Origin of the sequence: Paenisporosarcina macmurdoensis (genome assembly GCF_042658845.1) — a bacterium.
Classification (GTDB): domain Bacteria; phylum Bacillota; class Bacilli; order Bacillales_A; family Planococcaceae; genus Paenisporosarcina; species Paenisporosarcina macmurdoensis.
Map to the genome: position 1 here is coordinate 57,672 of NZ_JBHSRI010000005.1, position 41,454 is coordinate 99,125.

Sequence of the window (41,454 nt, forward strand, 5' to 3'; positions counted from 1 at the left end):
GGGCATATTTTAGATTTTGCACGCCAATATGGAGGAATCGACGAACAAATCACGTTTTCGGTCATCGATTACCTGCGTACACAATATAAAAATAAGGGTAAAATATAATTCTTTCTATGTCTTGCATTAGATCCCAATAGGATTGGTACACCATCTGGAATGAGGAGTATTCAGCAAACTTATTCTTCATTCAATTGTTGTTCCTCTGAATTTTTAGTTGGATAATACAAATCTTTTCTTAAACATACGTCTCTGTGCGTCAGTCTTTCCCCTTTAAAGCGAAGCCAAATCTCATCATCGGCCATGACACCATGCGTATGATGGACAATGCCCCAGCGGTTATACGCTTGCATGCCTATTGCTTCAAGCAACTCCTTTGCATTTACACGTGTCGAGGGGAATGTACGCCACTTCAACCATTTTTCCAACTCATCTAATGTAATATGCCCCTCCATCTGAGGTGAAAATTGTTTATTAAAGTCTTCTATATAGTTAATGACATACGGGGTTCCACCATTTGCGGGACGTAAATCAACTGATGCAATCACATCATCCATCCACATCACATCAAACTTTGTGTAATCAACCACTTTTTTCACTTCCTTCACTAAATAAATGCTGAAATCTAGGGTCGCGAATCTGTGAATAAAGGACTTCTTTCGCACGGCCTAGCTCCATGGAAGACGCTTCCAACTTTCGGATAAGCTCATCTTTCCTAATAAAAGGCTCCCCCGTATATAGAGCAAGCTGTCTAGAAAATGAGGAATTTAATGGCTTTGCTTTTACCTTACGCATTAGTATTGTTAACGGTTTCCCGATTGGATAGTCTTTTACATCCGATAAAAGGCTAAGTCCATGATCAAAAATGGGTGCAAGCTCCCACGATTTATGGATGGGGTCATATAAAAAGAGAATGTTATTTGTGTGGCGATCCTCATTGAGTATCAATGCATCAAACGCGAATAAACGGGCCATTTCAGTTGAAACATTAAGTCCTGTGTACTCTTGGACATTTTGCATTAATGCCCGGAACTTTGCTTCAGTAGAGAGAGTTGCATTGTTTAAAATCTGGTCTGTCGAGGAGAAGTTTCCTTCAAATAAGCGTTCTAGCGTGACTTCCTGTTTTGTCCCCCGCAATTCTAGCGAATAGCAGCCTTGCGTAAGAACTCCGTTAGGCAATTCAATTTGGCAGGGATAATACGAAACATATGCTGATGAAGGCAGTGTCGAGCATTCTAAGACAAGGAATGCGAGAACTTCTGCCATATCCTCATAGCCTCTGGCATTTTGTTTTACCCACTTATTACAGATACTCCATTTCGATTGATCACCTTTACTTGAGGTGCTAACAATCGCAATAGCTTCTTGTGGAATTGTGATGGTAATCATCGGATCACCTCCATTAGGTAAGATTATTTTTATTAAATCGAATCGTCTTTTTTTACAGCTCCATTAGTTGTCCAGCTGACGTTATTCGATGCCTCTTTAAACTTCTCCAACAATTCCTGCCCTACTTAATCCTTTGGTCACTAAGCTTTCTAATAGTTGTTCAGCAAAATCACACGGCAATTTATGAACGGGTTTGATTACTACTCCACCGTCCACTAGTTGGACGGTGACTTCTTCCCGCAATTACAGTTCATCACCGTAAGCTTTTGGAATTGTTATTAATAATTTACTTTCATTATAATATACGTCTCCTCTATATGCATGGAAAGGTTTTTCCATAGATAAAAAGCCTGATTGGATTTCAGGCATTTACTGATCCATATATTGAATTAACTTCTTGATCCCATCTTTACTAATCCATGCCTCACCAATTTTTACGGCCCCTGTTGAAATCTTACCTGTAATCGCACACAACATAGGTTTGACGATGTGGTTCAATATTTTATGAGTATAATTACGGAAATCCGCTGACTCCCCCGAGCTTTTGCAAACCTGTAGAAGCCTCAAATCGATAAAGGAAAAATGGTTATGGAAATCCGGTACCTATACAATACAGAAGAGTAAGTGAATCAATTTTTTACGGAAGGGTTTGTTAGTTTTTTAGCACATTATATACTTTATAAAGTATAATAAGGAAAAATTAGGTTGATGCCAACAAGAACTCTGGAGATTTTTTTTTGGAATGATTGTTTGGGGTATACCGATAATTTTAATTTTTAGTCATTTTTATTTAGAAGGAAAAAGGTTAGTTAACTCGTTTAAGTAACCTGGCTTTATAGAGTGGCTTTTCTTTTGTAAAATCGCAATGATTTTTGAAGGTCGAATGCGTGAGAATTTATTAATAAAAGATGAATGGCATGATTCTCTTTTATACAGTATTTTAAATAGAGAATGGGATAACAAATAATCTATGATATTAACTTCCTGTCTTTGTTATATTAATGTAGTAAATGGTAAATTCAAATAAACCAGGGGGAGTTATCTTGAATAATGAAAAAAAGGCTTTAATTATAATCGATGTACAAAAAGCTTTTGATGATGAAAAATGGGGGAAACGAAACAATATACATGCAGAAATAAAAATTAGTGAAATATTAACACTTTGGAGAAAGAAGGGTTGGCAAGTAATACATATTCAACATATGTCCGATAACCCTAGTTCTTTATTTCATCCAGAGAATGACGGATTTGCTATTAAAGAATTGGTTAAACCCACAGTTGGAGAAGTAATAATAACAAAAAAAGTGAATAGTAGTTTTATCGGTACAAATTTAGAAGAGTTTCTAAAATTAAATTTTTTAACTACAGTATTCATTACAGGTTTGACTACGCCCCATTGTGTATCTACCACTACAAGAATGAGTGGGAATTTAGGTTTTAATACATATCTTATTTCGGATGCGACAGCTGCGTTTGGTATGAGAGACCAAAATGGAAAATATTATAATCCTGAGATTATACATAGTACAACTTTAGCTACCTTAAATACTGAGTTCGCTACTATACTAACAACGGAACAACTAATAAATAGAATAATTTAATATAAGCTTGATAAACTAACGGCTGCTTAGTTGAAGAACCGCTGCCTTTTAATTAATCTAGTTGGATACTTCCCAATCAGGTTGTTATGTCAACCTAGGGTGTATGCGCGATACATAAGCCCACCCTTCAGCCGGTCATGAATTTCGTGTGCTGAAGTTCTTCTTCATTTATGAAGAATCAGAAGAACAAATTAAAGACAAAAAGGCACTAATATCACTGGATCAAGTTGTGGTTTCCCCCAGGTCCAGAGCTTTTACCAATTTTATGACCCTTTTTTCTGTCCTCCATTTGTATTAAGGAGGACTTTTTTTATTTGATAGCAATATCAAGATCAATTGAGAGAGGAAATCAGCTCTATCCATAGGAACATCACTTTCCTTGAACTTCCCACTATCCTAAATATGATTTTCATCGTAAATCATTTACTTCATGTGCTACACGTATTCCAGACTCAATTGCAGCTTGTATCCAACCATGGGGCAGTGAAGTGTGTTCACCCGCAAAATGTACCCTTCCTTCGGGAGTTGAGAGAGAAGAAGCAATTTCTGTTTCTTGTTCAGATTTGAATAAAGCGAAAGCCCCACCTGAATATGGATTCTGAGCCCAACTGTAAGAATCTCCTGCAATAAATTCATCGTAAACTTGTTGCCCATGTATAGTCGCTAAGTTTTTTAAGGCTTGTTGAATTCTCTTTTCTTTACTCAAGCTGTCCCATGGAATGGCATCATCCTCCCAAGTATAGCTAGCTACTATGACCCCAGAATCGTTCTTTCCAGTTCCGTGGCTAGGATAATAACTAAATCGGATGGGTAGATCAGAAGTCGTTTGCCCACCCTTTATCCCTTCTTCTTCCCAAAATCTACGTTTGAACTGAAGTCCTATTTTTGTAGATGTCACATAATGAAGTTCTCGAATCGCTTTCCATTTGTTATGAGAAAAAGAATCGCGGGGTTCTACTTCAACGAATTGCAGAATTGAGAAAGGAATGGTCAAGATACAAATGTCACATGTTGTTTCCGTTGGTACTAGCGATTCTGTATTCTCGGAATGGATGGTGACTTTGTTGTTATGCTGCACAATTTTGGTCATCTGTTGTCCATACAAAATGTTTCCTTCTAATTGTGGGAGAAATGCTTTTGGGAGTTGATCATTTCCTCCAGTAATCTCATAGAAATTGATATCGGGGTTGAAAAGAATCATAAATTCACGTAATAAATCAAGAAAAGAGAGTTCAGACAAGCCCTCAATAGAAAGAAACACCTTAATCATTTCAATGGCACCAGGAGATAATGTCACCCCGTTAGGGTTATATCTTAAAAATCCGTCCATTGTGTATTTATCATACTCCTTTATGACCCAACTCCAATTTTCCAACGGATTTAGATTAATGAAGTCTATAACTGGTTGGATAACTGGTTGAATCAACTCCACCGCCGTTTTGCCCTTTTCGTCAGGGGCAACTGGGTAGCCAAGGATGTCAGGGTTCTGTTTATACAGATATTGGCGCGTTTTAACTCCATTTACATAGATCAGGTCGTTAGGCGTAGTGTTAATAAACGTATTTACTGGTAAGCGGAATTTTTTTATGAATTCCAAAGTCAAATAGTGATAATTTGGAATACGCATCGCTCCTGCTTCCATATACTGCCCATTGATAAAAGGGAATCGTATCGTATAGATACGTCCTCCGACTCTTTTAGCGGCTTCAAGGATGGTTACGTTGTGTCCAGCCTCCTTTAACAAAGAGGCAGCAACCAGTCCCGACATACCTGCCCCGACAATGAGTATCTTTTTAGGAGAGTGAGCTTTATTTAATCCATGTTGAATCGCTGAAATCATTTGATCCGGTAATAGAGTAGGAAATATGTGGGTCATATTCATTCTCCTTTGTATGCCCTCATCACACTCGAGATGTAAATCATCTCCAAATTTAGGGTTACAAACAATCTATTCTTTTAGACATACTTCTATGTATAAGAAAATTATATTCCCATAACAAATAGTCTTCTACGCAATCATTACGCAATTTTAAAATGTTTTGGAAAAACTAGAAAAAATAAACTAAATCATATTAAAAAGCCACTTAATTAAGTGGCTTTTTAATATGACCAGAGACTCTATTAATAATGGCCTGGATTGGGGGACTCATAGTAATGGTATTAATTCATTTTAGAGATAAGTGATATTAATTTGTTCACTCAATTACGACCAACACTCCTTCATTCTTTTCCAAATCCCTTATGTCGTTTCCAATGTTTTGTTCTCTTATCCATTGATGCACTTGAAACAGGCGGAAACCGAAGGCGATTTGGAGTATCCCGGTCATTCGATAGTGGAAGAAATCATTTTTTCTGAGTTTTACAAGAGCTTCTTCATAAGAAGTAAAACCGAGCTTTGAAAATAGAAACCAGTCTAATGCTTGTTTGACGTGCTCGGGATTCTTCCAATAGTTCATTGGCACGTTAGCAAGTTCCCATGGTTGGAATTGACCGGGATACACAGCATTAATGACTTGGTAAGGAGAATCGCCAAAAGAATTAAAAACACCACCAATTCCGTGCACTTTAAAAAAACGATAGTTGATTCTTAAAGGGATTTCATGATGAGCCATTTTGCATTTTTCTTCAATCATATATCGAACTACTTCAATTGCTCTTTTTTTCCCATTTTCCCCTATCCAATAATTGCAGGGAACTTGTTTGAATTCCCAAGGCTTAAACTTTCCTGGATAAGCATTTTCAATCAATGCGATAAAATCATTCCAACCCTGAACATAAGCAGCAGGTCTTAAACGATTACTCCATAAGGATTCGGCTTTGATTTTCTGAGGAATTTCTTCTACAGAAATTTCTAAGTACTCCTCAATAAGGTAACAAGTTATGAGAGCTAAATATTTCTTTCCCTGATCTCCTACAAAGAAGTAATTAGGAAATCGCAGTCTTTTTCCATTTAATACATCGCGATAAATTTGAATTACTTTTTCTTTTTCTGTTATAGGATATACCTCCTCTTTGAAAATTTATTAATTATTATCTACTTTAACCATATAGATTCGTTCTTAACCTTGCTCTATCATTAGAAATCACAGGAATAATGTGAACACTTCCTGATCCATTGTTATGTTAACTGGGTGTGTAACACACCTCTTATGACATCTCTTAGTTCAAAAATATCAAATGGTTTTATCATATAATGCGAAGCACCTAATTCCATTGTTTCTTGAATTAAATCAATCTCTCCAGACGCACTCATAATGACAACAGGAACATTTGGTGAGGTTATTTTAATCCTTTTTAGAACTTCTTTGCCATCCATGGAGGGGAGTTTCAAATCTAATAGGATTGCATCTAATTTTACATTTCGACTAATTTCAAGTGCTTCTATCCCACTAGCTGCAAGATATGTAGCTAGACCTTCTCTTTTAAATATCTCTTCCAACAATAATCGTATTCCTTGTTGGTCATCCACAATAAGAATTTTTTCCATATAAATGAACCCTCCATACTTTTTATCAAAATGATTCTATAGTGCGGTTTTTTTGAAAAATTAAATTTTTCAATCTATTCAATCTTATCTTACGTTTAGAAAATACTATTTAATTTTATTAAGAAAGTCCTTCCCTAAACGGGTGTTTATATCTACTATGCTGCATAGGGGCTGTTCAATAGCTAATGAAAAGTATTTGCAAAAGAAAAAGGCTGGAGTACTCCAACCTTAACGGATTCTGCTATTAGATAGTGTTCTATATAGTGCTACCCATTCCACGGTTCTTTGTTCTGATAATTTATAGTCCTTTTCTATTTCATACATGAGAGATCTTAATTTAATTACCAGTACACGTTCGCTAATATCAGAATGAATAATCTTTTCGTAAACCGCATTAATCTGTTTCAATGTCCTCATTATTTAGCCACCTTCTTCTTTGACCTTATTAGAGCACTTTTGCTAATACCTGTTGTTTCTCCAATGAGTTTCTAATAATTCTAAGGCGTGTGCTACTTGCCCCTAGAGAATAAGTCTAGTAAAGGGCATCTTCCACAGCTTTTTTATTGAGTAATGAAGTTGATTAAATTTCTCATCCCGGGTTGGTTTCTGGGACTTTGATAAAAAAGAAAAGAAAATCAAGGATAACTATTTTCTTTCAAAACAGAGGCAAACTGATTTCCAAATCGAAAGATTCTGAAGTCAGTTTTTATTTAGGTTTCGTATGGCAAAAAAATTTTGGACGTTGTGAGAGGGTGCTGTATGTGGCGTGGTGATAGCGTCTTGTCGTAGTATAGCCTTCTCAAGCTCAATTAGACGTGAACCTTGTTCATATAGGTCTTTCAATGGGATACCTCTCCTTTTCGCTGTACGTTCAAGTAGTTTTACCTCTTGGTGCATGGCATCAGATAGAATGCCTTTATCAATGTTTCTGTGTATCTGATAAAAAAAACCTGCTACCAGTTCTAGTGGTAATCTATCGTAAAAAGAATCCCCCATATACACATCCCCTTTCTTTTTTCATCTACTTTTGTTTATTTCTGTAACCTTTAACTATTTCCCTTCCTTTTTCAACAACAGTTTACAACTGTTCCTATTTTTATTTTCAACTGGACCAGCAGCTGTAAATAATTGCTTTACATTCAATACTTCCTCCACTTGAAATTTTCTATTTAGTTTGATTATAACCACATTTAAAAGAATAGTTTGATATTTTTGGAAATTTATATAAAACATGATATAGAAAAACTAGGTCATAATAAAACCACCCTATTTCTAAGGTGGCTAATCTAAGATATTCAGTCGTGTATCTATACTTAGTTTCTTATAGGTTACTGAACTTAGATTTATTGAACATTAATGAAAGAGTTAACCCTCAGAAAACACTGTAAATATGGGGTGTTCATTTACTGCCGGTTTTCTAATTAAAAAAGCCTGAAGCTATTTCAGGATTATACTGATCCATATATTGAATTAACAACTTATTTCCATCTTTACAAATCCATACCTCACTATTTTTAACGGCCACAGTCGAAATGTTACCTGTAATCGCACACACATAGATTTGACCATGTGTCTCAATGTTTTTTGAGTATAATTACTCCCCCCAGCCTTTGCAGACTGTAGTATTTTCAAATCAATAAAGAAAAAATGGTATCAATTTTTTACGGAAGGGTTTGTTAGTTTTTTAGTACATTAAATTCTTTATAAGGTATAATAAGGAAAAATTAGATTGAGACCGAAATGAGCTCTGGAGATTTTTTTATGGGATGATTGTATGGGGTATACCAATAATTTTAATACTTTTAGTCATTTTTTTTAAGGAAAAAGGTTAGTTAACTCGATTAAGTAACCTGGCTTTATAAAGTGGCTTTTCTTTTGGTTTATGAAGTTGAATACTTCCGAATTGTGGTGTTATGTCAACCTAAGGTGTATGCGCGATACAACCTGGTTCAGCGATCGAATCGATTTTAGGGGCGGTGAATTTATTATTTTGGACATAAGAAAAAACAGACGGGGGTCACCGACTGCTTGACGTTGAATAAATCGTTATGCTGTTCACTTATAATCAAAGCTTCGGTTAGGAGATTGATATCGCAAAGTATTTGTTCTTTAATAATAAAAACCTTGCATTTATAATAATCGTCTACTAATCGAGTAAGTTCTTGATACATAAGATTCATAGGTAACTCCTTTAATCTGAGTCTTTTATCATATCAATTATGTAATATTTTTGTAATTATTGAAAGAGTTTCGACAAAATTAGTAAAAAATACTTCCCAATTTGAGTGTTATGTCAACCTAGGGTTATACAAAATAAAAAAGCCCCATAATTTTAGAGGCTTTCTAAAATACCATATGAATTTAAAAGGTTTTCCAGTGCAGATGCTGCTTGGTTTATAGTTTCATAATCTTCAATGGTTTGAAATTGATGATTGGTTATTTCGATAGTCGACGGATATTCTTTACAAATAACTGAAGCTATTGGTTCGTCGTTCGTGGTACTAAATGTTTGTTTAATTTTCACATCATGATACTCACACATAAAATTTAACGAATTCTTGATACTTTCTAATGACATGTCTCCACTCTCCTCTTTTATTAGAAGATGATTAATAAAAGTCAAAAGAACCAAGGAATATATTTACTTAATCCTTATTCTAACATCTCTAATACTTGGAAACTATTACTAAAATATTACAGTAAGAATACAGAGAAAGACACTTCTGGCTGAATGCAATGTGGATAGTACTTCCTAGACCGGTAGTTATGTCAACCTACGGAGGTTTTACGGGCGGATCATCCAGTTGCTTGTTCAACTAACGAAGCAGTTTTAGTTTTAATAGGATATTAGCTAAAAATGAAGAATAGTGATTATGATGAAAAGAAAGGAGTTGACTGTATGAATAAAATTCTTTTGCACCTGGAGGGGCTTGCGGTCCTTTTATTTAGTCTTTATTTTTACTCTTATTTTCAATTTAGTTGGGTTTTGTTTTTCTTTTTGTTATTAGCTCCAGATGTATCAATGATAGGATATCTCTTTAATAATAGGACAGGTGCTATACTTTATAATTTAGTTCATACATACAGTTTAGCAATTTTTGTTATTATCTGCGGAATGTTATTTTCAAGCCAAATTGTCTTAGCAATAGGTATAATTTTGTCTTCACATATTGGTATGGATAGAATGATTGGTTACGGACTTAAATACCCTACAAATTTTAAGGATACGCATTTAAACCGTATTTGAACAACCGGCTGCCTTTACAAGGCGGCTTTTTTTATGGCCTAGATTTTAATCGTGTACCTATACTTAGTGTCGTATAGGTTACTGAACTTAGTTTGTTGAACGAGTTCTTGAACATTAACGAAAGAGTTAACCCTTAGAAAACACTGTAAATATAGGGTGTTCATTAACTCCTGGGTTTCAAATTAAAAAAGCCTGATTGGATGTACTGCACCCCGAAAGTTAGACCACCAAATCTAACTTTTGAGGTGTTTTTTGTGGTCAAATATGATAAAGAATTCAAGCAAAAAGTGGTTCACGCTTATTTAGCCGGTGAAGGTGGTTATTCCACCCTGGCTACTAGATTTGGAGTTCCAAGTAAAACGAATATAAGAAAATAGATCAGTGCGTTTCAAGAATTTGGGGAACAGGGCTTGGTTACTAAAAAGGCAAATGCAATTTATCCTGTTCAATTTAAATTAGATGTCCTAAACTATAAGGAAAGAACAAGAGATTCCTTTAAAGAAGTGGCTAGAAAATTTGGCATTCCTGAACCGTCTTTAATTCTAAATTGGTGGAGGAAATGGCAAACTGAAGGTGTTGAAGGACTCTCTAAATCAAAGGGGCGTCCATCAATGTCTAACAATCCAAAGAATAAAAAGTACGAGAAAAAATTGACGAAGGAACAACAGCTTTTAAAAGAAATCGAATTACTTCGTGCGGAAAATGCCTATTTAAAAAAGCTCCGAGCTTCAGGGATAAATATTCCGAGCCGACTGCTAAAACTGAATCCAGAGTCATCAATGAACTCAGAAAAGAATTCAAATTAGCCGTTATTCTTGAAGCAATAGCTTTTCCAAAGGTCACCTATATGCATTGGAAAAAGCGATTAAACGAACCTAATCCAGATGAAGAGATTGAAAACATGATCAAGGAGATTGTAGACAAGAATGATGAAAATTACGGTTATCGTCGAATTGATATAGATTTACGCAAGAGAGGCTATTGCGTAAATCACAAAAAGATCCTTCGGATTACTAACAAGCTTGACATGACATGTAAATCCTTCACACGGAAGTCTAGGAAATATAGTACGTACAAAGGAACAGTTGGCACGACTTCAAAAAACCTTGTCAATCGTAGATTTTATACAAGCATCCCCTATCAAAAACTAACGACTGATACAACCGAATTTAAATTTTACGAGACGAATGCGAATGGGAAGTTAATCATTAAGAAGGCTTATTTAGATCCGTTTTTAGATATGTTTAATAGTGAGATTTTATCCTACCGGCTCTCAGAACGCCCAAATGCAAAAGCTATCATGGACGCCTTGGATGAAGCAATAGAAATAGCAAAAAACTGCACCTATCGAACGACGATACACTCTGATCAGGGTTGGGCGTATCAAATGAAGTCATATGTAAAGAAGCTAAAAGATAATGGGATATTCCAAAGTATGTCCCGAAAAGGAAACTGTCTGGATAATTCGCTTATGGAAAACTTCTTCGGCATAATGAAACAGGAAATGTATTACGGGAAAGTTTATCGCTCTTTTGAAGAGCTGAAGCAAGCAGTGAGTAAGTATATTTATTACTATAACAATGAACGGATAAAAGCAAAATTGACTGGCATGAGCCCGGTTGAATACCGTCTCCATACCAGCCAAGAAGCTGCTTAAATATTTTGGTCTAACTTTTGGGGTTCAGTGCAGGATTTCAGGCTTTTACTGATCCATATATTCAATTAACTTCTTGATGCCTTCTTTACTAATCCATGCTTCCCCAATTTTCACGGCTTCACTAGAGACCTTGCCTGTAATCGCACATACATATGTTTGACGATGAGGTTCAATAATGATTTGGGTCTCATTAAAGGAGATGTCAATCTGATCTCCATTATCCAATTGGAAACGGTCCAAAATGTCTTTTGGCAGGACGATTCTTCCTAACTTCCCTATACGTTTGGTATGCAATGATTCAACACCTCACAATCCAATGGTTTTTTTCAAGCCTGTTATTTCTTTCTTAACTCCATTCATTTTTTGCATCGCTTTTGAAACTTTCGCCAAGTCCTTACTCTCACCAATCGTTTTTTGCAGTAATTCTTGTTGTTCTTCCAGCGCTTTTAAATCAACGGCTACTTTCTCAGCGGTTAATACACGATTCATCAATCCATCATTCTCGGGTGCCTTTTCAACGACAAATGATTTAGCTCCTGCAATATCCCCTGTCTGAAGATAGGCGGTCACAATATGAGTTTTTCGTTCATCTGTCAACTCGACTAAATCTTGATTAGCCAGGACTTGTTCCCACTCCTTTGCGAGCACACCTTTTGCAAACTCAATGTGTGGATTGGAGACCTTCAACATTTCTTGCAAACGATCCAATTCGTCTGATTGATTTTGCTTCGTCATGTGCTCCGTGAGTTGACTGACCGCATCCTCATCTTTTGCCAGATACTTTTCATAAGCCCCATGTTTCATCCAGAGTTGATGCAACAACTCCTTCTCATCTTTATTTAGACTTTCGTACTCCCTTGATTCCAAAGCCTTCATAACACTTTCGGTATCTCCTAGCAGTCCATCCACATACACTTGCTCTATGTCTTTGGTTTCTTGCTGTGATGCTGATTGTCGTTCAGATGACTCCGCATTCTTGTTAGCGCTTGTTAAAAGGATGCTCAATAATAGCGCACCAACTAAAATAATCGCTGTTCCAATTAAGAAGCGCATCTTGCTTTCTTTTTGACTTATTGGTTTCTGTTTTGTCGGAGAAGTCGATAAGTCTGTACGGATTTCAGGGCGTTTACCGGATTTTTGATGAAGAAATTGAACTGGAATAAGGTTAGGAATGGAGAAGCGCTTTTTATTAGCTAATCGTTGCGCTAGTTCTTCTTGTTCTAGTTGTTTTCGCTCTTCACTTTCATCGTACAACGATTGAATGAAAGATGCCATATGATCTAACGAGTCTAATCGTAAATAAATCATTTCAGCAAATTGGATCACTTCTTCGCTCTGTTCGAAAAAGTCACTACGTTTAGGTCGACCATACACATGTTGCAAGCTCGTTAACGAAATAATAATCAATTCTTTAACCGCATTGATTCGTGACTTCTCATTTTCAATTGTAAAAGCTTGGTGTTCAATGACGAGCGCTTTTACCGATGCATCTTCTACATCAATTACCAGGTTCTCAGTTTCCCACAAAACCTCAACTTGTTTTTCTTTAGCCAGTTGAATTAATGAAAGATAGTACGGCAATTTATCTTCTAAATACATCTTTTTTAATGCATTAAATGATTGGAGACTTGTCACATCATACGTATAGCAGACTTGTCCAGATTGAAAGCTGATGTCTTTTGCAGGTAAATATAGATCTGATTCTTGCAGCGTTTGCAATTTATCTTTATACCATGTCTGCACTTGATTCATCTCTTGTGTATTAAACGTCGATAGGGGTTGTAAATAGGAAATCGTATTTCCTTCAATCTCAAACGTCCCCACCCTATTTGCAATCGTTCGAATGACCATTATCTTATCATTCCTTTCATCTCTAACTTAGCGAGGTTTTATTGAAGTTTAGGATAATTGGATAACAGTTCTTCTACTTCCTGCTTAAACTCATCCTCTTCTTCCTCAACTTCACTTTCTGGAACGTCGGATTTTATCTCTTTAAATTCGTTATCTAATTCGTCTAAATAGAATGCTTTTCCGGAAATAAAAGGATTTGATGTCATCACAAGATCTCCATTTTTTGATTTCACAAAACGTAATTCCGATTTCTCCAACTCTTGATCTTCCACATTGAATTTGCTTTTCACATTTTGAAAGATTAATTGTGAGAGACCAAAAACTTCAGAAGTATAAGTTGAGTAATCCGTTTTATCAAAATCAATCTCTGGTATTGCAACACCATCATACTTACAATTCCCTAGTGGACACGCCTCTGATGCTGTGGCTTCAAAAGAAACAGTTAAATCCCCTTCTTCTCCGATTATCCCGTTAGGATACTGTTCTAGAAATGGCTTAAGAATAGTTTCTTTTGCTAACTCTTGTAACGGTTCAGACAATTGACCGTCTTTGTCTTGCTCAATTTCTCCAGTTGCAATTGCTTCTGTTGCTTTCGTTTGAAACTCACTTGATTTCTCTTCTAACAAATGAACCATTTCGTTTGCCATCTGCACATCGCTTTCTGTAAATACATCTGTATCTACAGATTCCTTTTGAGTCTTTTCACTGTTACAAGCCCCTAGCATTAGTACTATAGATAGTATTACTCCTAATATTATTAATTTTTTCATTTCATTCACTCCTTTTATCTTCTCGCATGCCTTGCCACATATTTCACTGTCGAGCCCATCGCTCTCGCAGATCCTGTAGATGCTCCAAATTGGCTCAATAACGTTGGAATGGATAGTCCAACGATGAAAAACAGCATTCCGATTAAAAAGTTTCCATTTTGTAAATTAATCAATGTTTTCACGCCTAAAACAAAACACAACAATTGTAGCGTTAACGTTAAAATGTTGCTGACTACGATTTTGAGCCATAAACTAAAGAAATTGTATTGGTCATTTACAATCGTTGGAATGGCCATGACGCCTGAAATGTAAAGAACTACAAATAGTACAGTCCTATACAAGATGGATATGAAGAAAACAAATAAGATGGCCGATACCACTAACATTAAAATGATTCCGTAACCAACTGAATTTACAGCTAATACCTGCATAATGTTATAGTGTGTAACCGGATCTGTTAACATCGTTTCTGTCAGAAGATGTGTCAGTTCCAATATCCAATCGAACAATTCCCCATATATCCCGAGTAGTATGGCTCCCGTTATGACCGCAATCACTTTTTCATAAAGCGTATTCATGCCTTCATCGCCATTTGCTGAATACAAAATAACTATTTTAACGGTCTGCCAAACAAGAAAGATAGCCGTCATCGTCCATGCTAGTGATTTAAAGTTCAACATATACCCTTCATAGGTTGGGTTTCCTGTAATCACTGAAGAATCAATTTGGAATTTCCCGAAGCTATCGATTGCTCCAAATACAAACCCACTGACTGTTGTAAATAAGAATCCATTTGTTTGGCACATGACTTCATACCACTTACAATTAAATTGATTCGTTTCATGATCGTATTTATCTAAATATAAAACATTTTGCATATATCCTTCTGCTCTTTTAACATCTGCTTCTTTCACTCCATCAGTACTTCGATAGTCCTTTATTGTATCTTCCATAAATTCACCTTCAGCAGCCTCTACACCATTCACCATAAACATAGATAGCAGCAACAGCCCAAAGACTAACAAGATGTGTTTCTTCATCCTCCAACACCTCCATTCATGAGGGTAAGTAACAGGATGACGACTGGAATACACCCGAAAAACCCGACTCGCAAGACCACACCTTTTTTAATTTCAATAACTTCTTGCGCACTAAGTGGCTTATCATACTGCAATTCATACTGGCGACTGGCTTGCTCCAGTTGCTTTTTAGCTAGTCGATCAATGATGGTCTCCAAGAGTTGATTCACCCTTCGTTGCATCCTCACTATCTTTTGTAAGATGGGCATCTCTGTTCACATCCCTTTTGTGTCTCGTGTCTATGAAGAAATCTCTTGAATCACCTGTTCTCCTGATACGAGAGGTTCCAAATCGTGGGCATCTACCTTCAGTTCACCGTCTTCGATTATCCATGTAATCGTGGACATCAAGATTAAGAGTGGTTGATCCCCAGGATTCACAAACTCATCGTCAATCCCTGTTAAGGTAGCTTTGTATAGTGCATATACCTGATAGGAGTCTTCTTGCTTTCGAACGGAAATGTTATAAATCTCAAGCTCTTTCATTTCACTCACGTCCACGTCTTCAGACGTTTCATTTTCTGACAGGGTTTGTTCAACCTCTTTACGGTAACGTGTTGTAAAGTAATCCATCGAACCGCCTTGTAAACTGTCTGTTAGAAAACGTTCAGTTTGAGTAAACACTTCTTTTTCTTCCTTCTTCGATGCCTCAACTTTTTCGACATCGTTCGACAAATCTGCATTTTCTCGTTTTAAGTCTTGATTGGCTGCAAATATATTAAACAAAATGAGTGCCAACGCCACTACCAAGACAATCAGTAAAATATTGACCAGTTTCAAGCGATTTTCCATTGGCTAGCTCTCCCTTACACAGGTTCTTTTAAATACAACATCGGATTAAGTCGGGTTCCAAACTTCTGTCCTGCTTGAATCTCAAAATGAAGGTGATCACCTGTTGAACGACCAGTAGACCCACATTGACCGATGACTTCCAGCTGTCGAACTTGTTGCCCTACCTTCACGTCAATGCGACTTAAATGCGCGTACGCCGTAAAGAGATTGTTTTGATGCTGAATGACAACGATGTTGCCGTACGTATTGGTTGGATAACTGCTTGGAAACTCCGCATACACGACTTTCCCTTCCTTAGCTGTGTAAATAGGATCGGGATTATCACAAGCAAAATCGACACCTTCATGGTTACTGATGTCTCCTGTGATGGGATGAATTCGGACTCCGTAGTTGGAATTCACTTGTACATTAGGAATGGGTTGCGCAAATTCACTCGACTGTGTCGTGCAATTCATCGTCAATCCGCCGAGTGAACTAACCATCGCCGTAATCGTCGGTACCCAGTGGGCGTTTAAGTTCGTTGGGTCGTTCTCTGCCCCAATTGGTGCGTAGACTGAACCTAAATCAACAATGGTCACGTATCCGTCTTTAATGATTCGGTTGTGCAGTGTCTGCCCCATCGACTCCAGGCCTTCTTCTAAGGTAGAAAACTGCATCAATCCATCTTTCCCCATCAAACCACCTGGATTATTTTTCGTGACCACTGCATTTGACGTCCCATTGGTCGTTTCGTGAAGAGCAATCGCAGCCATGAGAACCGGGTCAATGCCTTGTTCACTCGCAATTTGGATAAAGAGTTCTTCTTTGCCTGAAAAGACGCCTGCCGTGTTCATTTTGGCTTCCCATAACTCTTGGTTGATTTCTCCATTGACTGCGCAATACGCGCCTCCTACAGCCTCTGAAAGGGTCTCTGTGTTTTGTTCTGGGTTTTCTAAATCAAATCCTTTATCTTTTCCATTCATGGACATGAAAACAGGAATTACCAGCAGGACGAGGGCGGTCCCGAAGACCACTAACCCAATAGGATTGAAGAAAATCTTCATTAGAAGCAAATGGCCAAGTGTCTTGGCTGTCTCCTTTGCGTTCATCTCCTCATCCCTCCCCTTTAAATCGTGATGTCGTTGATGCTTTTCTGATCAAACCACAACATTTCCGTCACTTCATTTAGTTGGACTTCCAGTTTGATTTTTTTGGAACCAGTATAGAAAATGCCTTTTCCAGCCTGCTCTTTTTTCTTCCCATCTTTTAAAATGAGCGTTTCGCGTTCTCCTTTTGAAAACGTGTTGCCCAGTTCTTCTTCTAAATATTTCAATTCTTCTTCGCTCATCGGTAAATACAATCGCTGTACGGATTGAGTGATAATTGCTTTCCCGTAGTTTCGATTTTCATCTCGAGCTGATAAAAAGTCTTCTACCGACTGAGAAGCCGTCGTAATGCCACAATTGAACGAACGGAGCACTTTCATCATGAAATAAATGAATTCCATGGCTTTTGGTACTTTGGGATCCGCGATAACGTGAGCTTCATCTATAAAGATTTCACTTGGTTCACGGTCGCCACTCATAATCTCGTAGGTGGTATGCGAGAGAATGTTATAAAATAAGATTCGTTGAATCTTCTCGTTATTGCTCATCTCTTTTAAGTCGTAACACACCAGGTCATTATCGATGCTGATGTTGGTGTGTCCGTTAAACAGTTCCGAATACATCCCCGTTACATAGGTTTTGAGAGTCGTATAGAAATCCCGTACCGTATCAAATAGATAAGGGTCTTTTTTTTGGTCTTTTCCTATGAGCTCATATAAATCTTGTAGAGTTGGATAGTCTGTTGCGGTTAATGCGCTTGTATTGGTTGCATCTGTAATGCCTTTTTCCGCATAGACCTTTTGGATATAGCTACTTAAAATCTCTTCTTGTAAATCCGTCATGCTGTTATACATGAGTCGAAACATAACCAACAGATTAGAGATTTTCGTTAACAAAATATTGCCGAATTCGGTTTCTTCGACTATCATTTTTTCACTGACTTTTGGCAGGTCCATCGGATTAATGCGATTCCCACCTTTTAATTGAAACTTCACCCATGCCCCACCTAAATCAGCGTAATTGCGCCCAAACTCACCTTTTGGATCAATAGTAATGATTTTACGTCCGAGCATATGCTTGTTCGTCATGTTGGCAAATAGATACGTAGATTTCCCGATACCAGAAATTCCAATGACAAACTCATGTCGGTTTAATAGCTTCGTATCATCGACAATCACGACATTTCCTGTCGTCATGTTTCGGCCTTTAATAAGTCCCGTTTGGGAAAACATTTCATTTTCATGAAAGGGAAAGAAATAGGAAATGGCTTCGGAGTTGCTCATCTTGTAAGTCAGCTCATCCACCTTGTTTTCATTCAGGGGCAGGAAGGAACGGAAGGCATCAATCGCACGGTCCGTTGGGTTATGGATAATCCCAATTTTGGAGAATTTACTTTTCACTGTAGTAGTTAACTGATCGAGTTCATCTGTAGAACTCGCTACTAAGTGAATCAGCGTGTGGAATAAGAAGATTTTGTCGTTTCGATACGCCAGATTTTTGAGCATTTCTGACGCACTATCAATTTGCCCTTGAGAATCAATCATGGTATTTTCATCGGCAAAGCGTGTATTCATTTTCATGCGGTTTTGTTTAATACTTTTAACGAGCTGCGAACGCACTTCGCCTGTATGGTACTCCTGAACATAATTGATAATAGACACGTTCTCTGGAATTTCGGTCACTTGTTGGATTTTGTTTTGGTCTTGAACCGGATCGTAATCGACAATGAGTAATGAACGGGTATAGTTGGCACCGACACGCACGTAAGAGTCGTATTCCGTGATGTTGTCAGGTGCTAATACCGTCAGAAGGGATTGATTCATCCCTCGTACCGTTTCTTCAAAATCCGATTCTTGTTTTTTCCTTGGGAGTAGTTGTTTGAACCAATTCATTATGCCACCTCCTTATTCAAATCGATTGTTCATTTGATCCTTATAATAGTTCAGCAATTCTTTGGCCGTATTCTTGCCGATGATGACATCTGCGCTGGCATTCGTTTTGCTGATGATGTTTTCACCTTGGGCTTGAGCATTTTCAAAATCGATGCAGGAATAATAAAACCGCAGTAATTCATCATTGTTCAATACGTTCACATCAAGCTTTTCGTATCCACTTAACATCTGTTCAAGCTTTGATTTTAATATATTTGCGGTTGTATCAATCTTCAGATAGTCCTTATCTGAACTAGTCATTGGTCTCGAGATGACCACGTAGCGTTTTCGTGTCACCATGTTTTTGGATTTCTGAATCCGTTCAATTTGATTGAAATACCCCGTTTTTAATACTCGTTTGGCATACGAGGAATCAGTTTCCAATTGATCATTAAACCACATCAGATAATTCGTTAAATTAATGGGTTGTGCCACCTGCATGATTTGAATTTGTTTTTCCCCTGAATCATTCAAAAACGATTGATACGATTCAAGCACGCGTTCTTTTGACAATTCATTCATCAACGATAAATTCACGGAGGATACTTCTAGCACCTTGATTAACGTGCGATTGGACGATTCGATGCAGCCATTGGCAATGTTCACTAATCCTAGTTCGGTCCGTGTATCGCCATTCTTTCGACTCATCGGCAAGTCTCCTTTCGCGTAATAAAACTCTTTCTTTCTGATGTTGGCTTGTAGTTTCCAAATCACTTTGTATTGTAAAAGTGACAGGTTTTTTCGTACTGGATGTTTGGTTAGTTGAAAAACGGCGACCAGCATTGTAGGTGTAAACGCAATTAACATTAATTTCTGATCCAAATACCCAAATCTGAATAACGAATACGAAATCACAATACCTAACAAAACAAAAGGAGATAGAACGAACACATCTTGAAACGAGATATTGCCATACACATATTTCTTCGTGTCGATATTCAGTGGTAATTCGACTTTTCCAGAAGTTCGTAATCGTTCTTGTCGTTCAAAATAACCTTCAGAACGCATAGCTATCACATCTTTCTAGATTAAAGATTCGTTTGGACATACTCGATGACCGGACGAGCGAGTAAGAATAGAACCACGCCTAACACACATAATTTAATTCCGTTCTTGAATTTGGGGGAAGATTGTTCATCTCCTGCCCACACGCCAATTGCACAAATAAGTAAACCAATGGCGAAGATGGTAATAAACGTCCCTTGCATATCGCTAAAGAGCGTATCTAAAAACCCTTGTATTCTCTCAAACATTTCCTCCACCTCCTAAATCTTGTATTTAACCAACTGTAACAGATTTGCCGTAATACAGGCAAGTCTTATACCCATATTTTTGGTAGTTCTATTTTCCTTTTCTAACTAGTCAATAAGTTCCTATATTATTATGAATTCAAGAGACTTTATTTCAAGATAACATTGTTAACTAATGATTAAATTTTGATTTATATATAAAAAAAGTTGAGAAGAATTACTTTCTCAACTTTGCTAATAACTGTTCTCTTTTTTCCATGAACTCCGGTGTTAATTCTTCCGTCTGTTCATCAACAGAAGGAGTTTTTCGTTTTTGTTGCTGCTCAAATAACCAGTCTGGCACCGTTTCTTCTTTCTTTTGGTAGATGCCCTTTTGTCCTTGTATCGATAACCATTCTTTCTTGTCTTCAACTGCTTTCGTCAATCGAGCTGTTATGCTTTTAATCTTGCCTGGCGTCCGTTCCAGTGAGTATTGAAGGGCATCTGCATATTGGTAGTCGGTTAAAATAGATGCATGTCCTAAATAATGATTCACAATATCCCGTACCTTAATTCCATCATCCATCAATCGCTCTTTATGTTTTATCATCACTTCTTTTATCACGGATGGCATCTCAATTTCGTCAATTCCTTGATTGATAAGATAGTCAGTCTCTTTAAAGTCAGTATCACTAAGGTCAGTATCATTAGTGTTAAAATTTTTAACTTCTTGAAGTAAAGAATTTTGATTTCTTGAAGTTAAATTTTTTAACTTCCTATGCGGCTCTAAGGATGAAGGTTTATCCCTTGAAGCTTGAATCGCTACCACATCTTCATTCGTCACCTGCGGTTTCAGTAAATAAAGACGATTACATTGAGATAATCCCATTCGTTTTTCTTCAAGCAATTCAGCTTTTTGTAGCTCTTTTTTTATTTTGATAACCGTCGGTTTACTGCAATTTAAAATTTCAGCTAACTGCTCATTTCCAAACAAAAAATAAATGTATCCATCGTCATCAAACCACTGATTTCGAATCGAAAGTTCTAGACGATCTTGCAAAAGTGCAAAGGCTATCTTCGCATCATTGCTCATTTTCTTATAGAAGTCACTGGTGAAAAAGATTTTCGGTAAGCGATAAAAACGCTCTCCTACTTCTTCTTGAACACGAAACTTATTGGTCATATAAAAATCTCCTTTTGAGTTAGTTTCATATACCAAAAACTCCAAAGTAAAAATACTCATTCCTGAAGACTGTTATTAAGGCAATGTTACCTAATGAACAAAGGTTCACAATCCCCCAGCCAAGTGCTATACTAAACACATCTTTTACATGAATTTCTTTGAATTTTCTCTACCCATATACTTCGTTATTGCTGGTCGCCAAACTATTCAATAACAAAGTGAGTTTAAATTTTTTGATATATATATAAAAATTTAAACTCAGTATACCACCAACAAGCAGTAAATCCATAACGATTTTTGAAAGGATTTTCCAATATGACTCAAAATGAAACGGATATTTATCAAAAAATAGGCAATGCTTTAAAAGAAATCCGAAAAGAAAAAAAGCTCACCCTTCAATACATTCAAAAAATCAGTGCACTACACCCAGCCAATATTTCCAAAGTTGAAAATGGGAAATCCAATCCTAGTATTGGTTGGATCATTCATTACTGCAATGCACTAGACGTAGATCCAAATGAAGTCTTTATACGAGCATTTGCGGAAGATTTCAAATCCCAACAACTGGACCGTATCTTTGATAAATTTGCTTCCTACCAGGTTGAAAACAAACCAACTGAAAAAGACAAACTGTAAAACACAACATTCGAATCTTTGTTGTGTTTTTTTAGTGGGAAAAATCAAAACCAAGAAGATGGATAGATACCAAACATAAAACAGGATACGAAAAACAGACACGTATACAGATATGTAATGGCAGACTGGACAATTAAGACGTATTCAGGGTAAATAGGCTGTCGATCCTTGGTATAACAGCATTTTCGATATTTTGTACGATGTAATCCAATGATTCAATCGCTTGTGTATTCTCGTATTCTTGCATCATAAGTCGAATTGCGGCGGTATAAGTAGCCCGATGGGCTTGATTGAATGCTAGTGCACACTGAAGAAGCACAGCAACAGACGTTAATCCTGTTTGTGCTTTGCAACCTTTTCCCTCTGTCTTCATCATGATTTTAGACGATTTCCTTACGACTTCGTTAAACGTACTACGAGAAATGTTGATTTCTTCACAGATTTGTCTTTGTGTCGCCCAAGTAATGGGATTTGAGATGTTGGTTTGTTGGGCAATGTATGCCAAAATATCAGTTTCCCACTCTTCATAATGACTCCGTTTTCGATCTTTTCTCGCCTTTTTAAATTTGTGCCACCCATTCGGATTAGATTGAATCGTAATAGGTTTTCCACTCCCCCACTCTTCAAGGAGTTGCTGAATATAAGTTGAGTGAGCTCCTTTAAAACGCCCTTTATACGCGCTTTTTATAATTTTTCTTACTTCTGAATGCTTCAGTGGGGCGTGTAAGGATGAATTCATTTCATCTAGCAAGTTATAAGTCTCGTCTTCTTCTTTTCCAGCACTGTAGCAAGCAAGAGCTAAAGTAAATAATAGATTGTCTCGACCAATTTGACCTTGATTTCCTCTTACATGTTTCGCAGCTAGTAACTCCTGAAACCAGGCTTGTTGTGTAACGTCTTGCAAGGTTTTATGTTCATGTACTACAAACAAACCACGTCCATGGCTATCATCTTGTCTTCTGGACCATTCAATTAAATGACCAAAATCAAACGTCATTTCTTTTGAAAACCATCTTACGTTATCTTCTTTTGGTATACGGAAAAAGCCAAAGTCGTTACACGAGAGATCGACTCCCTGTAAAACCTTCGCTAGGCTGCGTTTAATATTCTCTGATATCCGTTTAGCTACTTTGAGACCACGAAAATCATTTTTACTGGAAATGAACAGAGGCTTGTCCAATACAAAGTAAGCCTGGAATCCTTTCGGAGTTTCCAAGATAAGGGTTGGCGCACCGATGCTTTGATCTAATGCTGCCGTTAGAATCTCTGTGTAAGGTTGTTTTTTTGAATCGATATCGACAACAAAGGTATTGATTTGCTGTAAGTTGGTTTCAACATGCCCTTTAATGTAATTTCGACTTTGGTTTGTGTAAGTACCATAATTAAAAACATTTGGTGTCCAGTGGGACAGTTGGTTACTATCTTCAACCACTGACTCTTTAGAAGTTAGAATATATCCTTTTACTCCACTAGAGGTATGTAAATCTTCTTTTGAACGAGTTACAAAAATACTTCCTTTTTTGTTTAGAGTAGATTCTCTTATAACAATACTCTGTTTTGATAGAGATGCTCGTGAACCGATTTTTTTAAATTCCGTTAATCCATCATGAAGAACTAAGTCAAACAATGATTTCAAATCTTCCATTACGCATCCCCTATCTCTAGCAACTAGTTTAAGAAATTACCTAAATCTCTCAATTAGTTACAAAGTATAGAAGAATAAAAACCCTTATACAATAAGGGTTTGAGGTCTTTTTTAAAATGGTAGATCAGTCTACAAATCTACATGTAGACTAATCTACAAATCTACAAATCTACATGTAATCACGTCTACATGTAGACCAATCTACAAATCTACATGTAGACCAATCTACAAATCTACATGTAGACCAATCTACATGTCTATATTTTCATAATATAAAATGCGGTAGGATTGTTGGTATAGATGGATTTAACCGTTCTATCCAGTTGGTTTAATTATTCATCCTAGAATTAAAATATCACTAATATAGATTCGTCTACAAATCTACATGTAGACGCGTCTACAATTCTACATGTAGACGCGTCTACAAATCTACAAATCTACATGTAGATGGGTCTACAAATCTACATGTAGATGGGTCTACAGCTTTTAAAAAAGATGAGTTAGCATGTGCTATCTCATCTTTTAGTGTTTTATTTCGATTTGCTCTTATAAAGTTCAAAAATAATCTCGAACTGTTTTCTTTCATCTTTTGTTAATATATTTGAAATATAGTCATTGATAAGTAAATCCGTGACATCATCAACTGTAGAAGCAATTCCCAATGTAACCAATGCATTAATTTTATTTTTGGTACTCATGTTTAATCGAACCGTTGTAGATTTTTCGGCAACCACATTGGTTGTATTGACTGTCTTTTTAGAAGCTACTTCCGCAGTTTTATCAGCTTCCTTGTCAGTTTCAAGTTCCTTGATATTAAACGTATTTTTCGGAACAGCCGTTTTGCTTCTTTGAATAAGACCTGGGGGCTTTTTTCTAAGTAAATCAGACATCTACAACGTCTCCAATCGTTTCTAATGAGTTCGATGGGTTAGTTGCTGCATCTAATCGCTGGATAAATTCAGTAGCAACTTGTATATAGCTTTCAATAACGTTTTTGTCATGCATATCATTTTCAGTTATTCCCGTCATATCAAATCTCTTTAATCTTTCCATCTGTTTAACTACCTTTTGGAAAATATTATGTTCCCCAAAAATCGCCTTTGCTGTGTCTAATGTTTGAATATCTACAGCTGCACCATTTTTCCATAATACGGGTAGAATACCTAAGATATCTAAATTGGCATCATAATCATCGATAAGCGTTTGAAGATAGGTTGTAAAACCTTCAGCACCTTGTAAACTTCTTTCTTGCGTTTGTAATACCACAACTACAAAGTCGGATGCATACAATGCTGAATCGGTAATAATAGAGATAGTAGGGGGTACATCAATAAAGATAAAATCATAGTCTTGTTTTAATGGCTCTAATAATGTCGAAAAAAATTGTACTCGATCAATTTCCTTGGGAAATTTCTTTTCTAACAGTTTCGGGTATTGAGCAAAATCACTGAAACTCGGTAAAAGATATAAATTTTCTTTTATAGGAGTTACGATACTACTCAAATCCTCATCTTGAATGGCTGACATTAATGTCTTTTCATATGAGACAATATCATCTTCAATAAGGGCCTTTGTTCTTAAAAACAAACTAGTAGCATTTGCTTGGGGATCTTGGTCACTTAATAGAACCTTATAACCCATTTTAGCCAAGCAATACGCAATCATAGTGCTATTCGTAGTCTTTCCAGTACCACCCTTAAAATTACCAAAAGTTATAACCTGACATGAATGATTCATTAAAAAACCTCCTCCAATAATATAAATAGCAATTCAGGTTTTATGTAAATGTAGATTTGTAGACAAGTGAAGATAACTAATAATTTAAAAATAACACTATTATAATATAAATACAATCATAAACTTCAGTATTCACCATACATTTTCATGTTTTCTTTTTTTGTCTACAAATCTACATGTAACCGAATCTACATGTAGATTTGTAGACATCTAGATTTATTTTCTTTAAACGTGTGACAAATATATTCTTTTGTTAGCTATTGTCTCTATTGCTAGTTTTAACTATCAGGGAAAGCGCAGCTCTGGATATAATTATTTTCATGTCAAAATCCCTTCATGTAGAACCTTTTCAAAAACGTGTTAACTTTCTAGAATCTTCCTCCCTCCAATTTATATCGACGGAAATCCGATACTAATAAGCTTCTATGATTCAACTTAAAGTAAGTAGAATTCCCATTAAATTGCGCCATATCAGATTTTCAAACTCTACGTAAGTAGATATTTCCACTTTTCTACCTGTGCAAGAATGATTCTAATCCTCGCACAGGTAGATATTTCTACTTTTCTACTTATGTTAGAATTAAGCTCTTTCTCACATAAGTAGATATTTCCACTTACGCTATTTCGAATAATATTTTAACAAAAGTAGAAGTTTTCTTTATGGAAAACTTTAGAAGGATAAACTTGGCTGTTCATGTGGTTAATAATCACATTATCGAAGCAATCGAGGGATGGAGTAACCCCCGAATCGTTCAAGTTTGCCTAATCAAATTATTAATTTATAATTTTTATGGATAAGGGGTCTAACTGATAATGAAAAGAGATAATAAATTATCTCAATTAAAAAACTACGCTAGAAAATTAAAACAAGATACATTCGTTCTATACCTATCTTACAAAGACGATAGAACTCCTTGGTACGCAAAAGCTGTTGCAATCTGTGTTGTAGCATACGCCTTTAGTCCAATTGATTTAATTCCTGATTTTATCCCCGTTTTAGGGTATTTGGATGACCTAATTCTTGTTCCTCTAGGAATCGCTCTTGCTTTTAAATTGATACCTCCTCATATAATCGAGGAAAACCGGGTAAAGGCTGAAGAGATGAGGAAGAATGGAAAACCAAAGAATTGGTTAGTTGGTACTCTCTTTATTATTATTTGGATTTTGCTCGTGTTTTGGAGTGGGAAATTGATCATTGATCTCACTACATAAGGATTATTAATGCGCAATGTATATCAAACCAGAAAAAAAGAGAGCTGGAAATCCAGCTCTCTTTTTGAAGTAAAGTACCCTTTAATTGACGAAGATTTATTGTAAAGTTGACGCATACTGTGGCATAAAAAGGATGGGTTTCCCGGTCTAATTTGGCTTATCTAGTTTGTCAGAAATAGTACATAGTAGTTTGTTCTTTTCCTGCTGTATTTTTAAAAATTTAATCATAAACCAAATAACAAAAACAACTGGCGTTATAAAACAAGATAGCAATAATTGGTGAAAAAGCCAAAATAAAATCTATACTCATTTATAAACCTCCTCTTATTTTTGAAAATTACGTAATGTTAATATCGGCAATATGTTTGCGATTTATTAGGTAGTTTACAATACGGCCATACTACGCTTCTACAACAAACCTTCAATAAGAAGAGCTACCTGTCTACATTCTCAAAGTATTTTTTAACATATTCCCTAATGAAATTATCTCGTTTCAGCAAATCTTCTTCCGTCCGGAAAAAGCCGACTTTTTTGACCCTTTGCTCTAACGGCAGCTTGTTCCATTCCTCAATTGCTTCTCCCTCTATTTCATAACGCTTTCGAACAGTTGAAATCATGATGTCTGTTTTTTCAGCTCTAATTTCCTCGTCTGACTTTGGTTTTGGTAACCTGTTTAACAATTGTTGTTCAAGTTCTTTTTTCTTTACATCCAATTCGTGAAGTATTTTTTTTTCAAATTCTTTCTGCATTTTTTCGAATTTACGACCCATTTCTACCATCACTTGTGCCTCACTAAGCCCTTGTTCTTCATCATTCTTTAAGTCTGGGAAGGGTCTCACTTCAAGATGGGCTGAAAGAACGTTGGAAATTGCATCTAAACTCCATTTTTGAGATCTTTTCTTAATGATGAATATGGCAATGTCTACATCTAAGTCATCATATACTTTTTTATCAGCAACTCTTTGAATGTAATGAATACCTTTGTTTTCAAAATCCTTAAACCATTTATCGACGGTATTATAGTGAAAAGATTCTTTAACAGTTGTTTCTTCTTCGTATCTTCTTTGTATTTCTTCTGTGAAGTCACTTATATGCCAGACTGCCTCTTTTAGCTCCATATACATACCGCCTTTTAATTAAATTAAGTGTGGCCCACAAGTGATTTGTTCCCCACAAATGAATCAACAGTCATCAACTAACCAGCAACAAATGATGAATCATTCTAGTAACACTCATTGATCACTTACCACTAGTAGCACATTAAAGAAGTTCATTTACTAATCACTTGTAGACAACTAAACACTAAGAGACCACCAGACCTTACTATTTATTTGGGTGTAGAAACATCTTTCAACACACATGAACCAATCAACAACAAATGATGAATCATTCTTGTAACACTCATTAATCACTTACCACTAGTAGCACATTAAAGAATTCGATTTACTAATCACTTGTAGACAACTAAACACTAAAAGACCACCAGACCTTACTATTTATTTGGGTGTAGAAACACCTTTCAATACTCATGAACCAATCAACAACAAATGATGAATCATTCTTATAACACTCATAAATCACTAACCACTCGTAGATCATTTAAGAATTACATTTACATGCCACTAGTAGACAACTGAACACTAAGAAACCCTAAGAAAATGAAATATGTTTAGGAGTCAATCCATCTTTCATTCGCCTTGAATCATTCAAACAACAAATGATGAATCACTCATGTAAAACTAATAAACTACTAACCACTCGTAGATCATTAAGCAAATTTAATACTTAGACACTTGTAGACAATAAAGCACCAATAGACCACATATAAAATTTGTTTTTATAATCATTTGTTTCTCACTAACCACTAGTAGACCATTTGAATTGGAAACAGCAAATTCTACAACCATCTAATATCAGTTTATTTCGACAACTTTAATAAATTTCCTTTAATTTCTATATAAAATCTTGTGTCATTTTGTTAATTCATTGGATTCAACCACTAGTGCGATTGTGATGTAAAATTTTGAAAGGATAATAAAAGCGAGTCCAACTCTATGTGAATTGGACTCGCTTTTTGATATTCATATAAAACATCACTTTATTCACTTAACTACAAATGGTTAATCACTCGTGTTCCATTAATAAGCCACTGACTACTCGTAGACCCATTAATCATATTAATTTTGATCACTGGTAGACTACAAAGCACTAGAGAAAGCTACTTAATTAGGTTAGAACTGAACTGCGCAGCACTTTAATAATCAATTCCATGTACACAATTATCATAGGTCCACTGAATAATTGTTTCATCATTATTCGTTTCATAGAATTCTGATAACAATTGATTCCAATACTCTAATTGCTGTTCACTGATATTAACTATGCCTAAGCCATCTAACATCATAATTGCATTGGTAGAAACAATGGCCGTACGCTTATTTCCATCCCAAAACAGTTGTGTTCGCATAGCATAGTACATATATTTCAATGCTTTGTATGTTAGTGATCCTTCACTACTCATAATCTCATTAATCGCAGAGACTACTTCTGATTCAATTGGAATTGTAGGTGTATAGTCAACCCCATGTATTCCTACATTACCTGTTCTTAAAACGCCCCATTCCAGTGATTCATTATAGGATATAAAACTGTTTATTTTACAAGCTGTACTCAGATTAAACGTAGTATCATTAGATAATTTCAATACATATTGATAAGCATTTTTAAGATTGAGAATAACCTGTACATCATCCATGCTAATTCCACTTACACTCATACCTTCTACAATTGTTTTTGTTTGAGGAAAGGTTGTGTTCACATTTTCTAAGCGTGAAGCCGAATGGATCAGTCCAACAATACTTTTCTTTAATAAAAATTTCGCTTCACGTTCATTCAGGTTGTACTTATTTGAACTGTTCACTATTACCATCCTTTTTGAAACCAACTTTAATGAATACTAATTAAAGAACACTCAACCACAGATCTAAACTTTCATCTACTGAATCACTGACCAATTGAACAATTTTTTTATCGTCACCAGTTGTGTGTGCATGATCCAACGCATCATAATATCTTGCTCGATCAATTGCTTTAATGACAGCAGGAGGGAAGCCGGCTTTCATTATTTCATAGTTCATTAACAAACGAGATGTTCGTCCGTTTCCATCGATAAATGGATGAATTTTCACAAACTCTGCATGAACTTTTGCAGCACGTTCTACAGGATGAATCGTTGACCATTCGTTTTCCACTTTGGAAACAAATTGTTCCATTAACTCTTGAACGATTACATGGTCTGGAGGACGGTTAGACGAACCACCAATTAAGACATTTTCGTTTCGAAATACTCCAGCATTATTATCTTGAATTCCTTTTAACACGAGTCGGTGAATGGATTTTATTGTCCATTCCGTCAACCGTTCATGCTTTTGAACAATTTCCTCTAAGAAATTAATTGCGTCTCGATGATTAATAACTTCTAAATGCTCCCGCATTGTCTTGCCGCCTATTGTCATTCCTTCTAAAACCACTTTCGTTTCGGAAATCGTTAAGGTGTTTCCTTCGATAGCGTTTGAATTATAGGTCCAGTCGATTAATACATGATTTAGCAATGACTTCACGGAATGAATTGGTAAAGGCCGTGCTTGATCTAATTTTCTTTTCTTTACGTCAATTTCTTGAAAACTCACAAATATTCACCTCTCTAGCCAATCACAACAGCCATTGTATCTATGCCTATTTTAAATCGTATTTTCTTATCAAATCGATTTTAAATCTTCTTTATTTATTCTACCATTTACATCAAAGAGAGACTTGTTTTAGGTAGGTAGATGATCACTTCGTTCATCCTAGTAGGGGAGAGTATAAACATCATTCCTAACATAAGTAGAAATTTCTACTTGTGTTGTTACAACCAGATTGTTTTATTTAATTTCCAATCTCTTGCTTTTGACAAATGCCGAAAATGTCTGAAATACTTTCTCACGATCTTCCACCGACAATTTTTCTAAACCAAAATGTTTTTCTGCCAGTGCACCCGTTTCAATTAAACGTTTGGTTCGAGCTTTTCTATTTTCCCAACTCACCTTACGCATGGCTTCGTTCGCTAATCGTTTCTTCTTTTGCTGCAAGCCCTTAACTTTTTCTTGTAACTCTTTCGCTTGTTGGAGTCGATTATCCTTCATTATTCATCACTTCATCTTGACGTGTTTTATTTTCCCCATTCACCTGAACAGCCAGTTCTTGAACCCATCTCAATGCTTCTTCTTCTGAATCCACATCCCATACCTTTAATAATTCACGCCCAATATTCAGCTGCATTTGTTCCTCTAATCGTTTTTGTTTTTCCTTTAATTTCTCAATTTGTTGTTCAATCGTTAGAATCTTTTCAAAGTTGTTCGCCATCTCTCAATCACTCCTTTTTTGATTTATATATATAAATATTAGCATATATATAAAAATAATCTATAGTAAATGAGAAATCATGGTATAATATATCCGAGGATTCAAAGACGAGTGCCCATTTATACACCACTAAAGTGGTGCCCTAGGTTTTGCCTTCGGTCAAAAATTTTGTCGCCTTCGGATATATAAAAAATGAAGAAAAAAGAGGGGAGGGATTAAGATGAGTTATTACATGCTACGAGCGAACGTGATCAGTAAAAAAACACAATCTGTAGTAGCAAGTGCCAGCTACCGAAGTGGAATGCCTTTGTATTCAGAACGAGATGAAGAAACCAAAAGCTTTCGAACTCGTGGCGTAGCACCTGAAGCATTCATCTTAAAACCTGATCACGCCCCTGAATGGACGCTTGACCGTGAAACATTATGGAATGAAGTTGAGACAACAGAAAAAGCATGGAACGCTCAGTTAGCTCGTGAGATTCTCATTGCTTTGCCACTCGAACTCAACCATGTTCAGCAAAAACGTCTCGTAGAAACATTTGTTCAAACCCATTTTGTTAACGAAGGAATGGTGGCGGACGTTGCCATTCACCGAGATAAAGAACACAACCCACACGCACATATTTTATTAACGATTCGTCCCTTTAAGGAAGATGGAACTTGGGGAGAGAAGAAAAGAAGAGTGTATGAACGAGACGAAAACGGAGAAATAAAACGAACAGATGATGGGAAAAAGATTTTCCAAACGGTATCTTCGACGGATTGGAATCACCGCGAGACGTTGGTAAAGTGGAGACTTGCGTATGCTGAGTCCATTAATGATACTTTTCTAGAAAACGGCATCCACCAAAAAGTATCTGCGCTTTCTTTTGAAGAACAGGGCTTAGAAAAAGTGGCAGAAGTTCGTTTAGAGCGAAATGAATATCAGTTTGTGAAACGATTAGCAGCACAGGGGAAAGAAGCTACCACTTTTTATCATCAACTAAATCAAGAAATCCGAAAAACAAATCACGAGATTGCACGACTGGAATCTAAAATTGTATCTCTCCCAGCACATCAATCTACACCATCGGTAGAGAAACTTCTTCACCAGGAAACAAGTCTCGTAACGAGTCAACTTGAACCCGAGTACATGAAGAGTATTCATTTCTTACAAGGACGCTTGAAACAAGAAGTGAACTTTACAAATGTCCGTCAACACCTAGAAGGATTGTATCGCTGGAGAGAGCGTACACTCGAACCTAAAGAAACCGAATTGACCGTTACACATGCATTACTGGATGCGGTGAACAAATCGTACCATGCACAAAACAAGGAATTTCTTCAGTCACAAGGCTTCTCAATAAATGGATTCTATAAGCAATTTGTTCCTCGACTAGAAGCATATGAGAGTAAAGATGTAGACCAAGGAAAAGAAGCGAAAACGCAAGACATGTTACTTGAACATACGGAACGAGTTTACAATGTGTGTTCACTCATTACACATCGTACATTCAATGAAATCTTCCCAGATGTCGCAGAAGAATTTAAATGGAATGATCGCGTTCTACGCTCGAAGTCTGACATGCTGGAAGCACTTAAACAGAATAGGTTGGAACAAGTACCTTATCCTGAAGAAGTCTCAGAAGTATTAGCAATCGCTGAAATCGAACAACTCATAGAAAAAAGCGATAGCATAAGCAATACCGTTCGAATTCAATCGCTAACTCGCAATAAGTTGGGTAAAGAAAAAGATGCGCTTATAAACATGCGTGGAGAACCTGAGCAGGTGTATCAGCTCTCTATTAAGGTTAATACGATGCAGCAACTTTTAACACAAAGCAGTCGTAAAGCTGAATTGGTCAACGAACAATTAGGAGTGCTCCTTCGCCACACATTTGCAGATGAAAAAGAAAGCACACTTAAAAAGTACGATGTGTTGCCACTCCAAGTAAAAGCTGACATTTTACGATCTTACAAGGATGAATTGAAGAATGGATTTATCCCGTCTTTACGAGACTGTGTACAGTTCGCTAAATCGCTTGAAACCGAAAGAGCAGACAAGCAGCAAGCCTATGAAAAAACTCACTCCAATTCATTTTTCGATCGATTATCAACCGCACAAAAGGATATTTCTTACTTTGTCGGAGGACGAGCATCTAGTGAATTGCTTGAGCAATTAATTCATCAATCCAGCTCTTCTCACGCATCAAAACAAAGTACACAGCTTTCATCAAAACTAAAAAGAAAAACGAAGAACCAACGCATCCGTCAGCAATTAGATTTAGAAGTCGACTTATAGAAGGGTGGAGGAAGAATGGCGAAACGAAAATTCCGAAAAGGTGCCGGAGTACGAATAGCGATGACGTTCCTATTAACTTTTCTCATTGGATATGTTTTATCTGGACTGTTTACGTTACTGAAGTTAAAAGGTGAGCTAAATAACCGATTACTTGACGTTTCAGGAACCCTTGATTACGTCACGAATGATGCGGACAATCAAACCAAACTATTAATTGTTCTGTTAATGGGCGTATTCTTCTTTTGGTTCCTTTCTAAAATGAACCTGATTGAAAAAACCTATGAAGATGCACATGATTACGGTGTTCATGGTTCTGCGCAATTTACGCAGCCCCAGGACGTCATGGACGGGAAACAGTTATCTAAACGCAATAAATACCACAAGGCGAATCCGAGTAAGACATTTGAGTCTCTTGAAAACGGATTGATCGTGGGGAAGGTACCTGACAAAAAGCAAGTGCTGATCATTCCACGAGAAACGACCATTGATAACCGAAACGTCTATGTGGTTGGTTCTAGTGGGAGTGGGAAAGGACAATCGTATGTAATTCCAAACTTGTTAAATAATCAAGAAGAAACGATTGTGGTCACCGATCCCAAAGGTGGCGCGACACGTTCCTAAGTGAAAAGCTTAGGCATTGTCGAACTAAATAGTTCAGCGATGAACTGTTATTCCAAGAAGTCAAATGATGGGGTAACGCCCTGAAGGGCTTCCTTTAATACTCCGACATGCGAGACAGTTGGCAAGAACTATAATCGTATGAAGCTCGGTGAAGTCGGCTGAGAGATACCGTAAACTCTTTATGAGTTCGAAAGTCGTCCAGAGGTGGTCGATGTATCCCATAAGCCGGAAGTCTATAAAACACCTATGGTTAGGATGCACATAATAAACCAGATGCGATCTGTGGTTTGTGCGGACGAATCCCTGATGGTACGGGTCTATATCGGGAGTAAGTCGAAAGGCTTACGGACACAAATAAGTGTCGCTACTGTGGATTAGTAAGACTCTCCTTTATGAAAGTCCATATATCGTTACAGGCGATATTAAAGGTAGCAGGCTCATAGGGGAAACCTAATGGTGTATGTACAGATAGGAATAACGGAACGTGGTAAGCTGCTAACGTTGAGGACTTGCTATCCAATGAAACGGTTTTAGGGAAAACATTAGGGATAGTACCTACTTGTATAACCTAGATTTATAGCAGTGAAAGTGGTGGCATAGTACCTATGAAACGTGTAACGAACGTGGAGGGATGGCCACTAGTCGTTTGAAGACTGACAGTTACTAGAATGGTTCATACATGGTTTCGAGTAAGACTAAGAGATGTAATTCTCCAGATATGATAGGAGGTTACAGCCCATGTTGAAGAAAACCAAGTTGCGACACAATGAATATTACGACATGCAAAAAGTGTATGACGGACTTTATTCAAGCAGTCAAAACGGTAACAACTTCTATAAGCTAACTGAAATTATTGGTTCAGAAAGAAATATACGATTGGCATATCGTAACATTAAAACCAACAAGGGTAGTAAAACGGCTGGTACTGATGGTCTTACCATCAAGGATATATGGCATTTAAATGATGACCATATTATTTATGAAGTAAGAAAAAGGCTAAAGAATTATTCGCCACAACCAGTGAGAAGAGTATTTATCCCAAAGGAAGGTTCTGATAAGAAAAGACCGCTAGGTATCCAAACGATTTGGGACCGATTAGTTCAGCAGTCCATTCTTCAAGTACTCGAACCAATTTGTGAAGCAAAGTTCCATCCTCACAGTTATGGTTTTCGACCAAATAGGAGCACACATCATGCACTTAGCAGGATGGTGAGCCTTGTAAACGTAGGTAGACAACATTACTGTGTTGACATTGATATTAAAGGTTTCTTCGATAATGTCAGTCATGGAAAATTGCTAAAACAAATATGGACTTTAGGGATAAGAGATAAATCACTTATAAGCATTATTTCCAAGTTACTAAAATCTGAAATACAAGGCGAAGGAATTCCTAACAAAGGTACACCACAAGGCGGAATTATCTCACCTCTTTTGTCAAATATAGTTCTGAATGAACTAGATTGGTGGATAAGTAGCCAATGTGAAACATATAAGCCCCATCGGGCAACGTCTATTGGATTCAGACAGTATGCTAGGAAATATACAAAGCTTAAAGCTGGTTACATCGTACGATACGCCGATGATTTTAAAATCATGTGTCGTACATACCAAGAAGCCAAACGTTTCTATCATGCGACGGTTGACTTTCTTAAATCTCGACTGGGGCTAGAAGTCAATGAACAAAAATCTAGCGTTGTTAACCTGAAGAAAACCTCTTCTGACTTCTTAGGCTTTAAGCTCAAAATTGTTAAACAAAATAAAGCTAGATATGGCTATATTTCGAAAACATCAATGAGTGACAAGTCAATTGCAAAAACGAAGAGAATCTTAAAGAACAGAGTTAAAGAGATACAGCACGAACCTACTGCTGATGCAGTAAAGAGGTTCAATATTACCCTTGTTGGAATTCAAAACTACTATAGATATGCCACAACAATTTACATGGATTTAACAGATGTGAATTACTCTCTCTTAAAATCCATGAAAGCCAGGCTGAAAAAGAACGCTTCAACGGTGAAATTCAGTGAAACAAGCGTACAGTTTAGAAAGCAAGCTACAGGCATTAAACTCAACACTAAGATTTACACAGTACAAAAAGCGCCACTTCTACCAGTTACAGGGGTCCATCATAAAAACCCATGGAATTTTAGTCAAATTATCTGTAACTACACAATAGCTGGTCGCAGTAACGTACACAAAGGTCTTAAAGCGATTCCTAGAGATGTTCTAATACAAGTGATGAACACCTACTCAAAAAATAGGAGCATTGAGTACAACGATAACCGTATCTCAAAGTACGTCGCACAATATGGAAAATGTTATGTAACGGGTGAGCCGATTGGAATTGACCGTGTCCACTGTCATCATGTTATACCGAGGACAAAAGAAGGGTCAGATAAATACTCCAACCTAGTTACGATTGATGTATTCGTACATAGGCTCATTCACATCACCAGTGTTGATAAAATCGCTAAGTACCTAAGGTACTTCAATCTAAACAGAAAACAAATGGATAAACTGAATTCACTGAGAGAAGCTTCTGGCAATGAACCAATAACAACGTAGCTTAAATAAGTCAGTTGGAAACGATGGAACGCCGTATGCGCGGAAACGCGCTCGTACGGTGTGAAGTGGGGGAAAAGACGGAGATAATTTCAAACTCTTACCTATCACTATAACTGTATCATGAAACTGCACAAATCAAACGTGAACAAGGGTATCAGGTATACCAAGTAGATTTTATCAACTTTAATCAAGATCGATACAATTTACTTGATTACGTCGTCGATGATCAAGATGCCCAAAGTGTATCTGTAATCATTGCGAAAAATTCAACTAAAGACGGCAAAGAAGATTTCTTCATGGAACGTGCGCAGAAGATGTTGGCTGGATTAATCGTCTACTGTAAAAAGGAAATTCCGAACGCCAGTATGAAAGACGTTATTTCGACCTTTAATCATAAAGTCGCACCCGATGAAGATGAGTTTCGTGACTGGGTCGAAGAGGATTTAGGACAAGATCATCCTGCGTATCAACTATTAAAGGGGCTGACGACGCTTGGAGGCAATACACGAGCAAGCGTTACGTCTTCATTTGCATCACAAGTGAGTATTTTCACACTTAATAAGATTAGTAAGATGACAAGTACAAGTGATTTTAACTTCCGTACATTTCAGGAACAAAAAAGTGTTTTATATGTGAAGTTGCCCATGGACGATAACCCATTTATGGCGTTAACATCTGTTTTTTTCGATCAACTTATCTCTCAGTTCTATAAAATGGCCGATGAAAATCGCGGCAAGCTAAAGATTCCAACGATTTTCTTATTAGATGAATTTGCGAACATCGGAAAAATCGAGAAATATGGTCGTGTTCTTGCGACTTGTCGAGGTTTGGGGTTATCCATGAACACCATCGTTCAAGATAACGGACAAATAGAAGCCATGTATGGAAAAGAAATGGCACGCTCGATTCTCTCAAACCATGACACGCTCTTATTTTTACGTAGTAAAGACATGGAAACGATTAAGTATTTCTCTCAACTCGCTGGCGAAACAACCGCAAAAGTTCAAACCGGCTCTACAAGTCAAAGTGGTGGCTTTATGAGTGGAAAATCGAGTGCTAGTTCCAGTCAGTCTGAACAATACGTGAAAAGACCCTTGATACCAGAAGGGGACCTATCAAATATTTCAAAGGATACCAGCTACTTATTTGTGAGTGGCATGTTCCCGATGAAACTCGAAAAGGCTTGGCAATCAGAAATATTCGGGAATTATATAGTGCAATTCAATGAAAATAATCAAACGATGTCTTCTAATCAATTAGTAGATTCAAAAGTTGCAGCTACCACAGATGAAGAACCATTAGCTGAATCTCCTTCATCAGTAAGTAGTGGTACCGCCACCCGAATCCTGGAAGAAGAATGGAATCAATCGGAACATTTAAACCTAGATTTTGATGAGTCAGAACTGGAAACGGCTGATCCTACGATAGAAGAGGCTACTCCTAGTGAACACGAAGATATTCAACAGCGATTAAAAGAAAAAGAAGCCAGCATTCGAAACTTTTTCTGATTTTATACATGCCTTAATCTAGGTAAACAGATAAACCACACAACTAAAGGAGTGAACGGGATGTATCTGACCATTAGTGAAATTCTAGCAACAGATAAACGGATATTAAGTTTTTATGATCCTGTGCCCTTTGAGGCACTTACATATGAGGGCGTTCTAGACTTAGAAGAAAACATTGGAGATTACACGGTAACTTGTTACACACCCAAACGAATTGAAGGCAGGTTAGAGCCTTTATATGAGGCCTGGTATGTACGAAAGGACGTGATTGAATATGTCTAACAAAGTAGACTTAACTGAGGTTTCTAAACGGTTAGAGACAAACTTAGAAGATTTATTCAAGAATGACCGATTCCAAGATTTACTGCATGTATTAGCTTCAGGACATCAGTATTCATTCCAAAATGCACTTCTCATTGCTTCACAGAAGCCTGACGCTACCATGATTCGTGGGTTTAAGCAGTGGCAATCACTGGGACGCCATGTGAACAAAGGGGAACGCAGCATCGACATTTTAGTTCCGACTTTCCAGAAAACTGAAGAACAGAAAATACATCAATTGTCCGGTAACGTCTTAACGGATGAACATGGTGACGTTCAATCGGAAGTGAAAGAAACACTAAGTGGCTATGTATATGGCAAAGTATTTGATGTTTCACAAACAACTGGTCGCGACATTCCAAGTGTGCGAGATTTCGTTCAAACAGAACTTCAAGCAGATGGTTCCATGCAAGATCTATATGATAAATTCGTTCAACAGGTAAATGAAGACGATAAAAACCCTTTATCTATTCAAGAAGAAGCTCATGAAAATGAGAGTTTTGGTGGGTATTACAATGCTGCCACTAATGACATTGTGATTAATACCGTTGTCTCACAAACCGCTGATCAGAAGTTTCGTGTCTTAATTCATGAATATGCACACGGCCTTCTTCATAATAAAGAGAGTGAATTACGTGAATTGCCTCGTGGTCATAGAGAAGCACAAGCCGAATCAGCAGCCTATATCGTCTCGAACTATTACGGATTAGAAACAGGCTTTACGTCTACCGGATACATTGCTACTTGGGCACAAGATATTAACGTGGCTAAACAAGCTATTCGAGAAGTACAAAGTGTATCCGCGCAGATGATTGATCAATTAAATGAGCTACAAAGCGAAAAAATTAAAGGCTTTTATCAATCCATCGATCCACAGAAGGTAAAGACCACTTTAGAAGAAAAATGGGACGTATCGTTTGCAGATAAACCAACGTTGCAACTAGTTGATCCGAAGAATGGTCTGGTCGTATTTGCGAAAGTCGAAGAAAACACCCGAGATCAACAATTCTACTTGAGGACTAACACGAATCGCTTGTTGCCTATTGGTGATCTTGAGCAACGCTATACCATCATTAACATTTTAGAGAATAAAAATGAATTGGCGGAAGAGTTCAAAAAGGTGGAAGACTTCCTCAAGATTGAAAAGATTGAAGAAGGAAAATATGCGGTAACAATGGAAGGTGGGCAAACCACTGAACGAACATTTGCGAAAAAAGTAGAAGGTCAAAAGTTTGTTCAAAAAATAGCGATTGCCCAGTCTTTAAATACCGATCGCTTTTTATCGGTTACACCCGTTAAAGAAACGCAGCAGTTACAGACGAAAAATGAAAAACTATTAAACGAGCGAGTTGGGAAATACATCAAAGAGAAAAATTTAAAAGCCGAACACAAACACAATGTCACAGTGGGCTGGCATTTAATGAAAAATCCGTTACTTCAATCACGAGAAGCCTTAGATAAGAACATAGAGTCTTTAAATCCTCATCACAGTCACACTAAAGAACTGAAAGAAGCACTTTCATCAAAAGAAACACAACATGAATTAGAGAAATAAAAGGAAGAGAAAGAGGTCGATATATGATTAAGACAGAGGAAGCCTATCAGTATGCACTGAAAAGAATGAATGAAGATGTTCAAATTATTAAAGACCAAAGAACACATTTTGAAAAGTTAGGCTTGACCGAAGAACAAGTCACCAAAGCCTTACAACCGTCCTTTGCCTTTCACAATCAACTAAAAGAAGAAATTGCGTCCTATGAAAAAACTCTAAATCAAAAAGAATAATTGTCATTAAAGGCTAAAAAGCATTCAAAGTTCCAATCACACAGCCATGTGATTGGGACTTTTCCTTTGTTAAAAATTTAGATAATAAATTATTTTTTGTTCCACAAAGGAGTAATCCTATCACTAAATTAAACATCAAGAGGCGATTACTATATTTTATTAAAAGAGCGTTATGGACGGACTTTTATTTGACCTAATGTCGAAACTTGACGAACGAATACACCACAAACTTCTTTATTTTGCCAGTATAGTATTGGTTGAGGTGATCTTATGATTTCAGATGAATTAATGCACAAACATCATATCGTTAGTGTGTGGTCCTGTTCCAAAAAAGAAGAGACCATTGCCATTGGTTTTGTTAGAGCCTATCTGGGTGAATGTACAGACGGAAGATGGCTTGCGGTAATCACAGATAGCTCCTGGGAGGAATCAGAAGTATTCAAACTTAATACAAGACCAACCGCAATGAAACGAATTAGAGATCGTGGTTTCTATACAAGAATTCGTAAGATTTATTCAAGTAGGGCAGAAGATATAGGATAATACAAAGTTAGTGATATCGAGGCAGTCACATCAATCCTAATAAAGATGTTCGAAGTATATATAAGACAAACTTGCCAAGAAAAACCGGGTGGGTTTTTTACTGCTGTCGGCCAGATTCCCAAATTTATTTATATTTCCAAATTAGAGTAGCTTAATGCTATTCTTTTTTCTTTGTTTTTTTTAATCTAGACGGCTTCTATAGTCAGCATGTTATGAAAAGGGTAGTTTTTCTGAGCAGCTACTTTTCTAATGGTTTGTTGATTAAAAAGAATTTTGGTGATTTGGGGTTTCTGTTTCCCCTTATTACAAAATTTCTATGACAGGATAAGATTTCCACTTTATTACTTCGTCTGCCCAACTCTATCAAATTAGATTTCGTATTATAAACTATCTGAATTTAAGGGGGTGAAAAATATAAGACACTATCGAAAAAGTAACAATCAAAAAAATATTTTTAAAGATTGTTGTCAAAAAGATACGAAAAGAAAACGTTGTTGTAAAAAGCATGTAAAGAGAGATTGTCGCCATAGAGATCATTTGGAAGGAAATTGTCTCCAAAATGACCATATGGATAGAGATTGTATCCGAAGAGACCATAAGCATAGAGACTGTTGTCATTGTAAAAAAGTTGACTGTATATGTTGCAAAGGTGAAAAAGGTCGTAGAGGACCGAGAGGGTTTACAGGAGCAACCGGATTAACTGGTGTTACCGGAGCGACTGGTGCAACTGGTGTTACCGGAGCTACCGGATTTGGAGCGACTGGTGCAATTGGGGCTACCGGAGCTACCGGATTTGGAGCGACTGGTGCAACTGGGGCTACCGGAGCTACCGGATTTGGAGTGACTGGTGCAACTGGGGCTACCGGAGTTACCGGATTTGGAGCGACTGGTGCAAC

At 36.9% G+C, this 41,454-nt stretch carries 42 protein-coding genes and 1 pseudogene (1 of these 43 cut by a window edge); 16 read left to right on the forward strand and 27 right to left on the reverse strand.

What is annotated here, in order from left to right:
• Nucleotides 1-108 carry the end of a hypothetical protein gene (locus ACFPYN_RS05620; RefSeq protein WP_377733032.1) on the forward strand. 483 nt of this gene lie to the left of the window's left edge, so 108 of the gene's 591 nt are visible here — the last part of the coding sequence; its start codon lies beyond the left edge, outside the window; the stop codon is at nucleotides 106-108.
• A 71-nt stretch (nucleotides 109-179) separates the two neighbouring features.
• On the opposite strand, the gene ACFPYN_RS05625 is transcribed toward ACFPYN_RS05620, so the two are convergent.
• From ACFPYN_RS05625 to ACFPYN_RS05635, 3 genes are all read right to left on the reverse strand, one after another.
• Nucleotides 180-590, reverse strand: coding sequence for a hypothetical protein (locus ACFPYN_RS05625; protein WP_377733033.1), 411 nt, complete (start codon nucleotides 588-590; stop codon nucleotides 180-182).
• On the reverse strand, nucleotides 583-1,389 hold the full coding sequence (locus tag ACFPYN_RS05630) for a hypothetical protein (protein ID WP_377733034.1): 807 nt from the start codon (nucleotides 1,387-1,389) through the stop codon (nucleotides 583-585). Before ACFPYN_RS05630 ends, ACFPYN_RS05625 begins: the two co-directional genes overlap by 8 nt.
• 96 nt (nucleotides 1,390-1,485) lie before the next feature.
• Complete coding sequence (locus ACFPYN_RS05635) at nucleotides 1,486-1,632, reverse strand: hypothetical protein (protein ID WP_377733035.1); 147 nt, start codon at nucleotides 1,630-1,632, stop codon at nucleotides 1,486-1,488.
• Between the two features lie 800 nt (nucleotides 1,633-2,432).
• On the opposite strand from ACFPYN_RS05635, the gene ACFPYN_RS05640 reads away from it, so the two are divergent.
• Nucleotides 2,433-2,990 (forward strand): cysteine hydrolase family protein, encoded by a 558-nt coding sequence (locus ACFPYN_RS05640; protein WP_377733036.1) that lies wholly within the window; start codon nucleotides 2,433-2,435, stop codon nucleotides 2,988-2,990.
• 409 nt (nucleotides 2,991-3,399) lie between these two features.
• On the opposite strand, the gene ACFPYN_RS05645 is transcribed toward ACFPYN_RS05640, so the two are convergent.
• From ACFPYN_RS05645 to ACFPYN_RS05665, 5 genes are all read right to left on the reverse strand, one after another.
• Nucleotides 3,400-4,872, reverse strand: a complete 1,473-nt coding sequence (locus tag ACFPYN_RS05645) for a flavin monoamine oxidase family protein (RefSeq protein ID WP_377733037.1) — start codon at nucleotides 4,870-4,872, stop codon at nucleotides 3,400-3,402.
• A gap of 313 nt (nucleotides 4,873-5,185) precedes the next feature.
• Nucleotides 5,186-5,623 carry a hypothetical protein gene (locus tag ACFPYN_RS05650; protein ID WP_377733038.1) on the reverse strand — a complete coding sequence of 146 codons (438 nt, stop codon included), beginning with the start codon at nucleotides 5,621-5,623 and terminating at the stop codon, nucleotides 5,186-5,188.
• A 485-nt stretch (nucleotides 5,624-6,108) separates the two neighbouring features.
• Nucleotides 6,109-6,477, reverse strand: coding sequence for a response regulator (locus ACFPYN_RS05655; protein WP_377733039.1), 369 nt, complete (start codon nucleotides 6,475-6,477; stop codon nucleotides 6,109-6,111).
• Nucleotides 6,478-7,176: 699 nt separating this feature from the next.
• A complete protein-coding gene (locus ACFPYN_RS05660) occupies nucleotides 7,177-7,473 on the reverse strand; it encodes a hypothetical protein (protein ID WP_377733040.1) in 297 nt (98 codons plus the stop codon).
• A 1,336-nt stretch (nucleotides 7,474-8,809) separates the two neighbouring features.
• On the reverse strand, nucleotides 8,810-9,055 hold the full coding sequence (locus ACFPYN_RS05665; RefSeq protein WP_377733041.1) for a hypothetical protein: 246 nt from the start codon (nucleotides 9,053-9,055) through the stop codon (nucleotides 8,810-8,812).
• Nucleotides 9,056-9,376: 321 nt separating this feature from the next.
• Here ACFPYN_RS05665 and ACFPYN_RS05670 point away from each other — a divergent pair, with 321 nt between their 5' ends.
• From ACFPYN_RS05670 to ACFPYN_RS05680, 3 genes and pseudogenes are all read left to right on the forward strand, one after another.
• A complete protein-coding gene (locus ACFPYN_RS05670; RefSeq protein WP_377733042.1) occupies nucleotides 9,377-9,724 on the forward strand; it encodes a DUF4260 domain-containing protein in 348 nt (115 codons plus the stop codon).
• A 503-nt stretch (nucleotides 9,725-10,227) separates the two neighbouring features.
• A pseudogene (locus tag ACFPYN_RS05675) lies at nucleotides 10,228-10,272 on the forward strand (hypothetical protein); the annotation flags it as partial.
• A 137-nt stretch (nucleotides 10,273-10,409) separates the two neighbouring features.
• Nucleotides 10,410-11,381 (forward strand): IS3 family transposase, encoded by a 972-nt coding sequence (locus ACFPYN_RS05680; RefSeq protein ID WP_377733073.1) that lies wholly within the window; start codon nucleotides 10,410-10,412, stop codon nucleotides 11,379-11,381.
• Between the two features lie 45 nt (nucleotides 11,382-11,426).
• On the opposite strand, the gene ACFPYN_RS05685 is transcribed toward ACFPYN_RS05680, so the two are convergent.
• The 11 genes from ACFPYN_RS05685 to ACFPYN_RS05735 form a co-directional block, all read right to left on the reverse strand.
• Nucleotides 11,427-11,675, reverse strand: a complete 249-nt coding sequence (locus tag ACFPYN_RS05685; protein WP_377733043.1) for an AbrB/MazE/SpoVT family DNA-binding domain-containing protein — start codon at nucleotides 11,673-11,675, stop codon at nucleotides 11,427-11,429.
• Between the two features lie 12 nt (nucleotides 11,676-11,687).
• A complete protein-coding gene (locus ACFPYN_RS05690) occupies nucleotides 11,688-13,232 on the reverse strand; it encodes a hypothetical protein (protein WP_377733044.1) in 1,545 nt (514 codons plus the stop codon).
• Nucleotides 13,233-13,270: 38 nt separating this feature from the next.
• Complete coding sequence (locus ACFPYN_RS05695) at nucleotides 13,271-14,002, reverse strand: hypothetical protein (RefSeq protein ID WP_377733045.1); 732 nt, start codon at nucleotides 14,000-14,002, stop codon at nucleotides 13,271-13,273.
• Nucleotides 14,003-14,016: 14 nt separating this feature from the next.
• Nucleotides 14,017-15,042, reverse strand: a complete 1,026-nt coding sequence (locus tag ACFPYN_RS05700; RefSeq protein WP_377733046.1) for a conjugal transfer protein TrbL family protein — start codon at nucleotides 15,040-15,042, stop codon at nucleotides 14,017-14,019.
• Nucleotides 15,039-15,251, reverse strand: a complete 213-nt coding sequence (locus ACFPYN_RS05705) for a hypothetical protein (protein ID WP_377733047.1) — start codon at nucleotides 15,249-15,251, stop codon at nucleotides 15,039-15,041. The genes ACFPYN_RS05700 and ACFPYN_RS05705 overlap by 4 nt, the downstream gene beginning before the upstream one ends.
• 69 nt (nucleotides 15,252-15,320) lie before the next feature.
• A complete protein-coding gene (locus tag ACFPYN_RS05710; RefSeq protein WP_377733048.1) occupies nucleotides 15,321-15,872 on the reverse strand; it encodes a hypothetical protein in 552 nt (183 codons plus the stop codon).
• Between the two features lie 14 nt (nucleotides 15,873-15,886).
• Nucleotides 15,887-16,960, reverse strand: a complete 1,074-nt coding sequence (locus ACFPYN_RS05715) for a M23 family metallopeptidase (protein ID WP_377733049.1) — start codon at nucleotides 16,958-16,960, stop codon at nucleotides 15,887-15,889.
• A 17-nt stretch (nucleotides 16,961-16,977) separates the two neighbouring features.
• The gene (locus tag ACFPYN_RS05720) at nucleotides 16,978-18,849 is read right to left on the reverse strand and encodes a VirB4 family type IV secretion system protein (RefSeq protein WP_377733050.1); all 1,872 of its coding nucleotides are present in this window, start codon (nucleotides 18,847-18,849) and stop codon (nucleotides 16,978-16,980) included.
• Nucleotides 18,850-18,861: 12 nt separating this feature from the next.
• On the reverse strand, nucleotides 18,862-19,896 hold the full coding sequence (locus ACFPYN_RS05725; RefSeq protein ID WP_377733051.1) for a TrsD: 1,035 nt from the start codon (nucleotides 19,894-19,896) through the stop codon (nucleotides 18,862-18,864).
• Nucleotides 19,897-19,916: 20 nt separating this feature from the next.
• Nucleotides 19,917-20,141 carry a hypothetical protein gene (locus ACFPYN_RS05730; RefSeq protein ID WP_108587780.1) on the reverse strand — a complete coding sequence of 75 codons (225 nt, stop codon included), beginning with the start codon at nucleotides 20,139-20,141 and terminating at the stop codon, nucleotides 19,917-19,919.
• A gap of 214 nt (nucleotides 20,142-20,355) precedes the next feature.
• Nucleotides 20,356-21,300: a replication initiator protein A gene (locus tag ACFPYN_RS05735; protein WP_377733052.1), complete on the reverse strand. Its 945-nt coding sequence runs from the start codon at nucleotides 21,298-21,300 to the stop codon at nucleotides 20,356-20,358.
• A gap of 315 nt (nucleotides 21,301-21,615) precedes the next feature.
• On the opposite strand from ACFPYN_RS05735, the gene ACFPYN_RS05740 reads away from it, so the two are divergent.
• Nucleotides 21,616-21,936, forward strand: a complete 321-nt coding sequence (locus ACFPYN_RS05740; protein ID WP_377733053.1) for a helix-turn-helix domain-containing protein — start codon at nucleotides 21,616-21,618, stop codon at nucleotides 21,934-21,936.
• A gap of 133 nt (nucleotides 21,937-22,069) precedes the next feature.
• Here ACFPYN_RS05740 and ACFPYN_RS05745 read toward each other — a convergent pair whose 3' ends face one another.
• From ACFPYN_RS05745 to ACFPYN_RS05755, 3 genes are all read right to left on the reverse strand, one after another.
• Entirely contained in the window at nucleotides 22,070-23,581 is a 1,512-nt protein-coding gene (locus ACFPYN_RS05745; RefSeq protein WP_377733054.1) for a primase C-terminal domain-containing protein, read from the reverse strand.
• A gap of 530 nt (nucleotides 23,582-24,111) precedes the next feature.
• The gene (locus ACFPYN_RS05750; protein ID WP_377733055.1) at nucleotides 24,112-24,471 is read right to left on the reverse strand and encodes a DUF5388 domain-containing protein; all 360 of its coding nucleotides are present in this window, start codon (nucleotides 24,469-24,471) and stop codon (nucleotides 24,112-24,114) included.
• Nucleotides 24,464-25,318: an AAA family ATPase gene (locus tag ACFPYN_RS05755; protein ID WP_377733056.1), complete on the reverse strand. Its 855-nt coding sequence runs from the start codon at nucleotides 25,316-25,318 to the stop codon at nucleotides 24,464-24,466. The genes ACFPYN_RS05750 and ACFPYN_RS05755 overlap by 8 nt, the downstream gene beginning before the upstream one ends.
• 813 nt (nucleotides 25,319-26,131) lie before the next feature.
• On the opposite strand from ACFPYN_RS05755, the gene ACFPYN_RS05760 reads away from it, so the two are divergent.
• Nucleotides 26,132-26,530, forward strand: coding sequence for a YkvA family protein (locus ACFPYN_RS05760; protein WP_377733057.1), 399 nt, complete (start codon nucleotides 26,132-26,134; stop codon nucleotides 26,528-26,530).
• A 434-nt stretch (nucleotides 26,531-26,964) separates the two neighbouring features.
• Here the strand turns inward: ACFPYN_RS05760 and ACFPYN_RS05765 are convergent, their stop codons facing one another.
• The 5 genes from ACFPYN_RS05765 to ACFPYN_RS05785 form a co-directional block, all read right to left on the reverse strand.
• The gene (locus tag ACFPYN_RS05765; protein ID WP_377733058.1) at nucleotides 26,965-27,648 is read right to left on the reverse strand and encodes a hypothetical protein; all 684 of its coding nucleotides are present in this window, start codon (nucleotides 27,646-27,648) and stop codon (nucleotides 26,965-26,967) included.
• 1,136 nt (nucleotides 27,649-28,784) lie between these two features.
• Nucleotides 28,785-29,450, reverse strand: coding sequence for a Fic family protein (locus ACFPYN_RS05770; protein ID WP_377733059.1), 666 nt, complete (start codon nucleotides 29,448-29,450; stop codon nucleotides 28,785-28,787).
• A gap of 40 nt (nucleotides 29,451-29,490) precedes the next feature.
• Nucleotides 29,491-30,219, reverse strand: a complete 729-nt coding sequence (locus tag ACFPYN_RS05775) for a Fic family protein (protein ID WP_377733060.1) — start codon at nucleotides 30,217-30,219, stop codon at nucleotides 29,491-29,493.
• Nucleotides 30,220-30,453: 234 nt separating this feature from the next.
• On the reverse strand, nucleotides 30,454-30,714 hold the full coding sequence (locus ACFPYN_RS05780) for a hypothetical protein (RefSeq protein WP_377733061.1): 261 nt from the start codon (nucleotides 30,712-30,714) through the stop codon (nucleotides 30,454-30,456).
• Nucleotides 30,704-30,934: a hypothetical protein gene (locus tag ACFPYN_RS05785; RefSeq protein ID WP_377733062.1), complete on the reverse strand. Its 231-nt coding sequence runs from the start codon at nucleotides 30,932-30,934 to the stop codon at nucleotides 30,704-30,706. Before ACFPYN_RS05785 ends, ACFPYN_RS05780 begins: the two co-directional genes overlap by 11 nt.
• 220 nt (nucleotides 30,935-31,154) lie before the next feature.
• Here ACFPYN_RS05785 and mobQ point away from each other — a divergent pair, with 220 nt between their 5' ends.
• From mobQ to ACFPYN_RS05830, 9 genes are all read left to right on the forward strand, one after another.
• Nucleotides 31,155-33,215, forward strand: coding sequence for a MobQ family relaxase (gene mobQ, locus ACFPYN_RS05790; protein ID WP_377733063.1), 2,061 nt, complete (start codon nucleotides 31,155-31,157; stop codon nucleotides 33,213-33,215).
• Between the two features lie 15 nt (nucleotides 33,216-33,230).
• Nucleotides 33,231-33,836 carry a type IV secretory system conjugative DNA transfer family protein gene (locus ACFPYN_RS05795; RefSeq protein WP_377733064.1) on the forward strand — a complete coding sequence of 202 codons (606 nt, stop codon included), beginning with the start codon at nucleotides 33,231-33,233 and terminating at the stop codon, nucleotides 33,834-33,836.
• A gap of 738 nt (nucleotides 33,837-34,574) precedes the next feature.
• Entirely contained in the window at nucleotides 34,575-36,401 is a 1,827-nt protein-coding gene (ltrA, locus tag ACFPYN_RS05800) for a group II intron reverse transcriptase/maturase (RefSeq protein ID WP_377733065.1), read from the forward strand.
• Between the two features lie 134 nt (nucleotides 36,402-36,535).
• Nucleotides 36,536-37,909: a VirD4-like conjugal transfer protein, CD1115 family gene (locus tag ACFPYN_RS05805; protein ID WP_377733074.1), complete on the forward strand. Its 1,374-nt coding sequence runs from the start codon at nucleotides 36,536-36,538 to the stop codon at nucleotides 37,907-37,909.
• 60 nt (nucleotides 37,910-37,969) lie between these two features.
• Nucleotides 37,970-38,191: a hypothetical protein gene (locus tag ACFPYN_RS05810; RefSeq protein ID WP_377733066.1), complete on the forward strand. Its 222-nt coding sequence runs from the start codon at nucleotides 37,970-37,972 to the stop codon at nucleotides 38,189-38,191.
• Nucleotides 38,184-39,785: an ArdC family protein gene (locus ACFPYN_RS05815; RefSeq protein WP_377733067.1), complete on the forward strand. Its 1,602-nt coding sequence runs from the start codon at nucleotides 38,184-38,186 to the stop codon at nucleotides 39,783-39,785. Before ACFPYN_RS05810 ends, ACFPYN_RS05815 begins: the two co-directional genes overlap by 8 nt.
• Nucleotides 39,786-39,808: 23 nt before the next feature.
• On the forward strand, nucleotides 39,809-40,015 hold the full coding sequence (locus ACFPYN_RS05820; protein WP_377733068.1) for a hypothetical protein: 207 nt from the start codon (nucleotides 39,809-39,811) through the stop codon (nucleotides 40,013-40,015).
• Between the two features lie 270 nt (nucleotides 40,016-40,285).
• Nucleotides 40,286-40,558 carry a hypothetical protein gene (locus tag ACFPYN_RS05825; RefSeq protein ID WP_377733069.1) on the forward strand — a complete coding sequence of 91 codons (273 nt, stop codon included), beginning with the start codon at nucleotides 40,286-40,288 and terminating at the stop codon, nucleotides 40,556-40,558.
• A 567-nt stretch (nucleotides 40,559-41,125) separates the two neighbouring features.
• Nucleotides 41,126-41,454 (forward strand): hypothetical protein (locus ACFPYN_RS05830; RefSeq protein ID WP_377733070.1); only part of this gene is annotated, 329 nt, incomplete at its 3' end.

What these genes read in the sequence shown, in the direction of transcription:
- ACFPYN_RS05630 (WP_377733034.1), bottom strand. Translation starts at nt 1,389, where the DNA reads ATGATTACCATCACAATTCCACAAGAAGCTATTGCGATTGTTAGCACC.
- ACFPYN_RS05645 (WP_377733037.1), bottom strand. Translation starts at nt 4,872, where the DNA reads ATGAATATGACCCACATATTTCCTACTCTATTACCGGATCAAATGATT.
- ACFPYN_RS05650 (WP_377733038.1), bottom strand. Translation starts at nt 5,623, where the DNA reads ATGATTGAAGAAAAATGCAAAATGGCTCATCATGAAATCCCTTTAAGA.
- ACFPYN_RS05655 (WP_377733039.1), bottom strand. Translation starts at nt 6,477, where the DNA reads ATGGAAAAAATTCTTATTGTGGATGACCAACAAGGAATACGATTATTG.
- ACFPYN_RS05660 (WP_377733040.1), bottom strand. Translation starts at nt 7,473, where the DNA reads ATGGGGGATTCTTTTTACGATAGATTACCACTAGAACTGGTAGCAGGT.
- ACFPYN_RS05665 (WP_377733041.1), bottom strand. Translation starts at nt 9,055, where the DNA reads ATGTCATTAGAAAGTATCAAGAATTCGTTAAATTTTATGTGTGAGTAT.
- ACFPYN_RS05670 (WP_377733042.1), top strand. Translation starts at nt 9,377, where the DNA reads ATGAATAAAATTCTTTTGCACCTGGAGGGGCTTGCGGTCCTTTTATTT.
- ACFPYN_RS05690 (WP_377733044.1), bottom strand. Translation starts at nt 13,232, where the DNA reads ATGGTCATTCGAACGATTGCAAATAGGGTGGGGACGTTTGAGATTGAA.
- ACFPYN_RS05695 (WP_377733045.1), bottom strand. Translation starts at nt 14,002, where the DNA reads ATGAAAAAATTAATAATATTAGGAGTAATACTATCTATAGTACTAATG.
- ACFPYN_RS05700 (WP_377733046.1), bottom strand. Translation starts at nt 15,042, where the DNA reads ATGAAGAAACACATCTTGTTAGTCTTTGGGCTGTTGCTGCTATCTATG.
- ACFPYN_RS05710 (WP_377733048.1), bottom strand. Translation starts at nt 15,872, where the DNA reads ATGGAAAATCGCTTGAAACTGGTCAATATTTTACTGATTGTCTTGGTA.
- ACFPYN_RS05715 (WP_377733049.1), bottom strand. Translation starts at nt 16,960, where the DNA reads ATGAACGCAAAGGAGACAGCCAAGACACTTGGCCATTTGCTTCTAATG.
- ACFPYN_RS05720 (WP_377733050.1), bottom strand. Translation starts at nt 18,849, where the DNA reads ATGAATTGGTTCAAACAACTACTCCCAAGGAAAAAACAAGAATCGGAT.
- ACFPYN_RS05725 (WP_377733051.1), bottom strand. Translation starts at nt 19,896, where the DNA reads ATGCGTTCTGAAGGTTATTTTGAACGACAAGAACGATTACGAACTTCT.
- ACFPYN_RS05730 (WP_108587780.1), bottom strand. Translation starts at nt 20,141, where the DNA reads ATGTTTGAGAGAATACAAGGGTTTTTAGATACGCTCTTTAGCGATATG.
- ACFPYN_RS05735 (WP_377733052.1), bottom strand. Translation starts at nt 21,300, where the DNA reads ATGACCAATAAGTTTCGTGTTCAAGAAGAAGTAGGAGAGCGTTTTTAT.
- ACFPYN_RS05740 (WP_377733053.1), top strand. Translation starts at nt 21,616, where the DNA reads ATGACTCAAAATGAAACGGATATTTATCAAAAAATAGGCAATGCTTTA.
- ACFPYN_RS05745 (WP_377733054.1), bottom strand. Translation starts at nt 23,581, where the DNA reads ATGGAAGATTTGAAATCATTGTTTGACTTAGTTCTTCATGATGGATTA.
- ACFPYN_RS05750 (WP_377733055.1), bottom strand. Translation starts at nt 24,471, where the DNA reads ATGTCTGATTTACTTAGAAAAAAGCCCCCAGGTCTTATTCAAAGAAGC.
- ACFPYN_RS05755 (WP_377733056.1), bottom strand. Translation starts at nt 25,318, where the DNA reads ATGAATCATTCATGTCAGGTTATAACTTTTGGTAATTTTAAGGGTGGT.
- ACFPYN_RS05760 (WP_377733057.1), top strand. Translation starts at nt 26,132, where the DNA reads ATGAAAAGAGATAATAAATTATCTCAATTAAAAAACTACGCTAGAAAA.
- ACFPYN_RS05765 (WP_377733058.1), bottom strand. Translation starts at nt 27,648, where the DNA reads ATGGAGCTAAAAGAGGCAGTCTGGCATATAAGTGACTTCACAGAAGAA.
- ACFPYN_RS05780 (WP_377733061.1), bottom strand. Translation starts at nt 30,714, where the DNA reads ATGAAGGATAATCGACTCCAACAAGCGAAAGAGTTACAAGAAAAAGTT.
- ACFPYN_RS05785 (WP_377733062.1), bottom strand. Translation starts at nt 30,934, where the DNA reads ATGGCGAACAACTTTGAAAAGATTCTAACGATTGAACAACAAATTGAG.
- mobQ (WP_377733063.1), top strand. Translation starts at nt 31,155, where the DNA reads ATGAGTTATTACATGCTACGAGCGAACGTGATCAGTAAAAAAACACAA.
- ACFPYN_RS05795 (WP_377733064.1), top strand. Translation starts at nt 33,231, where the DNA reads ATGGCGAAACGAAAATTCCGAAAAGGTGCCGGAGTACGAATAGCGATG.
- ltrA (WP_377733065.1), top strand. Translation starts at nt 34,575, where the DNA reads ATGTTGAAGAAAACCAAGTTGCGACACAATGAATATTACGACATGCAA.
- ACFPYN_RS05810 (WP_377733066.1), top strand. Translation starts at nt 37,970, where the DNA reads ATGTATCTGACCATTAGTGAAATTCTAGCAACAGATAAACGGATATTA.
- ACFPYN_RS05815 (WP_377733067.1), top strand. Translation starts at nt 38,184, where the DNA reads ATGTCTAACAAAGTAGACTTAACTGAGGTTTCTAAACGGTTAGAGACA.
- ACFPYN_RS05820 (WP_377733068.1), top strand. Translation starts at nt 39,809, where the DNA reads ATGATTAAGACAGAGGAAGCCTATCAGTATGCACTGAAAAGAATGAAT.
- ACFPYN_RS05825 (WP_377733069.1), top strand. Translation starts at nt 40,286, where the DNA reads ATGATTTCAGATGAATTAATGCACAAACATCATATCGTTAGTGTGTGG.